The following is a 55,844-nucleotide window of genomic DNA, read 5'->3' on the forward strand; positions in this document are numbered from 1 at the left end:
CAATTGGACTCCGTATTACGCTAACATGGCGCATCGTTCGCACCTCATGGGGTGGGAATGATCGAATAAACAGGTTCAGCAGTCGCTTAAGACCACCGCACGCTCGGGTAGTCAAAAAAATACAAATCAAGGAGATGTCCACAATGCAGTTCCGTCACAAATCCCTGTTCGTCGCCGCTGCGCTCGCCTTCATTGGTACGGCTGCCAATGCCGAGACCGTCAAAATCGCCATCGCCGGTCCGTTCAGCGGCTCGGTTGCCCAATACGGCGACATGGTCAAGGCCGGCGCGCTGACCGCGATTGAAGAAATCAATGCGGCCGGTGGCGTCAACGGCAACAAGTTTGAAGCGGTCATGATGGACGATGCGTGCGAGCCGAAGCAGGCCGTCGCTGTCGCCAACAAGATCGTCAGCCAGAAGATCAAGTACGTGATCGGTCACGTGTGCTCGGGTTCGACGATTCCGGCATCGGACATCTACGAAAACGAAGGCGTGGTGATGATCACCCCGTCGGCCACGGCCCCGCAACTGACCGAAGGCAAGAAGCGCCACTTCATCTTCCGCACGATCGGTCGTGACGATCAGCAAGGCCCGGCGGCTGCCCAGTACATCATCAACAAGGTCAAGCCGAAGAAGGTTGCCGTGCTGCATGACAAGCAGTCGTACGGTCAGGGCATTGCCACCTCGGTGAAGAAGGACCTCGACGCGGCCAAGATTCCGGTCGTGCTGTTCGAAGGCATCAACGCCGGCGACTCGGATTACTCGGCCGTCATCACCAAGCTCAAGGCGCAAGGTGTCGACTTCGTGTACTTCGGCGGCTACCACCCGGAAATGGGTCTGCTGCTGCGTCAGGCACGTGAGCAAGGCGTGAAGGCCACGTTCATGGGACCGGAAGGCGTGGGCAACAAGGACGTGACGGCCATCGCCGGCCCGTCGTCGGAAGGCATGCTGGTCACGCTGCCGGCCGACTTCGCCGCAGACCCGGCCAACGCCAAGCTGGTGAAGGCATTTGCCGACGCCAAGCGCGATCCGAACGGTCCGTTCCAGATGCCGGCTTACACGGGCGTGCAACTGATCGCCAAGAGCATTGCCGGCGCGAAGAGCACCGACTCGGAGAAGGTTGCCGATTACCTGCACAAGAACACGTTCGACACGCCGATCGGCAAGGTGTCCTACGATGCAGCCGGCGATCTGAAGTCGTTCAAGTTCGTCGTCTACACGTGGCACAAAGACGCGACCAAGACGGCCGCCAACTGATTCCCTGACGCTTTAAAGGCCAGCGAATCACCCCCTGCCGCCCGCCGATTCCGGCGGGCGGCGCGCATTCGCGCTCGGCCCCCGCACGTCGCGAGGCTTCCCGCATGAACGAATTTTTCCCACAGCTCGCCCAGCAACTGGTCAATGGCCTGACGCTGGGTGCGATCTACGCGTTGATTGCCATTGGCTACACAATGGTCTACGGCATCATCGGCATGATCAACTTTGCCCACGGCGAGATCTATATGATCGGTGCCTACGTCGGGCTTGTCACACTGACTGCAATCGGTACGTCGGCGGGCTATCCCCTGCCCCTCGTACTGGGCGCAGCGCTGCTGGTAGCGGTGCTGATCACGGGCCTGTACGGCTTCGCGATCGAGCGGGTGGCTTATCGCCCGCTGCGCGGCGGCCCCCGCCTTGGACCACTGATCTCCGCGATCGGTATGTCCATCTTCCTGCAAAACTACGTGCAGATCGGTCAGGGCGCGCGTGACGTGTCCGTGCCGATGCTGATCTCGGGTGCCATCGATATTCCGATGGGCGACTTCACCGTGACCATTCCGTACGCCCGCATGCTGATCATGGGTGTCACGCTCGCGTTGATGATTGCGCTCACGCTGTTCATCGCCAACTCGCGCATGGGCCGTGCCTGCCGCGCGTGTGCCGAAGACATGCGCATGGCCAACCTGCTCGGCATCGATACGAATCGCGTGATCTCGTTCACGTTCATCCTCGGCGCCATGCTCGCGGCCGTGGGCGGCGTGCTGATCGGCCTGACCATCGGCAAGCTCAATCCGTATATCGGCTTCATTGCCGGCATCAAGGCCTTCACGGCCGCAGTGCTCGGCGGTATCGGCAGCATTCCCGGCGCCATGCTGGGCGGTGTGCTGCTGGGGCTGGCGGAAACGCTCGCGTCGGGCTACATGCCCTCCGAGTACAAGGATGTCGTGGCCTTCGGCCTGCTGGTGCTGGTGCTGCTGTTCCGCCCGACCGGCCTGCTGGGCAAGCCTGACATCGAGAAAGTCTGAGGTCGACCATGACACAACAACTCACGCTCAAGTCCGGCGCCGTCAACCGTGCGCCGGCCGGAGAGACGCTCAAGGGCGCGGTCATCGCCACGCTCGTGACGATCATCCTCACGGCCCCCATCCTGGGCCTGCAACTGAAGCTCGAAGGCTATCAGGTCGTGCTGGAGCAACACTGGCGTCCCGTGTGGATCGCCGCCGCGATCGTGTTCATCTTCCAGATGATCAAGCCGATGCTGCTGCGCTCCAAGCGCGCGGTGAAGCTGCCGACCATGCCCACGCTGGGCCGCCGTCAGCAACTGCTCGCGATGTGGGTGCTGCTCGCCATCGGACTCGTGTGGCCGTTTGTCGGCTCACGCGGTGCGGTGGACGTGGCAACGCTGGCGCTCATCTACTGCATTCTGGGTCTCGGCCTGAATATCGTGGTGGGCTTCGCCGGTCTGCTCGATCTGGGCTACGTCGGCTTCTACGCCGTCGGTGGCTACACGTACGCGCTGCTCAATCAGTACTTCGGTCTGACGTTCTGGGAATGCCTGCCGCTGGCCGCACTCATGTCGGCAACGTTCGGCTTCCTGCTCGGCTTCCCGGTGCTGCGTCTGCGCGGTGACTATCTGGCCATCGTGACGCTCGGCTTCGGCGAAATCATCCGCCTGCTGCTCAACAACCTGACGAGCATCACCGGTGGCCCGGACGGCGTGTCGGGCATTCCGAAGCCCAGCGTGTTCGGCTTCGAAATGGCGCGCTCGTCGAGCGTCGAAGGAGCGAAGACTTTCCATGAGTTGCTGGGCATGTCGTACAGCGGCTCGCACATGGTGATCTTTCTGTACCTGCTCGCGTTCGTGCTGGTCGGCTTCACGCTGTTCGTTACCAGCCGCCTGATCCGCATGCCGATCGGCCGTGCGTGGGAAGCGCTGCGCGAAGACGAAATCGCCTGCCGCTCGCTCGGCCTGAACCCCACGCGCATCAAGCTCTCGGCGTTCACGCTGGGCGCGTCGTTCGCGGGGCTGGCCGGTGCGTTCTTTGCGGCACGCCAAGGGCTCGTGACACCCGAGTCGTTCACGTTCATCGAATCGGCGCTGATTCTCGCCGTCGTGGTGCTGGGCGGCATGGGCTCGCAGGTCGGCGTGATTCTCGCGGCCATCCTGCTCACCGTGTTGCCGGAAGTGGCGCGCGGTTTTGCCGAGTACCGGATGCTGATCTTCGGTCTGGTGATGGTGCTGATGATGATGTGGCGTCCGCAGGGCCTGCTGCCCGCCACTCGCCCGCATGTGGAGTTGCCGCAATGAGTGCAGACCTGTTGAAACTTTCCGGCTTGCAGATGCGCTTCGGCGGTCTGCTGGCTGTCGACGGCGTCGAGTTCGCCGTGCGCAAGAACGAAATCTTCGCCGTGATCGGCCCGAACGGTGCCGGCAAGACCACCGTGTTCAACTGCGTGGGCGGTTTCTATCGCCCTACTGCCGGTTCGATCATGCTCGATGGCGGCGACATCACCGGGCTGCCGAGCCATATGGTGGCGCGTCGCGGGCTGGTGCGTACGTTCCAGAACATTCGCCTGTTCCGCCAATTGACCGTGGTCGAAAACCTGCTGGTCGCGCAGCACATGCGCGTGCACAGCGGTTTTCTGCAAGGGCTCTTCTCGACCGGCGCTTTCCGTCGCGCCGAGCGCACCGCCCTTGAGCGCGCCAAGCACTGGCTCGACCGTCTGGGTTTGACGGCTGTGGCCAATCGCGAGGCCGGCACGCTCTCGTACGGACATCAGCGCCGGCTGGAAATCGCGCGCTGCATGATCACCGAGCCGCGCCTGCTCATGCTCGACGAACCGGCTGCCGGTCTGAATCCGCAGGAAAAGATCGAGTTGCAACAACTCGTCGACAACCTGCGCCATGAGTTCGGGATCTCGGTGCTGCTGATCGAGCACGACATGAGTCTCGTGATGGGTGTTTCCGACCGGATTCTCGTGATGGAACACGGCAAGCCGATCATGACCGGCAAGCCCGACGAGGTGCGCAACGACCCGCGCGTCATCAAGGCCTACCTCGGGGAGGAATAATGCTGAAGCTGGAACAGATCCACACCCATTACGGGGCCGTCGAAGCGCTCTCGGGCGTATCGATCGAAGTGAACAAGGGCGAGATCGTCACGCTCATCGGCAGTAACGGCGCGGGCAAAACCACGCTGATGATGACGGTATGCGGCACGCCGCGTGCGTCGAGCGGGCGCGTGATGTTCGAAGGCAACGACATCACCGGCAGCCCGACGCACGAAATCATGCGCATGGGCATGGCGATTTCGCCGGAAGGCCGTCGCGTGTTCCCGAGTCTGACCGTCATCGAGAACCTCAAGATGGGCGGTTTTTTCGGGTCCAAGCATGAGATCGAAGCGGGCATGGAGCACGTCTTCAAGCTGTTTCCGCGGCTGGCGCAGCGCGGTAAGCAACGCGCGGGCACGATGTCCGGCGGCGAGCAGCAGATGCTTGCCATCGGGCGCGCGTTGATGAGCCGTCCGCGCCTGCTGCTGCTCGATGAGCCGACGCTGGGTCTCGCACCGCTCGTGATCGCGCAGATCTTCGACATCATCCGCACGATTCGCGAAGAAGGCGTGACGGTGTTTCTGGTCGAGCAGAACGCGAACAAGGCCTTGCACGTCGCCGATCGCGGCTACGTGCTCGAAACCGGACGCGTGGTGCTCGCCGACTCGGCCGACAACCTGCTGGCGAACGACGATATCAAGCGCGCTTATCTCGGCGCGTGATGGGTGCAGTCGCCGCGCCAAGGCGACGTCGACACGTCATGTGAGCGATAAGGCCTGAGTGCAAAAAGGGGACACGTTTTCGCGTGTCCCCTTTTTCATTTCAGCGCCCGCTCGTCGACATCAAGTCATTGATGCCTGCGCATCAGCGTCACTTCATCAGTTCGACCAACTGATCGAGCGCCTTGCCCCAACCGTCGTGGAAGCCCATCGCTTCGTGCTGCGCACGCGTGGTCTCGTCGCCATGCATCGCGATCGCCGTGTAACGTGTGCCCTTGCCATGCGCCTCCATCAACACGGCCGCCGTGAAGTGGAAGCCGCCATGTTCGGCGACCGGCGCAGGCGCGGGACGAAAACCCGGCAGCACTGCGTTGGTCCACACGAGGCGCGAATTCTCCTCCACTTCCAGATAGCAGCCGACGTTGGGGAATTGCTGCCCCTCCGGCGAGCGCATCACGGTGTGAAAAAGGCCACCCGGGCGTAGATCGATCTCGCACTCGACGGTCTGCCACGGCGCTGGAGTGAACCACTTCTTGAGATGTTCCGGCTGCGTCCATGCCGCCCACACACGCTCACACGGCACGTCGACGTAACGTTCGAGCACCAGATCGAGTTTGGGGTCGACCGAGAAAAGATTGGCATGGCTCATTAGGGTGTCTCCTTCATCTGCAACAGGTAGTTGTCGAGTTGATCGAGCCGGCGCGTCCACTTGTCGCGCTGCAATTGCAGCCAGTCCTGCGCGCTCGCCAACGTTTCGGTCTCGAGCGCATAAGTGCGCACGCGGCCCGCTTTGGTTGAGACCACCAGTCCGCAATCCTCAAGCAGCTTCAGGTGCTGCGAGAACGACGGCAACGCCATCGAAAACGGTTGCGCCAGCTCGCTCACCGACGCCGGACCGAACGTCAGACGTTCGACCACCGCCCGGCGTGTTGGATCCGAAAGCGCCTGAAAGACCCGATCGAGAGGGATGGAATGGTTAGTCATGTGCCTAACTATAGTGATCGGCATTACTTAGGTCAAGACCTTTGTTTCTGTCACGCATCGAGATAAAACCGGGATATCTGCGACCGGTCGACAGAATCGTCCGATGAACCTGGCAGACGGCAACACAAATGTCCGCGTTCGCCGGTTTTCAGGGCGATCCGACACGAGAATCGGGCGCAGCCGTGCACCGGCTTGGCGTAGAATAGAGCCTTTCCAAATTCAGCCCCCGCGTCGCCCGCTATGCCGTTGGCCACTACAGAAGAAATCATTGCCGAGCTCAAGGCCGGCCGCATGGTAGTCCTCGTCGATGAAGAAGATCGCGAGAACGAAGGCGATCTCGTCATGGCAGCTGAGTTCGCAACGCCGGAAGCCATCAATTTCATGGCGAAGTACGGGCGCGGGCTCATTTGCCTCACGCTCACGCAGGCGCGCTGCAAGCAGCTCAATCTGCCGTTGATGACCTATCGCAACGGCACGCAGTACGGCACCGCGTTCACGCTGTCGATCGAAGCCGCCGAGGGCGTGACCACCGGCATTTCGGCCGCCGACCGCGCGTATACCGTCAAGACCGCAATTGCCAAGGAAGCGCGCCCGGAGGACATCGTCCAGCCGGGTCACGTGTTCCCGATCATGGCGCAGCCGGGCGGTGTGCTGGTTCGTGCAGGTCACACCGAAGCCGGTTGCGACCTGACGGCGATGGCCGGCCTCACGCCCGCCGCCGTGATCTGCGAGATCATGAACGACGACGGCACGATGGCACGCCTGCCGGAACTGCTGGTATTCGCCGAGCAACACGACATCAAGATCGGCACCATCGTCGATCTGATCCATTACCGCAGCCGCACCGAATCGATGATCGAAACGGTTGCCACGCGCGAAATGCAAACCGCATGGGGCCCGTTCCAGGCCACGCTGTATCGCGACAAGCCGAGCGGCAACCCGCATCTCGCGCTGGTACGCGGCACGCCGTCGCCGGACGACGAAACGCTGGTGCGCGTGCACGAGCCGCTGTCCGTGCTCGATCTGCTCGAAACCGGTGTGTCCACCCACTCGTGGACGCTCGCCGGCGCGATGAAGGCGATTGCGGAAAACGGCAAGGGTGTGGTGGTGCTGCTGAACTGCGTGGAAACGCCCGACCATCTGTTCGGCCAGTTCGAAGCCCTCGACGAAACCGAGAAGGCCGCGCGCGCCAAGCGCCGCCCGGTGGACTTCCGTACGCACGGCGTCGGCGCGCAGATCCTGCGCGAGCTGGGTGTCGGTAAAATGCGTGTGCTCTCGAGCCCGCGCAAGATTCCGAACATGGCAGGTTATGGCCTTGAGGTCACCGGCTTCCAGCCGATGCCCGGCGCCGAAGTTGCCTGAGCAACATTGAATCATTGCCCCGCCGTCTGACGGCGGGGGTATGACAACGCCGAGCGGCGCTCCTCGCGGGCCCGCTGGCACTACGTAGGCCGCACCGCCTGGACGGTACTTTTTTAAGGAAGCCCATTATGGACATCGGACAATACCAGCCGGAACTCGACGGTGAAGGCCTTCGCGTGGGCATCGTGCAGGCGCGTTTCAACGATGCGGTTTGCACGGCATTGCGTGACGCCGCCATTGCCGAACTCGACCGTCTGGGTGTCGACGGCGAAGACGTGCTGCTCGTGTCGGTGCCCGGCGCATTGGAAATCCCGCTGGCATTGCAGAAGATGGCCGAAAGCGGTCAGTTCGACGCCCTCATCGCGCTGGGCGCGGTGATTCGCGGCGAAACGTACCATTTCGAGCTGGTCTCGAACGAAAGCGGTGCCGGCATTACGCGCATCGGCCTCGATTTCGGTATTCCCATCGCTAACGCGGTGCTTACTACCGAGAACGACGAACAGGCCGAAGTGCGCGCCGCCGAGAAGGGTCGCGATGCGGCCCGCGTGGCGGTGGAAATGGCCAATTTGCTCGAAGCCCTGGATGTACTGAACGGCGACGACGAAGCGGATGAAGACGAAGACGAAGAAGAGGAAGATCGGTAATGAAGAGTGCTCGCCGCCGCGCGCGCGAATTTGCGCTGCAAGGGTTGTATCAATGGCTGCTCTCGCGCGACCACGCGGGTGAGATCGATGCGCATCTGCGCACCACCCCGGGCTACGACAAGGCTGACCGCGCCCACCTGGATGCCCTGCTCCACGGCAGCATCCGTGAAGCGGATGCCTTGTCGCTGCAACTGCAACCGTACCTTGACCGTCCGGCAGCCGAGCTGTCGCCGGTCGAGCACGGGGTGCTCGTGCTCGGTGCCTACGAACTGATTCACCACCTGGACATTCCGTACCGCGTGGTGATCAACGAGGCAGTGGAGTTGGCCAAGACCTTTGGCGGCGTGGAAGGCTTCCGTTATGTGAACGGTGTGCTCGACAAGTTCTCGGCGGAAGTGCGCCCGGACGAAGTCGCCGCCAATCGCGGCGGACGCGGCAAGAGCGCCTGATAGCGTCTGAAGTCCCGGGAATTCGTCAGCCCCCATGTGCGCCGACGAATTCCCGCCAGTTCTCCCCGCTGCATCCCCCCTCCACCCTCTGCATCCGCCCCCCCCGCCAACATGGACCGTACGCCCGACCTCGCCCCCGCGCTGAAACTGGCACAACGTGTCGACGACATCGCGCCGTTCCACGTCATGGAGCTTGCCAAACAAGCCGCCCTGCGTGAAAAGGCCGGACACGACGTCATCCACATGGGCATTGGCGAGCCCGATTTCACCGCGCCCGAACAAGTGATCGAGGCCGCGGCGAAGGCGATGCGAGACGGCCGCACCCAATACACCAGCGCGATGGGCTTACCCGCGCTGCGCGAAGCCATCTCCGATTACTACCGTAGTTACTACGGGGTTGAGGTCGATCCGTCGCGCATCGTCGTGACGGCGGGGGCTTCTGCGGCACTCGTGCTCGCTTGTGCGGCACTGGTCGGTGTGGGTGACGAAGTGCTGATGCCCGACCCGTGCTACCCGTGCAACCGGCACTTCGTGTCGACGTTCGACGGCAAGCCGGTGTTGATTCCGTCCGGCCCTGCCGAGCGTTTCCAACTGACCGCCGAGCGTATCGAATCGCACTGGGGCCCGGCGACACGGGGGGTGTTGCTGGCTTCGCCGTCAAACCCGACCGGCACGTCCATCGAAACCGCCGAGCTGGGCCGCATCGTCAAATCGGTGCGGGCGCGCGGTGGCTTTACGCTGGTCGACGAGATTTATCAGGGGCTGAGTTACGACGGCAAACCCACCACGGCACTGAGCTTTGGCGATGACGTGCTGGTGGTGAGCAGCTTCTCGAAGTATTTCAATATGACGGGCTGGCGTCTGGGTTGGCTGGTTGTGCCACCCTCGCTGGTGCCGACGTTCGAAAAGCTCTCGCAGAATTTGTTCATCTGCCCGTCGGCGGTTGCACAGCATGCGGCGATCGCCTGCTTCCGCCCCGACACGATGGCGATTTACGAAGCGCGTAAGGATGCCTTTCGCAATCGCCGCGATTACGTGGTGCCGGCACTTGAGCGACTCGGCTTCAAGGTGCCCGTCATGCCGGACGGCGCGTTTTACGTCTACGCCGACTGTTCGGGCGTGCAGCATCCGGACGCTGGGGACAGCGACCGCCTCACGCAAGCACTGCTGCAACAGGCGGATGTCGTTCTGGTGCCGGGACTGGACTTCGGTTTTGCCGAACCCCGCAAGTACATCCGGCTGTCGTACGCCACGTCGCTCGAAAAGCTGCGCGAGGCCATGGGCCGTATCGAACGGGTCTTCACTGGCGGCTGATGTAAAGCTCACCCTAAGGCTCACCAAAAACAAAAAACCCATCGAATCGCTTCGATGGGTTTTTTGTTGGTCCGCGTCACCCTTCTATATAGAGAGCGCTGCGTTCCGGGCGGCGATGCACTGGCCAGCGTGCATCAGCGCGGCAATTCGCTCAGGCTGCCGTGCTGTCATCCGCTTCGAGCGGCTTGGCAGCGGCGGCCTTGCCGGTTGCCGACACGTTCGGTGCCGGTGCCGATTCCGCGGCCGACTCATCAGCCTTGCCTGCCGAGACCGGCTTGGTCACAGGCTTTGCAGCGCTGACGATCACCGGCGCTTGCGGCGCGTTCGGCGAGATCTTACGGCCCATGGCCACACCACGCAGACGATCACGCTCGGCGAGTACCTTCGCACCGTAGCCGCCGTCGCCCGCACTGGTCGAGCCGACATACAGACGCAGACCACCGGCCAGCGAACCACCACGTGCGATGCATTCCTTCAGAATCAGCGCGCCGACCTTGATGTTGGCGAGCGGATGCAGCGCCGCTTCCGGACCGCCGAAGTATTCCAGCTTGTCCTGATGCACCTTCGACATGACCTGCATGAGGCCTTGAGCGCCAACGGTGCTTTCGGCATACGGGTTGAAACCCGATTCGATCGCCATGACCGCCAGCAACAGCAGCGGGTCGAGACCCACTTCCTTGCCTGTCGTATAAGCGGCGCGCACGAGGTTACCCGTCACGTCGCCGGCCACACGATAACGGCGGGCCAGATAATCGCCCACGGCGACTTGTTCGCGCGTGTCAAGCACCTTACCGGCACGGGCATCGGCTGCCACGCGCTGGTTCGGGATATAGGCAGCGAGAACGGCTGCCGAGGGCACGTGTTGTGCGGCTTGCGCCATCATCGTGGCGTCGGAGGGCATGCCCTGCGCCACGGTGCTGCCGTTTGCACCGCCGTGATTGGCCGCATTGGCCGTTCCGGTGGCTGCTTCGATCAGCGGACCGACACGCGACGCCAGATCGGCGCGCCACGTCGGTCGGGCCCACAACGCGAGCGTACCGACCACGGCGACAAGACCGACAGCGCTGGACGTATACAGTCCAACACGACCGCCATGCCACGCGAGGCGACGCCAATCGCGGCGAGCCGCGGCTACCGTTGCCACGCCACGCGCTTGCAGCGCACGGACAGCGGCCAGTAGCCAGGGTGATAAACCAGACTTCTTCATACTGCGTACTCCGGTTACGCCGTCACCACGGGGTGGTCCCGCGGCGTAAGGAAACGAGCCGGGATGCCCGCCAGGCATTCCGTGAAGCGCTCATTTACGGCATAGGGAAAAAGGCGGTGCATCGTGTTTGTCATCAACGATGCCACTACCGCCGCAGCGCGCCGACCTGTTCGGTCCCCGGCGCTGACGAGCTATCGCTCGCGCTGCTTCCTAAAACACTGGTTTCCCGACCTCGGTGAGAAAACCAGCCACTGAAAATCCACGTCGATGTTGTAGTTGTCGCTAAGCTCGATCGGGTTGGCCTACCCGTCATCGAAGCCGCCTTTCTGGATTCAACGGGCGGATTGTAGCAGCGATATATAATCCGTCAATACTATGAATTAGAAAAATCATTACTAAAAGTAATTTGTAACAGGTGTTTTGCCGTGTCGTTTCAGGCCTCCGAACGGTAGAATGGCCCGCACTAGCCTGCGTTTACGGGGCAAAAACCCGCCCTTCCACGAATTCGAACGGTCGTTTTCAGCGCCTGTATGAATTCCGTAAAAATTTTTTGGTAACCGTTTGTTTCATGAAATATCTCGATCTTCGTGACTTCACCACGCAACTGGAGCGATCCGGGCAGCTTCGTCGTGTAGACGTGCCTGTCTCGCCGGTGCTGGAGATGACGGCGCTGGCCGATCGCGTACTGAAGGCGGGCGGCCCCGCGCTCTGGTTCGAGCGGCCGACCGGTTACGACATGCCCGTGCTCGCCAACTTGTTTGGCACCCCTGAACGAGTGGCACTCGGCATGGGCGTCGAAAAAGGGGAAAACGCACTGGGCTCGCTGCGCGAACTCGGTCAGCTTCTTTCGACACTCAAGGAACCCGAACCGCCTCGTGGCCTGAAAGACGCGGGTAAATTGCTCAGCATGGCCAAAGCCGTTTGGGATATGGCACCGAAAGAAGTCAGCAGTCCGGTGTCGCAGGAGATCGTCTGGGAAGGCAACGACGTGGATCTCTCGCGCTTGCCGATTCAGACTTGCTGGCCCGGCGACGCCGCGCCCCTTATTACTTGGGGGCTCGTCATTACCAAGGGCCCGCACCGCAAGCGCCAGAATCTGGGCATCTACCGTCAGCAGGTCATCAGCCGCAATCAGGTCATCATGCGCTGGCTCGCGCATCGTGGCGGCGCGCTCGACTTCCGTGAGTTTGCGCAGGCGAACCCCGGCAAGCCGTTCCCGATTGCCGTGGCACTGGGCGCCGACCCGGCCACCATGCTCGGCGCGGTTACGCCCGTGCCCGATACGCTCTCTGAGTATCAATTCGCCGGTCTGCTGCGCGGCAGCCGCACGGAGTTGGGCAAGTGTCTGACCCCGGGGCTCGAGTCGCTGCGCGTGCCGGCCCGCGCCGAGATCGTACTCGAAGGCTTTATCTATCCGTCGGATCAGCCGCCCGAAGTGCCGAAGGGTGCCCCGCCGCCACCCTCACGCGGCGCGACCGCCGGTTACGCGCACGCGCTCGAAGGGCCTTACGGCGATCACACCGGCTATTACAACGAGCAGGAGTGGTTTCCGGTGTTCACCATCGAGCGCATCACGATGCGCCGCAACGCCGTCTACCACTCGACCTACACCGGCAAACCGCCCGACGAACCCGCTGTGCTGGGCGTCGCGCTCAATGAAGTGTTCGTGCCGCTGCTGCAAAAACAGTTTCCGGAGATCACCGACTTCTATCTGCCGCCCGAAGGTTGCAGCTACCGCATGGCGATCGTGCAGATGAAGAAGGCCTACGCCGGTCACGCCAAGCGGGTGATGTTCGGTGTATGGAGCTTCCTGCGCCAGTTCATGTATACGAAGTTCATCGTCGTGGTCGATGAGGACGTCGATATCCGCGACTGGAAGGAAGTGATCTGGGCGATCACGACGCGCGTCGACCCGACTCGCGACACCACGCTCGTGGATCAAACCCCCATCGACTATCTCGACTTCGCCTCGCCGGTGGCCGGTCTGGGTTCCAAGATGGGCATCGACGCCACCAACAAGTGGCCGGGTGAAACTTCCCGCGAGTGGGGGCGTCCCATCGAAATGACCGCAGACGTCGACGCTCGGATGGCCACGCTATATAAAGACCTCGGCCTGTAAGCCCCACTGACTCCAGGTCACTCGCGCCGTCACAAAGCGCGAGCGACATTGGAGTCAGCTCGCACCCGATGTATTGACGTACTGACGCACCGACAAGCCGTATCCGTTTCCGTCCCCGAGCAGCGCCCCTGTCTATATATAGACAGCGCTGCCGGATATCGAGAGGAGAGCTATCGTGTCGCACCCCCCGCAGTCCCCCCATCAGAAGCACCCCGCCCTCAGCCGCCTGAAAGACCCCGGCCTGCTCAAGTCCGACGCCTACATCGACGGTGCCTGGACCCCTGCCGACTCTCACGCCACCTTCGCCGTTGCCGACCCGGCCACCGATGCCGAAATCGCCCATGTGGCCGATCTCGGCGCCAAGGAAACCGAGCGGGCCCTCGTCGCCGCCGAAACCGCCCTGCCCGACTGGCGCAGCAAGACCGGCAAAGAGCGCGCCCGCATCATGCGCCGCTGGTTCGAGTTGATCATGCAGGCGCAGGACGACCTCGGCGCCATCATGACCGCCGAGCAAGGCAAGCCGCTGGCCGAAGCCAAGGGCGAAGTCGCCTACGGGGCGTCGTTCATCGAGTGGTTTGCCGAAGAGGCCAAGCGCGTGAACGGCGACGTGCTCAGCTCGCCCGAAGGCGGCAAGCGCATGTTCGTCATCAAGCAGCCCATCGGTGTGTGCGTCTCGATCACACCGTGGAACTTCCCCATCGCGATGATCACGCGCAAGATCGCCCCAGCCATTGCCGCCGGGTGCACGATCGTGGTCAAGCCAGCCCGGCTCACCCCGCTCTCGGCATTGGCACTTGCCGAACTGGCCGAGCGCGCCGGACTGCCCAAGGGCGTATTCAACGTCGTGACGTCGAAACACTCCGGCGACGTGGGCGATGTGCTCACCGCCAGCCCGCGCGTGCGTCACCTCTCATTTACCGGCTCAACTCCGGTCGGCGCCAAGTTGATGGAACAGTGCGCGCCCACAATCAAGAAAGTGGCCCTCGAACTGGGCGGCCTCGCGCCGTTCCTCGTCTTTGACGACGCCGACGTAGATGCCGCCGTCGAAGGCTGCATTGCCTCCAAATTCCGCAATGCCGGTCAGACCTGCGTCTGTGCGAACCGCATCTACGCGCAGGACGGTATCTACGACGCCTTCGTCGAGAAGCTCACCGCCGCCGTGGGCAAACTCCGCGTAGGTAATGGCTTCGAACCGGGCGTCGCCGTCGGCCCCCTGATCGAAGACGCCGCCGTCGAGAAGGTCGAGCGCCACGTCGCGGACGCCGTCAGCAAGGGCGGGCGCGTCACCATTGGCGGCAAAGTGCTGCACGGCCGCTTCTTCGCCCCGACCGTGGTGGCCGACGCCAGCGCCGACATGCTGGTCGCACAAGAAGAAACCTTCGGCCCGCTGGCCCCGGTGTTCCGGTTCAAGGACGAAGCCGACGGCATCCGCCTCGCCAACTCGACCGATTTCGGGTTGGCGTCGTACTTCTTCGCCCGTGACGTCGCTCGGGTCTGGCGGGTCGCGGAAGCACTCGAAGCCGGCATGGTCGGCATCAACACCGGACTGATCTCGAACGAAGTCGCACCTTTCGGGGGTGTCAAACAATCCGGTCTGGGGCGCGAGGGCTCGAAATACGGCATCGACGAGTACCTTGAAATGAAGTATCTGTGCCTCGCCTCGACGTGACCGCCATCCGACCCTTTAATACTTTGTAATAGGCGTTGTCCCGCTCTGAGAACCGCGCCATCGCTGGCTTGCACGCATTTCTGCGAAATGTCGTGCATCAGCCGGCAATGTCGAAAGTGTTACAAAGTCCCACAGATGGGCACGGCCTCGGGTAGAATCGCGCTTTTTTCGCGAACAGCGACTCCGACCCTCATTTCGCTCTGTGTAACGGCTTGCCTCCAATACACCTGCGGAATCCGCAAAATCGCCGCCGGAAACACGCCGGTGTGTGGCGAAGGGACAGAGCAGACTTCGCGAAGTCCGATCAACAGAAGTCACGTCCGGTAGCGCCGCCCCCCGCGTCGTCACGCCCTGTGATGACATCCGGCCTGCCGACGGTTTGTCCGCCCTCGCGTAACTCGCCAATCCGCCCTCATCGGGGCTGGCGTGTTGCTCCCCCCGGGCGTGGAGAAGACATCGAATGGATAACAACCCATCCCTCATGCGCAACATCGGGCCGTTCGCCCTGATGTTGACGGGTCTTGGCTCGATCATCGGCTCCGGCTGGTTGTTCGGTGCATGGAAGGCGGCGAAGATCGCCGGACCCGCAGCCCTTTTGGCGTGGATCATCGGCGCCGTCGTCATTCTGGCCATCGCCCTCACCTATGCCGAACTCGGCGCCATGTTCCCCGAATCGGGCGGCATGGTGCGTTACTCGCGTTACTCGCACGGCAGCCTCGTCGGCTTCATCGCGGCGTGGGCCAACTGGATCGCCATCGTCTCGGTCATTCCGATCGAAGCCGAGGCCTCGATCCAGTACATGAGCACGTGGCCGTACGACTGGGCGCACCAGTTGTTCGTCGACGGCACCCTCACCACCAGCGGCCTGTTGCTATCCGCCCTGCTCGTGATCGTGTATTTCATGCTGAATTACTGGGGCGTGAAACTGTTCGCCCGCGCCAACACGGCGATCACGCTGTTCAAGTTCGCGATTCCGGCGCTCACCATTGCCGGTCTGATCATCGCTGGCTTCCATCCGGGCAACTTCAACATTGCCGAGCATGGCGGCTTTGCCCCGAACGGCATGTCGGCCGTGCTCACCGCCGTGGCCACCTCGGGCATCGTGTTCGCGTTCAACGGTTTCCAGAGCCCGGTGAATCTGGCCGGTGAAGCGCGCGACCCCGGTCGCAGCATTCCCTTCGCCGTGGTCGGCTCGATCCTGCTCGCGACCGTCATCTATCTGTTGCTGCAAGTCGCCTACATCGGCGCGCTCTCGCCCGAGCAGCTCAAAGGCGGCTGGCACATGGTGAGCTTCAGCTCGCCGTTCGCCGAACTGGCGATTGCGCTGGGTCTGAACTGGCTGGCGATCGTGCTCTATTTCGACGCCTTCCTGAGCCCGAGCGGCACCGGCACCACGTACATGGCCACCACCAGCCGCATGATCTATGCGATGGAGCGCAACCGCACGATGCCCGCGATCTTCGGGCGCGTGCATCCGCTCTATGGCGTGCCGCGTCCGGCGATGTGGTTCAACCTCGCCATCTCGTTCGTGTTCATGTTCTTCTTCCGCGGCTGGGATACGCTGGCCGCCGTGATTTCAGTCGCTACCGTGATCTCGTACCTGACGGGCCCGATCAGCGTGATGGCCCTGCGCCAAGCAGCGCCGGAGCTGCATCGTCCGCTGCGCCTGCCGGGCCTGTCGCTCATCGCGCCGTTCGCGTTCGTGTGCGCGTCGCTGATTCTGTACTGGGCCCGCTGGCCGCTGACCGGCGAAATCATCGTGTTGGTGGTGGTCGCCCTGCCGGTGTACTTCTACTATCAGGCGAAAGACAAGTGGAAGGGCTTCGGTCACGACCTCAAGGCGTCGTGGTGGCTGATTGGATATCTGCCGATGATGGCGCTGCTCTCGTATATCGGCAGCAAGGAATTCGGTGGCCTGGGCGTGCTGCCTTACGGCTGGGACATGGTCATTGTCGGCGCACTCTCGCTGGCGTTCTACCACTGGGGTGTGCGCTCGGGCTGGCGCACGCCGTATCTGGACGAAGAACGTGAGCAGGACGCCGCGAGCATGGACGGCATGCCGGCGCTGTCACATTGAGACACTGAGGCACTGAGGCACTGAGGCATTGATGCCCCAAAGAAAAAGCCCGCCACACCGGCGGGCTTTTTTTCGTCTTGCGATCTACTGCACTCTCACCGATGCGCACGCCGCCGTTCGATAAACAGGCTGTTGCCGAGCGCACGCTTGGCCATTTTCTTCGCATCGGCCGCGGCGGCCGAGACCTCCACGTGCGACGGAAAACTCTCCGGCGTGACCGCCACCACACCGATCGACAGACTCGTGATCGGATGAAAGATCACCATGCCGCGCCGGTCTTCCGCCTCAAAGCCACCTGCTGCGATCTGGTCCGGATGGAAGTATTCCGTCACCGCCTCCCCAAATCGCGTGAGGGCTTCGCGGCAACGCGCCTCCCAGTCGGGGCTGCGGAACAGGATCAGAAAATCGTCGCCGCCAATGTGCCCGAGAAAATCGCGCTCGGGGTTACGCACCGCCATCAACACGCGCGCCACCAGTTGAATCAGATCGTCGCCGCGCCGGTAACCGAACACGTCATTGAACGGCTTGAAGTTATCCAGATCGACATAGCAGGCGTGAAACGACTGACGCTCGCCGATCATGCGATCCATATAGTCGTCGATCGGCACATTGCCCGGCAGCAGCGTCAGCGGATTCGCGTAACGCGCCGCGTCGAGCTGCATGTCGGTGATATGCCGCATGAGCGCATGCCCCTGTGCGACACCAAAGTAACGCCCCTGATCGGTCACGATGAACCCGGCCGTAATTTGCCGGCTGGCTCCCTCGGCGATCATGCGGCTCAGGTCTTCCACGCGCGCGGCTTTGTCGAATGTGAGCGGGCGCGGCTCCATCACCGCCGAACACGGCTTGCGCCCGTACAACTCGCGCGTGAACGGCCGCGCAAACCGGCCGATCAACGACGCCCGGCCGATCAAGCCCACCGCGCGGTCGCGCTCCACCACCGGCAGCACTTCCAGCGCAGGATCGCTCTCGAAACGCGCCACCACGTCTTCGCTGCGCGTGTCCGGCGACACCGGCGCGACGTACGACGCAATGCGCTCCAGCGTCACGTTGCCCGCACCGAGCTGGCTCGGTTGCTGATGCACATACGCGCGCCGCTCGTTCACGACCTCCTGCACACTCGTCGTGATCGCGCGCTGCGGCTGCGCTTCCGGGCGTGCGATGAAATAGCCTTGACCGAGAAAAATACCGAGATCGCGCACCACCTGAAGCTCTTCGGCGTGCTCGATCCCTTCGGCAATCACGCGCGTACCGCTCGTCTCCGCGATCTGCCGCATGGAGCGCACGAACTGAAGCTTGACCGTGTCGCTGTCGATGCCGTCGACGAAATGCCGGTCGATCTTGACGTAATCGGGGCGCAGTTCCGACCACAGCCGCAAGCTCGCGTAGCCCTCGCCCATATCGTCCAGCGCCACTTCGAACCCGAGCGCCCGATACGCCGTGAGCGACGCCCGCGTGCTGGCGATATCGAGAGTCGGAGCATGTTCGGTGAGTTCGAGCACCACGCGCTCTGGCGGCAGACGGAACGATTGCAGCATGGCAAACGTTTCATCCAGCCCCAGCGACTCGGTCACACCACCGCCCGGCTGGGCCCGCGTCACCGGCCCGATGTTCAGAAACAGCCGCTCGGGCAGATCCTGATCGACGAACCCGCGCAGCACCGTGCGGCGGCACGCCAGTTCGAGCGGACCGCTCAACCCGTGGCGACGGGCCGCAGCAAACAGCGCGAGCGGCGAGTGAATCGCCGTACCGGCCGGGCCGCGCACCAACCCTTCGTAACCGGCAATGCCGGACGTGCGAAAGTCAATAATCGGTTGGAACACGCACGTGAGGCCGATGCCCTCGCACAACTGCGCGAGCAACACGCTCTCGTCGGGTTCGTCGAATTGGGAGAGGGAAGCGAGGGCCGCAGCGGAAGCCGATGTGGCAGAGGCCGTGGGAAGTGCTTCGTGCGATGCCGCAGGGGCGCCGAAGCGCTCCGACGGACGAATCGCTACAGGCGGGGGACGGTTCAACTGGTACTCCGTAAGTCGGTGCGGTGCGCGAGCGTCATGCCAACAGCATTGCGTCGTGCGGGCATGCCGCCTCGTGCGCGCGTGCGCCCCGAGGGCGAGATGGTGCGCCATGCAGCGCCCTCGCCCGGTCCCCGTGCTTCGCTTGCGGTAGCTGCTCTCAGGCCCATGTCCGCGTCTTGTGACGGCGCCCTCGGGCACCCTCTTTTACTTGCTGCACAGGCTATCGCCGTTATTTGACAAAACCATGACAGTGTCAGAATCGCCACACACGCGCCGCCGGCATTTTGACTGTCAGATGACCGCTCGACTCGCCTTCGTCCAGACGAAAAAAAACGGCAGCGCCGTGAAGCGCTGCCGTTCCGGGAGATCGCGTTAGCGTCTGCCGACTGTATGCCGACTTGCCAAACTTACCAAGCCGTTACCACCGAGCCGCCAAACTTCTGCTCGATGAACGCCTTCACTTCCGGCGAGTGGTACGACTTGATCAACTGGGCCACCCACGGCTTGTCCTTGTCGGCCGCGCGCACGACGAGCACGTTGGCGTACGGGCCATTCGCATCTTCGATGGCGATGGCGTCACGCTTCGGGTTCAGACCGGCTTCCATGGCGAAGTTGGTGTTGATGACGGCCACGTCCACGTCGTCGAGCGAGCGCGGCAGTTGAGCGGCATCCAGTTCCACGAACTTCAGCTTCTTCGGGTTCTCGATCACGTCGATCGGCGTCGCCTTCAGGCCGGCGTCGGCGCGCAGCTTGATCAGACCGTTCTTTTGCAGCAGCAGCAAGGCGCGGCCACCGTTGGTCGGGTCGTTCGGCAGCGACACCTTGGCGCCGGCCTTCAGGTCGGCCAGCGACTTGATCTTCTTCGAGTACACGCCCATCGGGAAGATCACGGTCTTGGCGATCGACACGAGCTTGTAGCCACGGTCCTTCACCTGTGCGTCGAGATACGGCTGGTGCTGGTAGCTGTTCACGTCGAGATCGCCCGACGACAGCGCGGCATTCGGCTGCACGTAGTCGCTGAATTCGATGACCTTGAGATTGAGGCCGTTCTTGGCGGCGACCTTCTTCACTTCATCGAAAATCTGCGCGTGCGGGCCACCCGTCACACCGACCTTCAGGTTGACGGCATCGGCGGCAGCGGCCGGTGCGGCGAATTGCGTGGCGAACACCGTGGCGGCACCTACACCGGCCAGCAGTTTGAAAATCGTACGACGTTGCATGAGAAAAACCCCCGCGTGTAAGTGCCGGCTCGCCGGCGACGATGTTATTCCGAAAACAGAATGGATTACTTGTGGCTCAGGCGGCGCACCAGCCAGTCCCCGAACGTCTGCACCAGTTGCACGAAGACGATCAGGATCAGCACCACCGTTATCATCACTTCGGGCAGGAAGCGTTGATAACCGTAACGAATCCCCAGATCGCCCAGCCCGCCGCCGCCGATGGCACCGGCCATGGCCGAGTAGCCGACGAGGCTCACGAACGTGATGGTCAGACCAGCGACGATACCGGGCAGCGCCTCGGGCAACAGCACCTTCATGACGATCTGGCCCGTGGTCGCGCCCATCGATTGGGCAGCTTCGATCAGGCCGCGGTCGACTTCACGCAGGGCCGTCTCGACCAGACGCGCCACAAACGGCGCGGCGGCGATGGTCAGTGGCACCACGGCGGCCATCGTCCCGATCGACGAGCCGACGATCAGGCGCGTGAACGGGATGACGGCGACCAGCAAGATGATGAACGGCGTGGAACGCACGGCATTCACGAGAATGCCGACGATGCGATTGGTCGGCAGGTTCTGCAACACGCCATTGCGATCGGTCAGATACAGCAGCACGCCCAGCGGCACACCGACCACCGCACCGATCAGGCCGGAGATCCCGACCATGATGATCGTCTCCCAGAACGACGAGACGAACAGATCGAACATTTCACTCCACATGGCTCATCTCCTCGACAACGACGCCTTGACTGGCGAGGAACGCCATGGCTTCGGCCACACGGGCCGGGGTACCGCCGGCCATCACGGCGAGCGATCCGAAAGCCTGCCCCTGGATCTCGTCGATCTGGCCATGCAGGATATTGAAATCGAGTTCGTAGCGGCGAATCGCTTCCGAGAGCAGCGGCTGATCCACCCCGGCACCCGAGAAGGCCAACCGGTACAGGTGATCGTGCCCGTTGCCGATGCGCGAAGCGATGCGCTCGCGCACGCCTGCCGGCAATTCCTGAGCGATCACGTCGCCGATCATGGCGCGCGTGACTTCGTGACGCGGACGCAGGAACACGTCGATCACGCGGCCCTGTTCCACCACACGGCCGGCGTCGAGCACGGCCAGGCGATCGCACACCTGCTTGATCACTTCCATCTGGTGGGTAATCAGCACGATGGTCAGACCGAGCTCACGGTTGATGCGCTTGAGCAGGTCGAGAATCGAGCGCGTGGTCTCCGGGTCGAGCGCCGACGTGGCTTCGTCGGAGAGCAGCACCTGCGGTTCGCTCGCGAGCGCCCGGGCAATGCCCACGCGCTGCTTCTGACCGCCGGAAATCTGCGCCGGGTAACGATCCTTCTGCGCCGTCAGTCCCACCAGTTCGAGCAGCGGCAGCACCTTCGCGCGAATTTCGTCAGCGGACAGGCCGGCCAGCTCCAGCGGCAGCGCGACGTTGTCGTACACCGTGCGCGAGCTGAGCAGGTTGAAATGCTGGAAGATCATGCCGATACGGCGGCGCGCTTTGCGCAACTCGTCCGACGAGAGGGCAGTGAGATCCTGCCCGTCCACGCGAACGCTGCCGTCGCTCGGACGGTTGAGCAGGTTGATCACACGCACGAGCGTGCTCTTGCCGGCGCCGCTTCGGCCGATGATGCCGAAAACTTCGCCGCGCTCGATCGACAGGCTGATATTGGAGAGCGCGTCGATCGGCCCCTTGGGCCCAGCGAAGCGCTGGGTAATGTTCTGGAGTTCGATCATGCAAAAAAATAGCAGCTCACTGCCGAAACTACCCGCAGTGCGCCGCCGTTGACCCGGTATTTAGCGCAAAGGCGATATTTTAGCCCATGCACCTAAATAGTTGAAAATAATAAAATTCGATCCCTTTATATTGGAATTCGAGGGTAGTCCGGGAAAGGTCCGCCGCTCAGGCCTGCCGGCCGGTCGCGAAATCGTCGAGTACCTCGATCACGCGGTCGAATTCGAGCGATTTGTCGAAAAAATACTGTACGCCAAGCTGCTGGCAACGCTTGCGATACGTCGCCAGCGCGTAATTCGTGAGCACGATGGCCATCAGGTGAGGCAACAGGCCGGCGTCATGCAGGTAGGACAGCACGTCCATGCCTGAGCCGCGCCGCAGTTGGATATCGACGATCACCGCGTCGAACGAATCCTCCTTAAGCGTGCGAACCGCGTCATCTGCGGTTTCCGCAACCCCTGCCACCTCAAGCATCCCGGTCGAACCGAGTGCTTCGGACAGGCTCTCGCGAATGACCGCCGAGTCTTCGATCAACAGCACCTTAAGGGGAGAGCGGGACCCCGTCAGCGTTGTCGCTTTCCCGGTTGACATAACTGCCTCTCATCAACTGATCAGGCCGTTCTTGAGCGCGTAAAGCGTCAGATCGGCATTGGTTTTCAAATGCATCTTTTCGAGCACGCGCGCGCGATACGTGCTCACGGTCTTCACTGACAAATGCAGTTCCTCCGCGATCTCGGTGGGCGTACGGCCCTGCGCGAGCTTGCAGAACACCTGAAACTCGCGCTCGGAGAGCTGCTCGTGCATTGGCTCGTCAATCGGTTGATCGAGCTTCTGTGCGAGCAGATCGGCGGTAATTTCACTGACATAGCGGTGGCCGCGCGCCACCGTGCGGATCGCCCGAATGATCTCCTCGGGCGCCGCATCCTTCATCAGATAGCCGTTAGCACCGGCGCGCAGCAGATTGACCGCGTACTGCGCTTCCGGATACGTCGACAGGAACAGCACCCCCTGCTGCGGACGCAACTGCTTGATCACACGCAGGGTGTCGATGCCGTTCTTGTCAGGCATGGCGATATCCAACAGCACGACATCGAACGCCGTATCGCGTACGGCACGAATCACTTCGTCGCCGCTCGCAGCCTCGCCCAACACTTCCATGTCCGACTCGTCCGCGATGAACTGCTTGAAGCCGGTGCGAACGATGGCGTGATCGTCGGCAATCAGGATTTTTATTGTCAGTGACATCTAAGCTCCAGAGACTGTCCCCATCGGTCCGGTCGCTACCCTTCGGCGCGTTGGCCATGACCTTCACTCCCGGTCGAGCAGGTCGCGCATATCGTCGGCGTGCTCTTCCTCGACAGCCAGAATTTCCTCGAGCATACGCCGCGTCGTGGTATCCCGGTCGCCCAAATAATGAATCATCTCGCGGTAACTCTCAATCGCGATGCGTTCCGCGACGAGATTTTCGCGAATCATTTCGCGCAGGTTCTTCCCGGCGACATATTCGGCATGGCTGCGCGCCGACAGGCTGTCCGGCGCGAAATCGGGCTCGCCGCCCAGTTGCACGATACGCGTCGCAATGCGGTCCGCGTGGTCTTGCTCCTGAGCAGCGTGCTCGGCAAATTCGGCGGCAACCGGCTCGGCGTGGATGCCGGTGGCCATGAAATGGTGGCGCTTGTAGCGCAGCACGCACACCAGTTCGGTGGCGAGCGCGTCGTTGAGCATATGCACGACAGCGTCGCGATCCGCGCGATAGTCTTCCGTCACCGCACCATCGTCCAGATGCTCGCGGGCACGCTCACGCAGGGCACGGACATCGATTTCGAAGTCCTCGCCGGCGTGAGCGCTATGACCGTTGCCCTTGATAGTGGGCTTGCCTTGCGTCTTGGCGTGTTGCTTGGCGTGCTTGGCGGTATGCATGAGCGAATTCTCCTGCGAGTGTTTTGTGGGGAAAGGCAGGCCGCGCCCGGGAGCCGGTCGTCAAATCACGATCAGACGATCAGTCTCCCGGCGCCGGCCGTGCCCGGCTATCGTCGGACCACGCCGAACAGCAGCGTGACCAAAAAGATCACGAGGAAGATGAAGAACAGAATCTTGGCGATTTCGGCGGCGCCGGCGGCAATACCGGTGAAGCCGAACACTGCGGCGATCAGCGCGATCACGAAAAACACGACGGCGTAGTGAAGCATCGCTAGCTCCTTGCAAAAATGACGGCCCAGACCAGCATTGACAGCGTTGGTAACTTATTCGGGCCGCCTGGGCCCCCTCGACGGGTGGCCCGGGCGGCACCGGCTAGTCGACGATCTTCTTGGCGACGGTCAGACCGAGCAGCAGGAAGATCACGAACAACACCAGGAACAGTACGAAGAGGATCTTGGCGACCCCAGCCGCACCGGCGGCGATCCCTGTAAAGCCCAGCAGGCCCGCCACGATCGAGATCAGTGCGAACAACAAAGCCCACTTCAACATAGCGTTCTCCTTGTTTTACCCTTCACTTCCCTGAGGCTTGCGTGTGCTCCGCGGCGCTTCGCCTGGCCATGCGTGGTGTCTTCTCGACTGGCGTACATGGCATGCAAAACGTTCGGCGCTGAATGTATGGTAGAAAAACAGCGCCGCCGAGAATGCCCGGGTGGCGCTGGTTTTTGCGTAGGAATTGGCTGACATTTCGCGCTATCGGGTGATTTTCGACTTATGATCGAAGCGCCCCCTACCCTCCATTGGCCCTTCAATGCCCCGTTTGTTCACGTCCTGGTTGCGTCGCCGAAGCTGGATCATTGCCATGATCGCCGCGATCGTGATCACGGTCGGGAGCCTGATCGGGCTGGAGTCGGCGCACCGGCGGCTGGCCTCGACGTACGAGGCTGCCCTGCAAGCGATGACCGCCGCCAACGAGCTCAACGAGATCATGGCGCGCACCTCGACGGTGGTGTCGAGCCAGCGCGGTTATCTGCTCACGAACAACCCGATCTATCTCGATCCGTACCTCTCGGCGGTGCGTCGCATTCGCGATCTGGCCGCGCTCGTCATCCAGCATTACGAAGATGTGCACGATGCGCAGGCGGCGCGCGAATTCGCCGACGTGATGACGCTGTTCTCGCAGCGCATTACCGCCATGGAAACCGCACGCGCTGCCGTGCGGCAGGGCGAAATGAATCTCGAAGAAGCGCTCGCCCCGAACAATCTCGGCATCGGCACGATGGAGCCCGTACAGAACGCCATCACCGATCTGTACAACCGCGAACTCGCTCGTGCACGCACTGCGCAGGACGACGGCCGTTTCGATCAGGCCATCTCCGCCGTCAGTGCAGGCGCACTCTCGGTGCTGACGATTCTGCTGTTCATCCTGCTGTTCCGCACGCTTGGGCGGCAGATGCGTCAGGAGCAACTCGCCCGCGACCAATTGCATGAACAACAGGCGCACCTCGACCGCCTCGTGCGCGAGCGCACCGAGCAACTCGACGAGTTGGCCACACACTTGCAGAACGTGAGCGAAGACGAGAAGACGCGGCTCTCGCGCGAGTTGCACGACGAGCTGGGCGCGATCCTTACTGCGTGCAAGATGGACGTCACGTGGGCGCACCACAAGCTGCGCAACACCGACACCGTCATCGCCGAAAAGCTCGCGCGTGCGCAACGCAATCTCGACTCGGGCATTCAAATCAAGCGCCGTATCATCGAGAATCTGCGCCCCACGGTGTTGATCAATTTCGGTCTCGTGACCGCCCTGCGCTCGCTCGCGGAAGAAGCGGCCGATCAGCAGCACTGGCAGCTCGATCTCGATCTGCCCGAAGAAGATTTCGCCCTGCCGGAAGCCACGGCCATTGCGCTATTCCGCGTGGCACAGGAAGCGCTGACGAATGCGGGCAAATATGCTCGCGCGACGACGATTCGTGTGGCGCTCGCCTGCGACGACCAGCGGGTGCGCCTCGAAGTCATCGACAACGGCATCGGTCTTACGCCGGACCAGTTCAACAAGCCCAAGACGCATGGCCTGTTCGGCATGCGTCAGCGCGTCTCGGCGCGCGGCGGGCGCATCGATATCCACTCGCTGCCGGAGCGAATCGGCACCGAGATTCAGGTCGTCATGCCGCTGTGCAACCCGGCCGAGGCGCTCGACATGACCGACCCGGGCAATGTGATTTATGGCGCGGATGGCGCCAATCGCACCGACGCCACCGACGCCACCGAATCCACCGATTCCACCCATTCCACCGCACCGGCATCTCCTGCCGTCCCGTCCGATCAAACCGCGCAGGCCACCCGGCCCGACGCCACGCCGCCCTCCCCCGTGGGAATGCGCTGACAGCGCTACCCGACTCCGCCTACAGCGCGACGCTGGTCTCGCTGACAGCGCGAACGATTGGCACTCCCTACCATGGAATCAACCGCCGCCACACCGGGCGGCAACTGCGGCGACGGCGCACCAGCGCCATCGCATGACGCAGTCAGTACCACGGAGTACCCAATCCCAACCGGAAAGGAGTTGTTATGAACTCGGATCAGATCAAGGGCAAGTGGAATCAACTGAAGGGCGAAGCCAAGAAGCAGTGGGGCAAGGTGACCGATGACGATCTGCTCAAGATCGAAGGCAACCGCGACAAGTTCGTGGGCGTAATCCAGGAACGCTACGGCAAGGAAAAGGCCGAGGCGGAACGTGAAGTCGACACCTGGAACAAGGACCACAAGCTCTGGTAAGCACCACGGTAGCGTCCGTCGGGAGGCGGACGCGCCGGCAGGGGTCGAGCGCCACAGAGCGCTTCCCCGGCACCCTTGTTAGCCCCCTTGGCCACTATCGCCGCCGCTATCGCTATCTCTCAAGGAGAACTCAAATGAAACGACTGATCGCCATCGCTCTGCTCTCCGGCTTCGCGCTGGGTCTTGCTGGCTGCAACACCGTCCATGGTGCGGGTACGGACATCGAAAAGGGTGGTGAAGCCATCCAGGGTGCCGCCGACCGCAACAAGTAACGGCTAGCGAAGACAACGAAGCCCACGAAGACATCAACTATCTGCTCGTTCACTGGAGGACTTTGACATGCAACACCGACTCGCTCTGAACTGGCTGACCTGTGCCGTGCTGGCCGCAAGCGCCTTTGGCGCTGCCTCGGCCAGCGCCGCCGACGCCGCCACCAAAGACCGCTACGACGCCGCGCAGAAATCTGCCGAGGCCGACTACAAGGCATCGGTCGCGCGTTGCGAAGACCTGAAGGACAACGCCAAGAAGGTCTGTGTCGAGAACGCCAAGGGCAACGAGAAGGTTGCCAAGGCCAATGCCGAAGCCGACTACAAGAACACGCCGAAGGCGCGCTATGACGCGGCAGTCGCGAAGGCCGATGCCGACTACAGCGTCGCCAAGCTGCGCTGCGACGACAAGAAGGGCAACGAGAAGGATGTCTGCGCGAAGGATGCCGACGCCGCCAAGACCAAGGCCTATGGCGACGCCAAAGTGATGCGCACGAGCCGCGAGTCGTCTAAGGACACCGCGACGGCGCGTCAGGATGCCAACGCCGACGCGAACAAGGCGCAGTACAAGGCCGCCGTGGAGCGTTGCGACAGCATGACGGGCAACAGCAAGGATGCCTGCGTGGCCGACGCCAAGGTGCGCTTCAATCAATAAACAAGACGTAGCAAAGACGTTGACGACAGCAGTACCCGAACCCGCGGCGGTGCCGCGCCCGGTTTAGCAGGGGAGGAGAGGTGTCTCGGCAGGCGCGCGGTGCCACCCGCGGTACCACCGTGATCCACAGGGACAGCACGCCCGGCAATGAGAGACACCGACGGCAGGCGGATGTCGCGCAAGCGGCATCCGCCGCTGTTTTTGCACCACAGCGCGCAGACGGCCATGTAAATGAATGTAACAAGTGCCGCGCCGCTGTCACCCGTTTCGCGCATCCACGACCACCGCTGTCGTCAACCGAAACGAGCGCAAACCGTTGATTCTGAATAGAATGGGTGCGTGATTCACACGTTTGGCGGCCGCTTTTCCACGCCCGAACGTTCCCCACCCCGTGCGAATGCGCATACTTTGCAACAATTGCGCAGCACCCGCGTTTCGGAACTTCAGTAAAGTTAAGCCAAGGAATCTGACAAACCCAAGGTGCCGGCGGGCACCCGGCGAGTCGGCCGGCATGGTGCCGTCCGGGCGCTGTTCTCAGTACGCTGCCAAGTCCGCAGGAGAAATATCATGAAAGCCAAGTTTGCCGCCCTTGCCATCGCCGGCGTCGCGCTCGCCGCGGGTGCGATCGGAACTGCGCAGGCACACGTCTCGGTGGGCATCGGCATCGGTGTGCCGCTCGTCGTCCCGGGCCCGGTCTACGCACCGCCGCCCGTCTACGTGGCACCGCCCCCGCCCGTCTATGTGGCCCCTGCGCCCGCCTACTATGGCCCGCCGCCGGTTTATGTCGCCCCGGCACCGGTGTACTACGGCCGCCCCTACTACGGACGCCCCTACGGCTACGGTCGCGGTTACTGGCGTCATGGCCAGTGGTACGGCTATTGATCCGGCCTCAATCGAATGATGAATGAGGGCAACGGGCGCATGATCTGATGCCCTCGTTTAATAAAAAACGCGCCACCGATGCTTTCGTCGGTGGCGCGTTTTTTTATGGGCACAGGGCAATAAGCCCACTGCGTCTGCGTGACTACGCCCTTACGCGATCATGCGATCACGCCATCACACGATAAGCAATCCGGAAGCCACCCCAGTGACGCCCATTCACATAGATGGGGGCAGACGCATCCTTCATCACCACGAACTCGCCTCCGCCCATATCGCGCCGATACGTTTGCAACAGCAGCGGTTTCGTGTTGCTCCCTGCCGCCGCCCCCGTGCGGTCATTGAACAGTCGACGGTTGCGGCAATGCGCCGCATTCCAAACCGGATCGTTGGTCGGCGCCTGCGAGAACTTGCGGTTATGCGTCGGCAGGTAGCCGTTCTCGTCGACGGCGGCGCAAAAGGCGATGCGCTCGCTCAGTGAGAGCAACGGCTCCTGAATCGTCGGCAGCGTTTCGTCGGTAAAGCGCGTGAAGCGCGCCATCAACTGCTGTGGATTCGACCCCGGAATCGGTTCGTAGCGACGATCGAACAACTCCTGCTCGCTGATCTTGCCCTTCGCGAGCGCCGCCTCGAAGGTCTCGCCCACTTGCTTCGCGGCACGTCGCACGGCGCGGATGAATGGCGTGTCTTCCGTTTCCACATCCGCCTCGGCGATCAGGCCGATCAGGTGCTCCGATACCGAGAGCAGCCCGTTAATCCGTTCGCGTGCGTTTTCGACATGCTCGGCGGAATGCGCGACACCATCGGCCATTTCATCGACGTGCGCAACGAGCGTGCTGCATTCGTTCTCGATGGCCTCGCTTGCCTGCACGATCTGCCCGGCCTGACGGTCGAACGTGTCGAGCGCGGTACCCGCCGTCTCGATCACGCTCGCGATGGCTCGTGTACCTTCGCGCGCTTCGTTCGCACGGGCCACATTGGTGTTGCTCTCGCGCATCAGCCGCTGAGTGCGCTCGGCCAGTGCGGCGAGGGTTTGTTCGATTTGCTGAGTGGCTTCTGAGGTCTTGCTGGCCAGTTGTTTGACTTCGGTGGCCACCACCGCAAAGCTGCGCCCCGCGACACCGGCGCGGGCGGCTTCGATCGCGGCATTGAGGGCGAGAAGATTGGTCTGGCGCGCAATGACCGAGATGCCTTCGGCCACCTTGCCCACGTGTTCGAGCGCGTCGCGCAGACCGGCAATTTCACCGGCCATGCCCGACACGCCCTCGACCAGCCCGTGAATGGAAGCCAGAGACGCGTCGGCGGTGCCACGCGACGCCGCAATCTCGGCGCTCGCCCGATCGGCGATGTCGCGGGCTTCGCGCGCGGCGGCCGCAATCTGCTGATTCCCTTCGCTGGTGTCGGCGGCAGCGCGCTGAAGTTCCTGAAACACTTCGGCCTGCCGTTTGATGCGCACGGCGATTTCGTCGACGTTACCGGCGATATCGCACAGCTCGATGCCAAGGGTGCCGGCACTGTCGGCCACCTCGCTCATGATTGTGACGGTCTGCGCGGCTGCCCCGCGGCGCGTGAATAGCCCCATCGTCGTCTCCTCGCATCTCTGATCTGATTTTTATGGCGAAGGTGCGCGCCTGCCGGTCCGGCGTGCGCGCCCTGCGCTGATGTGTCGAAAAGTATAACGGGAGAAAAAATGGCCGACTTGAGGGTTTCCTCGCTTCGCACAAGCCCGCCCGCGACGCTGTCGCAGCCGGCTTGCGGGCCCTGCCCCGCGTGTTTTCCGCACCTTATGGGGGCACCCTCTCATGCACGCCTTACGCGGGACTTACTGCGGGGGTTCAAAGTCCGTCAGGGATTGCGATAGCGCAAGCTTCAGCGCGTCCCCCAATGCGACGGCGAGCGCGCCGGCATCGCGGCGGCGCAGCAACGCGACTTCGCACACGGCGTGCGGGTCGTCGAGCGTCACCCGGCAGACGCCGGCACCGGCCATGGCGGCCAGACTTTCCGGCACGATGGCTACGCCAAAGCCCGCCTCGACCAGATTCATTTGGGCGATCTTGCGCGAGGTCGCCGCCGCCGCGCGGGGAAAGAACCCGTGCTGCTGGCACAACTGCGCCACCCGGTAGCTCAGGCCGCCGCGCTCGCGATGGGGAATTGAGACAAAGGGCTCGTCGCCAAGCGCCGCCACCGTTATCGACGTCTCACCGGCCAGCGGGTGTCCGCCCGGCACCAGCAATACCAGACGCTCGATGGCGATGCGCTCGCAGATCAGCGACGGCGCGGGGCGCAGCACCGGCAGGCGCACGAGCCCAAGATCGATGCGGCCAGCTTCAATTTCGTCTTGCTGTTGCTCGGACGACAACGTCGATATCTCGACACTGACTCCCGCATTGGCGGATAAATGCGCGTGCAATGCGGCAGGCAGTTCTCCCGCAAACGGCACCGAGGTGGAATGGGCGAGGCGCACTGAGCCCTGCTCGCCGCGCGCCACGCTGCGTGTAAGCGCTACCGACCCTTCAAGTTCGGTGAGCACGCGGCGCGCTTCGTCCACGAACGTGCGTCCGGCGGGCGTGAGCGTCACGCCCTTGGATGAGCGCTCCAGCAGCACCGCCTGCAATTCGCGTTCGAGTTCCGAGATCTGACGGCTCAGCGCCGACTGCGCGACAAACAGCCGTTCAGCGGCAGCGCTGAAGCCGCCCGCATCCACCACTTCGAGGAAATACCGCAACTGCCGCAGCGACACCATGGTCATGCCGTTTCGAGATCGAATATCGCCACATTCTATATTGGCGCGGTGCAGCACCCCGGCCCTATGCTGACGGAAAGCGCAGGCCTTCGCGGCCCCCTCCCCGATTACCCGCCACCCACCCTTTATGCCGTTCCCTCAGTTCGACACCTTCGCCGCTGCACTCCCCTCACTTCATGCGTGGCTGTTGATGAGCGCGGCGCTCGTCGTCGCCTACCTCATCTTCGGCATTGCAGGCTTTGGCACTGCGCTGGTCGCGAGCCCGGTGCTCGCTTACACCTTGCCGGTGGCGCAGATCGTGCCGATGCTCGCCCTGCTCGACTTCAGCGCCGCCTCGGGCAATGTGGTGCGCAACGCTCGCGCGGCCGACACGAGCGAATTGCGGCGCTTGCTACCGGCGATGCTCGTCGGCAGCCTCGCGGGCGCAGCGTTGCTGCTGCACCTTCGCCCGGAAACGCTGCTGCGCGCGCTCGCGTGGTTCGTGTGCGGCTATGCCGTCTTTGCGCTGATCGGCCCGCGCGCCAAATCGCGGCTCTCACAGCAGTGGGCGATCCCGTTCGGCACCGTGGGCGGCGTGTTCAGCGCGATGTTCGGCAGCGGCGGCTTCATTTATGCGATCTATCTGACCAGCCGGCTCGAACGCGTGGAGTCGATGCGCGTGACGCAGGCCACGCTCATCGGATTCAGCACGCTGGTGCGTGCCGTGTTGTTCCTGCTGGCGGGCGTCTATGCCGATCTGTCGATGCTGGTGACGACCGTCACGCTGGTGCCCGCGATGATGCTGGGCATGTGGCTGGGCAAACGGGTCACGCTGCATCTGTCGCGTGCGCAGTTCGTGAAAGTGGTGAATCTCGTGGTGCTCGCCGCTGGCGTGGCGCTATTGCTGCATAGCAAATAGTCTCTGCACCGCCGAGCAGAATCTCACGCAAGACAGCGCGCGCACGCGCTCATCGAAGGTATGCTGACGGCCTCTGCCCTCTTGCGTCCGATGTTGTCACCATGACCCTGCCCGCTCTGCTCGTCTTCGGCGAAGCCCTCACTGATCTGATTCGCCAGCCGCAGGGCGATGGCCGCCAGTGGGTGAGCCGTGCCGGTGGCGCTTGCTGGAACGTGGCACGCGTCACCGCCGCCATGGGCGTGGCAACCGGCTACGGCGGGGCCATCAGCACCCATTCGCCGTTTGGCACCGAATTGCTCGCCTTGTCTGAGGCGGCAGGTCTCGATGCCCGATTCGTGCAGGCCGTGGACCGTCCACCGCTACTCGCCGTCGTCCATCGACACGATCCCCCCGCCTACTTCTTCCTTGGCGAAGGGGCGGCCGATCTGGCCTTCGATCCGAATGCGCTGCCCGATGGCTGGCAAACGGCCGCCCGCGTGGCGCACTTCGGCTGCATCAGTCTCGTGCGGGAGCCACTCGCCAGCACCCTGCTCGATCTGGCCGAACAACTGCATGCGCGCGGCGTAGCCATCAGCTTCGATCCGAATCTGCGCAACCTGATGGGGCCGGAATACGTTGTGACGTTCACTCGCATGGCGCGCGTGGCCACTTGGCTCAAGTTGTCCATCGAGGATTTGCGCGCGTTGTATCCCTCGCAAGCCGACGACGCGGCATTGGCCGAGGTCCGCCGCGTCGCGCCACAAGCGACGTTATTGCTGACCGACGGCGAACACGGCATGCGCTTGCTCACCCCTGACGGCGTTGAACTCAGGCAACCGGCCTACCACGTGGCCGTGGCCGATACCGTAGGCGCGGGCGACGCCAGCATCGGCGGGTGGCTTGCCAGCCTGTCACGTCAGCCGGACGCGCCCCTTGCCACACACCTGCGCAACGCGGCGGCGGCCGCCGCACTGGCCTGCACCCGAACCGGTGCGCATGCGCCGACTTGGGACGACGTTCAAGCCCTAGTCGCGGCGCAACCCAGCCTCACCTGAGACGCCTCGCGCCGATTATCGAAAAAATGGCTATGATGACCACCAATCATCACCATTTCCGATGAATTCGATATGACGCCGGACCAATTGCTGACCTTCGCGACGGTGGCCGAACTGGGCAACATCAGCCATGCCGCCGAGGCATTGCACCTGTCGCAGCCGGCGGTCTCCGGGCAGTTGCGCTTATTGCAGGAATCGTTCGGCGAGCCGCTGTACCGCCGCGATGGACGCGGCATACGGCTGACCGCCGTGGGCGAGCAAGTCGCGGCGTACGCGAACAAGTTGCGACAGGACTACCGGCAAGCGCTGGCGTTGCGCGACAGCCTGCGCGGGCTGGAAACAGGGGCCTTGCGCATCGGCGCGAGTACCACGCCTGCCAGTTACCTGCTGCCGTATGTCATCGCGGAATTCCACCAGCGCTACCCCGCCGTCGCGCTGCATATCGTCGACGGCAACACGAGCGAAATCGTCGCGCAGCTCGACAGTCTGGATGTTGCCTTTATCGAAGGCGCGGTGCCGCCCGGCCTGTCACCGGAAATTGCCGTGCGTCCGTGGCGCGACGACGAAGTCGTGGCCATCGCGCGGTCCGACCACCCGCTCGCGCAGTTGCCCGGCGGTGCCTCGTTGCAAAGCATCGCGGAGTATCCGCTGATTCTGCGCGAACCGGGCTCCGGCGTGCGGGCGCTGGTGGCGCGCGCCTTCTCTGTTTCTGGGCTGGAACCCCGTGTCGCACTGGAACTGGCTGGGGTCGAAAGTATCAAGGAAGCGGTGCGTGCGGGCATGGGGATCGGCTTCGTCTCCGCGATGTCGATGCGTCATGAAGATGGCGCGTTGACCTCGGTTCGCATCGATCCGCCGCATGGCCTCAAGCGGCTGCTTACGGCACTGGTGCCGCACGCGGACGCGCTCAGCCGTCCGACCGAGCGCTTTCTCGCACAATGCTTTGCGGCAGACGCCGCCAGTCCGGCAGCCTCACGGTGAGAGGCGGCAGCGACCCCATCGTACGCTGCACGCCCCGCAGCCAGCTGACCGGACCGGCGCGTCGCCTGTCCCGTCCTCCAACGAGACTTACTTGAAATCCCACGCCATCTGCTCGGCCACGGAGGTGGCCGCCGACGAGCGCACGCAAACATCGAGGTAATCGGTCACGGGCGGCGGCGGCGAGGTGCCTTCGCCGAGCAAGCGATGGTTGTCGAACACGTAATCGAGCGAGGCAAACGCGCCATAACGACGCAATGCCTTCGCCATCAACCGGCCGTTGCCATTGCCGAGCTGGCGCGAGAGCGCGGGTGTCAACCGTTCGATCTCTGCGTCGCCGATATGCCGGAAACGCTCGCCCAGCGGCGCCACACCGCGCGCTCGGGCAAGGGCCGCTTCGATCTCGCGAATCGTGCGCGTCGACGACTGCCCTGCCGACACGTGATACAGGTCGTGGCGCAGGCGAGGCAGAAACGCCAGATCGATCAGCGCATCGGCGCAAAAATCGACCGGCACCACGTCGAGCCGGTCATCGAGACCGCACGTGAACGCGCCCAGCAACTGCACCATACGGAACATCCAGAAGATGCTGCCCGACGGCTCGCAGCCGAGTTTGGTATGCCCCACGACAATCGACGGGCGCGCAACCACCAGCGGCAGCCCGGGCCATTCGCGCCGCAGCCGCGCCTCCGCCTCGGCCTTCGACGCCGTGTACGGCACCAGTTGATGATCGGCACGCGCCAGATCGTGCGACTCCTTGACCACGCCTGACATCGCATCGCCGCAGGCCATCGCGGTGCCCACATACACAAAGCGCTCGAGCACCGGCGAAGCGGCCACGGCGCGCGCGAGCGCCAGCGTGCCCGCGACGTTCACGGTATCGAGTTGCGGGTGTGCCGAGAACGAGGCAATGGCCCCCGCGTGGATCACGTGGGTCACGCGGCGCATGCGATGGTCGTCGTCGAACGAGATCGGTTGCGCGAGATCGCCGCACACGATGTTCGCTTCGGTGAGCGAGAGCCGGTGCACCGGGGCGACGCGAAACCGGTCCATCGCGGCGCGCACTCGTGCAAGACCGTCAGAGCTTGTGCGCGCACGCACCAGCAGCAACAGCGACGGACCGAAGCCGTCTTTAAGAAGTTGGGCGACGACGGCGCCGCCCACAAAACCGGTACTGCCGGTGACGAGAATTCGCATGGCTATTGCCTCTCAATGCTAGGGCTTGTTCACCCTAAAAGGCAGGAACGCCGTACCAACGATCAGAACGTGTAATCGAGCGTGGTGGCGACCTGATAGTTGGTCTTGTTGAACACGATGGGACTCTTCGATGCGTTACCTGTGTAGCGAATCAGGCCGCCGGCAACCGTAGTGCTCCAGTGCTTGTTGAATTTGTGCGTCCAGTTCGCCGTCAGGCTCACGCCGTACAGGCCACCGCCGACGGCATACTGCCGATACCCGGAATTCAGGCTCTGATTGGCCGTCACGCCGAAATACGTCTGCGCATACTTGCCGCTGGCAAAGTGCGCCGTGGCACTCACGCCGACCGAGTCTTCGGCCGTCTTGAACAGCACGCTGTCCACCGCAAAGCGATAGACATTGCCGCGATCGCGGTTCGAGAGCGGAATATCGGTGGCCACGCTCACGACGGCCAGATCGCCGATGGCATAACCGGCTTGCAGCGTGGTGAACACCGAGCCCTTGATGTCGCCCATGCCGCGCAGCTTGTCCGAACCCGAATCGAGCCCCTTCTTCTGGTCCTTCCGGCCGCCGTCGTACGACAGCGCCGCCGACACGAAGAAGCCTGCCGGCAGCGACAGCCGGTAACCGATGCCGCTCAGTCCGACGAACACGCCATACGGGGTTTGCAGCGCCAGATTCAGCGCGGGCGTCACGCGGTACTCATTACTCCCCATGTAGCGCGGCGAATAACCGACACCGCCACCCACCGTGAACTCGTAACCGCTTTCCGGGGCCTGCGTGGGCAGGCTCGCGTCGGGCTGGATGCCGCTGTAGCGGCCCGGGTCGACGGCGAACGCCTGCGGGGCGACACCGGCGAACACGACGCCAGCGGCGCTCAGTGCAGCAACGCGGGGAAACAGGCGGAGGTGGCGGAGGGGGCGGTTTTTCATGGGACTCCTACAAATTATTGGAAGATTGCAGCCGGTGAACGTGGTGAAGCGAGACGAATCAAGACGAACGGACTGCAAGGTGAACGCATGGTAGGCGCGAACCGGCCGCGTGACTGTTATTCGATTTAGGAGAGTTGTGAACAAATGTTTTCAATTGTTCGCAGGTTTGAAACGCCCGCCGGGCGGGGCTTCCGGGCAGTAGAATGCGCTTCACGGGAGTGCCGCCCAACATTGCGGCACAGCACAACAGGAAAGGAATACGGCCATGTACCGTGTCTTGCTCGTCGAGGACGATGCGCGGCTTGCCGCACTCGTCACCGAATATCTGCACGCTTATCGATTTGAAGTCACGGTGGTGGCCAACGGCGCGCGGGCGCTGGAGCGCTTTCGCGCCTTCTCGCCCGACGTCGTCATCCTTGATCTGATGCTGCCCGGCATGGACGGCATGGAGGTCTGCCGGCAGCTTCGCGCCGTCAGCGCCACACCCATCCTCATCCTGACGGCCCGCGAAGACACCTACGATCAGGTCGCCGGGCTGGAAGTCGGCGCCGACGATTACGTCGTCAAGCCGGTCGAGCCACGGCTGCTGCTGGCACGCCTGCGGGCGCTATTGCGCCGCGCAACGCCGCTTGCCGAGATCGAGGAACCCACCGAAGACGGTCTCGCGTTCGGCCAGTTGCGCATCGTGCCGCGCGACCGCATGGTGTTCTGGCGCGGTTTGCCGGTGGAATTGAAATCGAACGAATTCAGCCTGCTGCTGATTCTGGCGAAGGGTGCCGGGCGCGTGGTGACCCGCGACGAAATCCTGCAACAGCTGCGCGGCATCGAATTCGACGGCATCGACCGCACGGTGGACGTGGGCATTTACCGGCTGCGCAAACGCTTCGAAGATACCGATGGCGAGCCGCAGCGCATCAAGACCGTCTGGGGCCGGGGCTACCTTTTCAGCCCTTCGGCTTGGGAGAGTTGATTCATGTTTCGCATTCTTTTGAAGCTGTACGCGCTGGTCGCACTCGCCGTGGTCGCGGCCATTCTGCTGATCAACAACACGTTCGGCTTTTTCTTCTACGACATCCTGAACCGTTCCGCGCAGAAACAATTGGGCGCCTATGTCTGGCTCATCAACCAGTCGCTCGAAAAGCTGCCGGAATCCGAGTGGCCGGCGTTCATTGCGACGTTCGAATCTCACGGCAACGACAAGATCGACATCAAGCCGCTCAAGGGCCTGCCGCTTCCGTTCGAATATGCCCGTAAAGATCTCGAAGCCGGGCTCGTCGTCGCCAATGGCATCGACGGCGATCACTACGCCGTGCGCCTGCGCAACTCCGACTGGGTGCTCACCTCGGCGACCGGCACTGACCTGAATCTGCGCCAGATCAACTACCTCGCCTACACGCTGGTCGCACTGCTGATCCTGCTCGCCGTCCTCACATGGTCGCGCTGGTACTGGACCGACGTGCAGTCGCTCAACCGCGCGGCGCTGCGTTTCGGCGAAGGCGATTTCAGTTCGCGCGCCCGTGTCTCCCGCTTCTCGAATCTGGCCGCCCTCGTGCGCGTGTTCAACACGATGGCCGATCGCATCGAACGCTCGATCACCACGCAGAAAGACATGATCAATGCCGTGTCGCACGAACTGCGCACGCCGATTGCGCGACTCGACTTCGGGCTGGAAATTCTGCAACAGCGCCGCCACGACGCCGATGCGGACGATCGTATCGTCGCGCTCAAGGGCGACATTCGCGAGCTCGACGAGTTGGTGACCGAGCTGCTCTCACTCGCCCGGCTCGATCAGATCACCGCACCGCCCACCCGTCACAGCGTGTCGCTGCGATTGATGTTCGACAGCCTCGCCGCCAATTGCACCGAGGTGCTGGCGTCGCGCTCGATTGCGCTTGATATCGCGGCAGAACCCGGTGCCGACTGCGTCGAAGTCGAACCCAAGCTGCTCGCCCGCGCCGTGCAGAATCTGCTCAACAACGCCATGCGGCATACCTCCCGGCGTATCGTGTGCGGTGCGAAAACCTGCGACGACGGCGGTGTGATGATCTATGTCGACGACGACGGTGAAGGCGTACCCGCCGAAGACCGCGCGCGCATTTTCGAACCGTTTCACCGTCTCGACAGCAGCCGCAATCGCGCCACTGGCGGCTTTGGACTGGGGCTCGCCATCGTGCGGCGTATCGCACTGCTGCACGGCGGCAAGGTCGGCGTGGAGACCTCGCCACTCGGTGGCGCACGCTTCACCATCACCCTGCCCGGCCCGAACACCATCTGAGCCACAAGCATTGCGGGACCTCTTTCGGATGACGATCGATTGTCATGTTGGCGACATGTTGGCCGCTTAACCTGACGGCTCAATTGAATCCCAAAGAGGACTCCTGTAATGAAACCCAACCTCCGCATCGCGGCGGCCGGGTGCTGCCTGGCTTTCGCCAGCAGCCTGCCCATGCCCGCCTTGGCCCAGTCAAACGTTCAGCTCTACGGGCTGATCGACTCGGGTGTCGAATTCCTCACCAACGCCGACAAGAACGCCGCTGGCAACACCGTCAGCCTCTCCCGCGTCACCTCGGGCAACCTCGCCGGTTCGCGCTGGGGCCTGAAGGGCTCTGAAGACCTCGGTGGCGGCAATAAGGCATTTTTCCTGCTCGAAAACGGCTTCAACCTCGGCAACGGCACGTCCCTTCAGGGCGGTCGCGAGTTTGGCCGGCTGGCTTATGTCGGTTTGTCGAACAGCGCCTTTGGCGCGGTCTCGATCGGCCGTCAGGGCGGCGTGTTCCTTGACTGGGTGAGCAAGTTCAACCCGCTCAACAACGCCGTGTACGCCATCAAGATGCAGGACACCGCGTTCTCCGATCGTCTGGACAACAGCCTGCGCTACACGGGCAAGTTCGGCGCCTTCGAAGCGATGGTGCAGTACTCGAAGGGCTATGACGACGTGAGCTTCGGTGCGTCCAGCACCACGCCGGGCGACAACCGCCGCGCGCAAGTGATCGACGCCGGCCTGCGCTACGCCAACGGCCCGCTGTCGTTCGTGATCGCGTACGACCAGAAGAACGGCGGCTCGGTGCTCCCGAACGCTGCGCTGACCTCGAAGGTCGGTGGTTACGAAGGCAACATCGATCGCCGCATTGCCGCCGCCGTGCAGTACTCGCTGCAAAGCGTCGACCTGTACGTGGGCTACCGCTACCTGAACGCCAAGGCAATCCACCTCTCGGCCCTGAACAAGAGCCCGGTGGAAGCCTCGAGCTACTACTGGCTGGGCACCACGTGGCACGCCACGCCGGCGCTCGACCTGTCGGCCACGGCCATGTACCAGAACTTCTACGGCACGAATCGTGACCCGTTGTCGTTCCAGGTCAGCGCCGACTACAGCCTCTCGAAGCGTACCGACGTGTACGTCAACACGGGCTACGTCGTGAACCGCAACGGCTCCGACCTCGGTCTGAACGGTTTCGGCACCAACGTGGTGGCCGGCAAGAACCAGTTCGGTACGATGGCCGGCGTCAAGCACGTGTTCTGATGAAGCGCGACACACGCCCGTCGCACGGCGAGGTGTCGCCGGCAAGCACGGCAAGCAGCGGGGTTCATCTCTCGCTGCGCGCGCTGCACCAGACGTTTGGTGCAGCGCGCGTGCTTGACGGCATCGATCTCGATGTTCCGGCCGGCACCACGACCGCCTTGCTCGGCCCGTCCGGCTGCGGCAAGAGCACGCTGCTCAAACTGCTCGCGGGGCTGCTCGCGCCCACCGGCGGCGAAATCCGCTTTGACGACACTGTCGTCGCCAGCGACACCGTTTGCCATTCGCCCGAATTGCGCTCGCTCGGCATGGTCTTTCAGGACTATGCGCTGTGGCCGCACATGACCGTGGCGGCCAACGTGGCGTTTCCGCTCGAAATGCGCGGCGTAAAACGCGCCGAGCGCGCTGAGCGTGTGGAAGAAGCGCTGACGCTGGTCGGCCTCGCCGGTTACGGCACGCGCCGGCCACAAGCGCTTTCCGGTGGTCAACAACAGCGTGTCGCACTGGCGCGCGCCATCGTCTCGGCCCCTCGCCTGCTGCTCTTCGACGAACCGCTATCCAACCTCGATCGCGATCTCCGCACGCGCCTGTGCACCGACATCGGTGCCCTGCTCTCGCGTCTGGGCACCACGGCTGTGTACGTGACCCACGACCGCGAAGAAGCCGAAGCGCTGGCCGATCAGATTGTGATCCTCGCCCACGGGCGCGTTGACAAACGTATTACGAGGTAGCCCATAATGCTCCACCGCAAAATTATCGCGACACTCACCATGGCCTTTGCTGCAAGTGTCGGCGCACAACACGCCCATGCGCTGACCGTCTACACCGCCGGCCCCGGCAACCTGAGCAAGAAGCTTGCGACGGGTTTCGAGAAAAAGACCGGCATCAAAGTCGATGTATTTCAGGCCACTACCGGCAAGGTGATGGCACGTATCGAAGCCGAACAGGCCAACCCGCGTGCCGACGTCCTCATCTCCGCCTCGTGGGACACCGCGCAAGACCTCGAAAAGCGCGGCTGGCTTGCCCCGTTCCAGAGCGCCAACGCCGCCCGTGTGCCGGCCCCGTTCAAGACCACGCATTACGTCGCGCAGGGCCTCTCGGCGCTCGGTATCGTGTGGAATGCGAAGTCGGGCACGCCCGAGCCGCACGACTGGCGCGATCTGACCAAGCCGGCGTATCGCAACCTCGTGACCATGCCTGACCCGGCCCTCTCGGGCGCCTCGGCCGACTTGTTGCTCGGTCTGCAAGCGCGTCTGGGCGGCGAAGCGTGGAAGCTCTTCGACGATCTGAAGCAAAACGGTATGGTGGTGTCGGGCCCGAACGCGCAGGCGCTGAACCCGGTGCTGCAAGGCGCGAAGGCGGCCGTGTTCGGTGCGGTCGATTACGTGGCTTATGCGGCAGCGGCAGGCGGTGAGGCCGTGAAGGTGATCTTCCCGACGAGCGGCACGGTGATCGCACCGCGTCCGATGATGATTCTGAACACGTCGAAGCTGCAAAGCGAAGCGCGTCAGTTCATCGACTACGTGCTCTCCGACGAAGGTCAGCAACTGGTGGCTGAAGCGTGGCTGATTCCGGCACGTGAAGACATTGCCATCAAGCGCGCCTCGTTCAAGGATCTGCGTTTGCTGCCGCAAGGCGACGCACAGTCGTCGAGCGCCTCGCGCGCGGAAGTGCTGGCCCGTTTCGCAAAACTCAACGGCCAACACTGACCCCACGTGAAATCGTTCCGACTTCTCCCGACGGCGACGGTCGCAGCCCTCGCCGTCGTGGTGGCATTGCCGGTCGCGTTCGTGCTGTTGCAGGCCATCTTCCCGCATCTCGCACAGGGCTCGTTCGCCGCGCCCTTCTCCGCCGTCTGGCCGACCCTCGCGCATGACAGCACGTTGCCGCTCATCGGCAACACGTTGCAGCTCGGGGTGTCGGTCGCCCTCGGCACAGCGCTCGTGGGCGGCGCCCTCGGCGCAGTGCGCGGGTTGTTCCATGTGCCGTATGCGCGGGTGTGGGATCTGTGTTTCCTGCTGCCGTTTCTGGTGCCGCCGTATCTCGCGGCGCTGGGCTGGATGCTGCTGTTGCAAACCGGCGGTTACGCGCAGCAACTCACCGGGCTCGATGCCGGACGCTTCCTCTTTTCGCTGCCGGGCCTCGTCTTCGTGATGACGCTCAACATCTTCCCGGTCGTGTACTTCGCCGTGTCTCGCTCGCTGGCCACCACGGGCTCGCGACTGGCCGACGTGGCACGCGTGCATGGCGCGTCGGCATGGCGGGCGTTTGCGCGTGTGACGCTGCCGCTGGCGCTGCCCGCGTTTGCCGCCAGTCTGTTGCTCGCGTTCACGATGGCGATCGAAGAATTCGGCGCCCCCGCCGCCTTGGGGGCACGCGCCGGGTTCTCGGTGCTGGTCACGTCCATCGAAGGCCGCTTTGCCGACTGGCCCATCGACCTGCCGGGTGCATCGATTCTGTCGGTGGTGCTCGCGACGCTGGCCTTGCTGGCGTTCGTGTTCCAGCACCGGTTGTCGGCAGGCAAGGACTTCGAGACGCAAACCGGCAAGCCAATCGCTTCACCGCCGCGTGCGTTGGGGCGCTGGCAACTGCCGGTCATCGCGGGGTTCGGTTTTGTGGCGCTGCTGGCCACCGTCGCGCCGCTGTTCTCGATTCTCGCGACCGCCTTCTCGGGCACGCTCTCGGGCGGGCTGTCGATGGCGAACCTGACGACGGCGCACTTCGCCGCACTGCTGGGTCAAGGGGCTGAAGGTGTCGAAGCGCTGCTGACCAGCTTGTCGCTGGCACTGGGCACGTCGCTCGTCACCGGCGTGCTGGGCTTCCTGTGTGCGTGGTGTGTGGTGAAGTCAAACATGCGCGGTCGTGTGCTGATCGATGGCTTGTCGCTGTTGCCGCATGCGCTGCCGGGCATTGTCGTCGGCGTGGGCCTGATCCTCGCGTGGAACCTGCCGTTCTGGCCGGTCACGCCGTACAACACGTGGGGAATTCTGCTGCTCTCGTACAGTTGCCTGTTGCTGCCGTATCCGGTGCGTTACACGAGCGCCGCGTTGCGTCAGACGGCGGCCTCGCTGGAAGCGGCGGCACGCGTGCACGGAGCGCCTGCCGGTGTGGCCCTGCGCCGCATTACGTTGCCGTTGGTGATGCCCGCACTCGCGGCGTCGCTGATGATCGTGTTTGCGATTGCGTCGCGCGAATTGGTCACGTCGTTGCTGCTTGCGCCGAGCGGCGTGCAGACGGTGTCGATCTTCGTGTGGCGACAGTTCGAGCAGGGCTCGATCGGTCAGGGCATGGCGATGGGTGTGGTGTCGATGGCCGTCAGTGGCACGTTACTCATGCTCGCATCGCGCCTGACCGGCAAACCGGCCAACGCCTGACGTTGATCACCTTGATGTCTTGATGCACGAGGGCGCAGCCATCTGACTGCGCCCTCGCTTTTTCCCTTCCTGAAACGTCAGGCCGCGACAGCTTCACGCTGCACGTCGACCTCGTCATCCACCGAGCTGAGCATCAGGTGCTCGAACGCGCCCAGCGATGCCTTCGCGCCCTCGCCTACCGCAATGACAATCTGCTTGAACGGCACCGTCGTCACATCGCCCGCCGCGAACACGCCCGGAATCGACGTGGCACCCTTCGCATCGACTTCGATCTCGCCGTGACGCGACAGGGCCAGCGTGCCCTTGAGCCATTCGGTATTCGGCACCAGACCGATCTGCACGAACACGCCTTCCAGTGCCACGGTCGTCGTTTCGCCCGAGGCACGGTCGCGATACACCAGACCGTTCACCTTCTGGCCGTCGCCGACGATTTCCGTCGTTTGCGCATTCATCAACACGCGCACATTCGGCAGACTGCGCAGCTTGCGCTGAAGCACTTCGTCAGCGCGCAGTTGCGTGCCGTATTCGATCAGCGTGACTTCCTTGACCACACCGGCCAGATCGATCGCCGCTTCCACACCGGAGTTGCCGCCACCCACCACGGCCACACGCTTGCCCTTGAACAACGGGCCGTCGCAGTGCGGGCAGTACGCCACGCCGCGATTGCGGTAGTCGCGCTCGCCCGGCACGCCGATTTCGCGCCAGCGCGCACCGGTGGCCAGCACGATCGAACGGGCCTTGAGCACCGCACCGCTCGCGAGACGCACTTCGTGAATCTTGCCCGGCACCAGCGCGTCGGCGCGTTGCGTATCGATCACGTCGACGTCATACGCCTTCACATGTTGTTCGAGCGCGGCGGCAAACTTCGGGCCTTCCGTGTGCGTGACCGAAATGAAGTTCTCGATCGCCATCGTGTCGAGCACCTGACCGCCGAAGCGCTCGGCCACGACGCCCGTCGTGATGCCTTTACGCGCCGCGTAGATCGCGGCCGCCGCACCCGCCGGGCCGCCGCCGACGATCAGCATGTCGTAGACCGGCTTGTTTTCAAGCGCTTTTGCTGCCCGTGCACTCGCACCGGTATCGAGCTTGGCGAGCAGTTCCTTCACGCTGGTACGGCCTTGCGTGAACGACTCGCCGTTGAGATACACCGTCGGCACGGCCATCACCTGACGCGCTTCGACTTCGCCCTGAAACAGCGCGCCGTCGATGGTCACCTGCTGAATCCGCGGGTTGATGAGCGCCATGACGTTCAGTGCCTGCACGACTTCCGGGCAGTTCTGGCACGACAGCGAGATATAGGTTTCGAAACGGAAATCGCCGTCGAGGGCGCGAATCTGTTCGACGGTGTCGTCGTCGAGCTTGACCGGGTGGCCGCCCACTTGCAGCAGCGCCAGTACCAGCGACGTGAATTCGTGCCCCATCGGCAAACCCGCAAAACGGATACGCGGTGCCTCGCCCGGCGCCCCGATGGCGAACGAAGGACGACGCTCGCCTGCGTCATCGCGTGCCACGACGGTGATGCGCGTCGAGAGCGGCGCGATCTCTTCGACCAGCGCCTTCATCTCGGCCGCCTTGGGGCTGTCGTCGAGCCACAGCGCGATCTCGATCGGGCGCGTGACTTTCTGGAGGTACGTTTGCAACTGGGCTTTGAGGTTCGCGTCCAACATGGCGTGTCATCCGTCTCGATAGGGTGAACAGGGGCAACCGCATCAGCCGGAGGCTGGCGATGGCGTCGTCGTTATTCGGGGGAGGTGCCGGCACACCCGGTTCAGGGGGGACAGGTGCGCCGGCGGGGCGCCGCGCCGTGACAGACGCGGCGTTTGCTGCGGTAAAACTTAGATCTTGCCGATCAGGTCGAGCGACGGGCTCAGCGTTTCAGCGCCCGGCGTCCACTTGGCGGGGCAAACTTCGCCCGGGTGAGCGGCCACGTACTGGGCAGCCTGCACCTTGCGCAGCAGTTCGCTGGCGTCGCGGCCAATGCCGTTGTCGTGGATTTCGCACAGCTTGATCTCGCCTTCCGGGTTGATCACGAACGTGCCGCGCAGGGCCAGACCTTCTTCTTCGATCAGCACGTCGAAGTTGCGCGAGATCGCGAGCGTCGGGTCGCCGATCATCGGGTACTGGATCTTCTGGATCGTGTCCGACGTGTCGTGCCAGGCCTTGTGCGTGAAGTGGGTATCGGTCGACACGCTGTAGATCTCGACGCCCAGCTTCTTGAATTCTTCGTAATGGTCAGCCAGATCACCCAGCTCGGTCGGGCACACGAAGGTGAAGTCGGCCGGGTAAAACACCACAACCGACCACTTGCCCTTCAGGGTGTCTTCGGTCACGGTGGTGAAATCGCCATTGTGGTAAGCGGTGGCTTTGAACGGCTTGATCTGGGTGTTGATGATCGGCATGTCGTTGTCTCTCTGACTGGGTGGAAAGCGTTGCCAGTATGCCGAATGCTATCGATCAATAGAAATTGATTATTGAAATCTATGAAATAGGCGGAGGCTATCGCGCTCGATAGCCTCCGCCCGTGTGCTTCGAAATAGCAGCCTTTCGGCGATCAATCCTTCGGATAGCGGACAGCGCGCACCTTGCCGCTCATGCCGCCGCCGCAGAAGAAGCGATCGGTCCCGTTGTATTCCAGACCGCTGACGCCGATGCCATCCGGCATCACCACGCGCGCCAGCACTTCGCCGCTGACCGGGTCCACGTGGCGCAGTTCGCTCTCGTCGTTTTCCCATGTACCGTGCCAGAGCTCGTCATTCGCCCATGTAATGCCGGTGACGAAGCGGTCCGACTCGATGGTGCGCAGTACGCGTCCGGTAGCCGGGTCGAGTTGCAGGATCTTGCGGTCGCGGTACTGGCCGACCCACAGATGGCCCTCCGCCCATGTCAGGCCCGAGCTGCTTCCGCTGTCTGGCGCCGGAATCGTGTGCACGACTTTGCCCGTCGCGGGGTCGATCTTGTCGATGCGCGATTCGGCGATCTGATAAAGGTGTTTGCCGTCGAACGCGGTGCCGGCGTCGCCCGGCATATCGAGTGTGCGGCGCACTTCCCCGTTCGCCGGGTCGAATGCGACCAGATGCGGGCCGGTCGATGCCCAGACGGACTGTCCGTCGTAGGTCACGCCGTTGATGCGGTCGGCGCCATTGAAGGGGCCGTATTCACAGAGGATATCGGCCGCGCTCACGGTAGTGGCAGCGGTCCGGGCGCGTTGTTGGGGTTGGCTCGTCATGGTGGACTCCAGTTGTCGGTTCGTCGATTCGTCAGTGCATCGGTTCATCGGATCACTTGCCCGGGCCCGGGGGTGCGACTTCACTTTAGCTAAACGACCACGCAGCAGGGAGTAACAATATCGTCGTGAATTCAGTGAGCGGCGGCGATATCCAGCGTCGCGCTCTGGCTTGCCCGACGGCGCGCACCCGCCCCTCGTCGTGCAATGCCGAGAGTGCGCGCTGGACGGTACGCTGATTGACGCCGAGCGCGAGGGCAATCGCCGACGTGGACCACGCCGCGCCATCGGTGAGCAACGCGATCACCGACGCGTATTCGCCGTCGATGGGAGGCACGAGCACGGCAACCGGTCGGTCGTCGACGCTTCGCAGCACGAAGCCGCGCGGGGTCGCGTCAATCGTCGCCACGCCTTTGAGCAGCGCGCGCAGACGGCCGATTTCCACGCGTAGACGGGCACGGTGGGTTTCGTCGATATCCTCAGGCCGACGCAGCCCAAAGGCTTCCGCAATGAGGGTTTCGCGGGTCACGTCAGTTGGCCACGCCTGCGCCAGACGCCGGATCAGCGCGAAGAGCACCGGACGCCGCGCCAGTGGCCGCCACGTGTTTCCCGCACTCACGCCGCGTCTGCATGCATCGACCACCAGCGCACCAGACTTGAGCAAGCGGGCGACGTCGTCCAGACCCAGTACCTGCTCAGCGTCCGGATGCCAGAGACGCGCGACAGGCCGTGCCAGCACCGTGCGCACTTGCTCGACTTCGGCGCTCAGCGCGGGCACGTTCGCGATGTCAGCAGCTGCCTGTGCGCGTGCCAGTGCGGCGTGCGCCTCGTCGATGCGCAGCGAGCGCAGGGCGAATTCGGTGGCAATGAGTTCGAAGACCGCGACAAGGCGCGCGGGCGCGTCATGCGCCTTGATCTCGTACAGCGCTTGGGCGGCGGCGTCGAGCCGGCCGAGCAGCAGCAGACGACGCGCCATGACCAGTCGGGCGAGCATCGCGTTGGCGGCATCGGTATGCGTGTCGAGCGTGACAGCGGCGGCTTGCACGGCGCGAAGCGAACCGCTGAAATCTCGTGTGGCGAGGGCGATCTCGGCGTCGGCGACGATGCAGCGTGCGCGTGCCATGGCCTCATGCACGCCGAAGCGACGCGCGGCGCGTTTGAGCAACTCGCGGGCGCGCGGGTACTCGCCAAGCTGTGCCATGGCGATACCGCGCAGCGCGAGCGCAGGCGGGTCGTCTCGCAGCGCAATGCGCTGCAAGGCACCCAACGGGTCACCGGCGGCCAATGCCCGGGCGGAGGCAGCGATCAGGGAGTCCATCGCGCGATATTACCTTGCGACCGAGCGCGCCCGGCGAGTTGTTATCGGCGAATTAGAATATGACTTTCCACGGAGACGGCCATGACTTCAGCATTGCTTGTGATCGATTATCAACGCGGTCTGATCGACGACGAACCGCGCCCGGGCGACGCTGAACGAACCACGGAAAACATCAACGCGCTGATGACGAACGCCCGTCATGCGGGTGTGCCCGTGGTACTGGTTCAGCATGAGGACAACAAGACGTTGGTCAGGGATTCGTCGCCGTGGGAACTGGCGCGTGCATTGGACGCCGGCGCAGGCGATTTCCGCATCGGGAAACGTACGCCGGATTCTTTTCTGGGAACGGAACTTCAGCCGCTGCTCGCATCACTTGGCGTGACGCATGTCGTCGTGTGCGGCTATGCGAGTGAGTTCTGCGTGGACACCACTGTGCGGCGCGCTGCCGCGCTGGGCTACCCCGTGACCATTGCGGCCGACGCGCACACCACGCACGACAAACCGCATGCCACTGCCGCGCAGATTCGCGAACATCACAATGCCACGCTGTCGGATATCAGGAGCTTCGGCCCAAGAATTTCCGCCACCCCCGTGGCACTGCTGGATTTCAACGCGTTGAACTGATCGCCCTCAATACCCGCTGAGCACCGCAAAAGCGAGCGCCCCACCCGACAGGATCAGCAACACGAAGAACAGCGGCAGGATGAACTTCAGCCACTGGCCGAAGCCGACGCGCGCCGTCGCCAAGTAGGCCAGCAACATCCCCGACGTCGGCGTAATCATGTTGGTCAGCCCGCCGCCCAGCAGGAATGCCAGCACCGACGTCTGCGGACTCACGCCGGAGAGTTGTGCAATCGGTCCGATGATCGGCATGCTCACCGCCGCCTTACCCGAGACTGACGGAATGAACACGTCCAGCGCCATCTGCACGCCCATCAGACCATTGGCCACAGCGACCGCCGACTGCCCGCGCACCCGCTGCGTGAAGTCGTTGATCAGCGTATCGAGCACATAGCTGCCATGCAGAATGATCTCGACAGAAGCAGCGAGTCCGATCAGCAGCCCCGCGAGCATCATGCCCTTGAGCCCTTCGACGAACGCATCCGCCGCCGTGCGCGAATCGAGCCGCCCCACGACCGCCGTCACGAGACTCGTCAGCACATAAAACGCCGACAGTTCCAGATTGCCCCACTTCAATTCACGCGTGCCATACACCAGCATCGCCGCCGCCACGGCCAGCACGAGCAGCGTGGCCTTGTGACGCGTCGAGAGCCGCGCATGCAAATGGGCCACTTCCTGCATATGCGCCCGCGCCTCGGCGAGCCGATAGTCGCTGCGATACACATGCCAGAGGAAGTACGCGATGCCCAGCGTGAGAAAGACGACGAAGATGCCAACTCGCAAGCCAAGCCCGGAGAACAGCGGCAAGCCGACCAGCGGTTGCGCGACAGCCAACGCAAGCGGGTTAGTCACCGACGCGATGTAGCCGATCTTGGCGGCAATGGCCACCAGCGCTACGGCAAACAGATTCGAGAGCCCCAGACGGCGCGTGAGCACCATCACCATCGGAATGACCACGAGGTATTCCGAGATGAACCCGAGCAACGTGCTGCCCAACGCAATCAACACCATCAGCAACGGTGCCAGCACGTACATGTTGCCCGAGGTCAGTTGCAACAGACGATCGATACCGGCATCGATGGCCCCCGTCTTGCGCATCACGCCGAACATGCCGCCGACAAACATCACCATGAAGATGAGCGGCGCGTTCTTCACCAGCCCCTGCGGCACCGAGAGGAACGCTGACACCACGTTGGCGGGCTGCGCCTGCTCCGGCGTGCTGTGCGTCGCTTTCGGCGCGACGAGCAAACCGACCTCATGCGTCTTGGGCACCACCTGATAGGTGCCCGGCACGACCAGCTTGCCCGCGCGCTCAAAGCGGCCCGCGTCGACCCACCAGGTCAGCGCCACGGCCATGATCAGCACCCACAGCATCATCACCACAGGGTGCAGCATCTTGCCGTGCGGTTTCTCTTCTCGGCCGGCGGCACCGTCGCCGTGATCGCCGCCACGAGCGGTGTCACCCGGGCGCTCCGGCGCGGAAAGTGATGCGGAATGGGAATGCCCGTCGACGGGCGTCGGCGCTAGCGCTGTCATGGAAGTTCTGCCTGTTGTCTCGTTTTGATTTTGAAATGACGTCGCGCCTTGCCGAACGCCTGACTAGCCGAGCTAATCAGGCCTACCGGTCGTCGACTGCGCTACGCCACCCGATTCGCGGGTTGCGCGACGTTCGAGGCGTCGGTATTCGTTGTGCCTGCCGTCGTGCCGACGTACCCCAGTTCTGCCGAAATTTGACGGCTGCACGCTTGCAGACGCTCCAGATAATCGGGAATCTCGATGCGGCTGATACGCGCCTCGGGCCCCGAGATCGACAGCGCCGCCACCACGTCGCCCGACACGTCACGCAGCGGCACGGCAATCGCCACGGCACCGCTCGTCACCTCGCCCGCGCTCATCGCATAGCCCTTGCGCGCCACACCTGCCAACTCCTCGGCAAACGCCACCGGCTCGACGGCGGTCGGCAAATGCTTCATGCGGGCAAAAAACTCGTTGCGGATCGCGTCTTGCGCAAACGCCAGCAACAACTTGCCGGACGCGCCCGAAATAATCGAACGGCGATTGCCCACTGCGCCGACCGAGCGCACTTGATGCGTGGTTTCGCAACGCGCGACGCACACCGTCTCGAGCCCTTCACGCACGCGCAGCACGATCGTCTCGTTGATCGACTGATTGAGCGCGAGCATGTACTTCTGCGCGGCCCGCACGAGAATGTTCTGTTGCGACGCGGCCACCCCGATCACGAACGCTTGCGGGCCGAGCGCATACGTCGTCGTGCGCTCGTCCTGCAACACGAAGCGGTTGTGCTCCAGCGTGCACAGCATGCGATACGTGCGCGACTTGTTGATGCCCAGTCGATTGGACAACTCGGTCACCCCGAGCCCCGGGTGCTCGGCCACCAGCGAGAGCAGCTTGAGGGCGCTGTCGACGGAATCGACGATGTAGTTCATGAGATTTCCTTCGGGCTTAGCTGCGCTCGTACCCAATGGGCCAGCGCAGCAGTGAACGTTTCCAGATTGCGCCCGAGCGTATCAAATCCAGCGTGCTTCACAAAGCGCGCCTCGTCCATGTAAAGCGCCCGGTTGATTTCGATCTGCACGCTGGAGCGGCGCTTCGCCGGGTCGCTCACCGCCGTGAGCAGGTCACCGCCCTGATACGGCGTGTTGACCAGCACGCGATAGCCGAGCCCGCGCAATGCCTCCGCCACCCACGCCGTGAATGCCGGGTCGGCGGTGCTGCCAAGCCGGTCGCTCACGACCATGTCCGGGCGCTGCGCGCCCTCATCCACATTCATCGCATTGCCGCGCGACTTCATCGAGTGACAGTCGACGTGCCACAACGCCCCGTGCTGCGCGACAGCCGCATCCGCCGCGTCGGTGAGGGCACGACGGTACGGCAAGTAGTACGCGTCAAGGCGGTGCTGCACTTCGGCCACCGTCAGCTTGCGGTCGTACATCGGCATGCCCGGCAGCGCATAGCGGCGCAGCAAGCCCATGCCACGCGCCGAGTATTTCTCCGGCGCAATCGCGCCCGGCCACGGCGCGTCGAGCATGTCGGCGTCGATATCGGTCGCCGCACGATTCGCGTCGATGTACGTGCGTGGAAACGTCGCGCCGATCAGCGTGCCGCCATGACGCGGGACACAGGCCCACAGTTCATCGACGAAGGCGTCCCAGCCAGAGAGCAACGCTTCGTGCGGCGCAATCGTGCCGAAGTCAGCCGGCATCTCGATGCCGCTGTGCGGCGAGTCGAACACGATCGGCAACGACTCGCCCTGAGCGCGCGTCACGAAGCATGCCGTGTTGTTTTCTTGCGTCACCATCGAAATTTTTTCCAACGTTCTGATCACCACTTTGCAGCCGGGAATCGTCTGCCTCGACTGCTTCAAAATGCTTTTGTTTTATTTATTAAAACAATGTATTAAAAATTAAGCCTCAAAAAATTTGGCGGGTCAAGCACCCTCGACATCCTTTTTGCCCGGCCGCCGATGCCACCACACACTAAAACCCCGCCAAACATGCCCGCCAGTTGGATGTTTCATTGATTGAAATGGTGCGATCAGTGCACTGACGTGATCCTCAGGTCGTCAATTTTTTCTCCCCCGTTGACGACTTCACGTCCTCGAATTGATAATTTTCAAAACGTCGTTTTAATCATTAAAACATTCGAGCAAATCACTCAAAAATACCCGGAGGGGGGATATGAATCACAAGGCATGGTCAGTCGCACGCATGGCGTTTCTGGGGCTGGGGACGGCCGCACTCAGCGCTTCGGCAGTCGCGCAATCGAACGTCACGCTCTACGGCTTGATCGACAGCGGGGTGACTTACGTCAGCAAGGTGGCAGGCCCGAGCGGCACGACGACCGGCAACCGGTTCAGCGTGGATAGCGGCGATCTCCAGCAATCGCGCTGGGGCATGAAGGGGACGGAGGATCTGGGCGGTGGCCTGAAGGCCTTGTTCATCCTCGAAGGGGGCTTTTCGGTGGCCAACGGCACGGCCGGTCAAGGCGGGCTGCCGCTCGGCCGCACGACGGTCGTCGGCCTGTCGAGCCCCTACGGTACGGTGCAGTTGGGCCGCCGCAAGGATTACATCGATGAAATCGCCACGTGGTATTCGAGCGTCTACAACTTCGGCGTCTTCATCAACGGCGTGCACGACAACAACCTCGACCGGGTCGGCGGCAACCGTTCGAACAACTCGATTCGCTACGATTCACCCGATTTCAATGGCCTGACGGCCAACGCGACCTACGGCTTCGGCGGCACGCCCGGCTCGATGTCGACGGGCCAGTCGCTCGGCTTCGGCGCCAACTACAAGTACGGCGGTTTCGGCATCGGCTTCGGTTACTGGCAGTCGCGTCTGGGCACGGGGACGGCCGCCACCAACACGTCGAGCGACGTGGGCGCCAGCTCAGGCGCCGGCTGCGATCCGGCTTACGGCAATTCGGGTGATGTGTGCATCCGCACGTGGATGGTGGGCACGAGCTACAAGTGGGACAAGGCGCGCGTCTACGCCTCGTGGTCGCGCACGCTGCAACCGCTCGCACGCTTTGGCGGCACGTCGGCACCGTTTGCCACCACGTTCACCAGCGCAGCGAGCACCGGTGCATTTGCCGCCGCAGGCTCGAACAACAGCGCCACCAACGTGTTCGACGTGGGCGTGAACTACTGGGTGCTGCCAAACCTTGAGCTGGTCGGCGCGGTGCTGCACTCGCGTTACTCGTTCGTTGGCGCGCCCGATACGGGCCGTCTGCTCCAGTTCAACATCGGGGTGGACTACTTCCTGTCCAAGCGCACGGACATTTACTCGTACTTCGCCAACCTGCGTGCGTGGAACATGTACAACCCGGGCATCACCGGCGGTGCACCGGGACGCGACGCCACCCAAAGCGCCATGACCATCGGCGTGCGTCACACGTTCTGATCGCAGCAAAGCCATAAGAAACGAAAAAAGCCGCGCCCTGCAACGGGGTGCGGCCCGGATGCCTGCACGAGCGCGAGCGCGTGCGGGCATCGCTTCATTGTCTGCCGTAGTTCGCGCCCTGCCATGCTGAAGGCTCAATGCGACGTCGTCTTCACACCGGGACGGCAACCGCTGCCTTCGCAGGCAGCCGGCGGCGCGCGTGTCTGTGCGACTGGCGCAGGTGCCGCGTCAGCGCGTCCGAAACCGATCTGCTGGAAAACACCGCCACCCAGCTCGAAGCCCGTGGCGTAGTGATAAGCGGCGATCGTCGAGCCCAACGCCACCGAAAGCAACAACAACGTACCCGTACGCCAGTGGCGTCGGACCGTGGAAGCCATGTCTCCTCCCTGTCAGAGGTCGGCCCGCTCGGACGGCGCTCGTCACCAGCGCATGGCGACGTCTCGGCGGGGATCGAGTTCCAGTCACTACTGAGTCTCGTTTTTTCGCGATTCTGCACGCGCCGCCCCCCTTTTGTCATCCCCGGCTATCCCTAAGCCCGAAATTTATATCGTATCGTGATATATTTTTCGGCTTTCGGGCTCACGCCTTATCACGCATTCCTTTGGACCTTTCCGGAACATGTCCCGCGACACTTCTCCCGATGCGACCGACCCTGCCGCGCCGATCACGGCCGATGCCCTGAACAAGAGCGACTTCGAAGCCCTCTCCGAATTTCGCTATCGCCTGCGCCGGTTCCTGAACTTCAGCGAGACCGCTGCGCGCGAGGGCGGCATCACGCCGCAGCAGTATCTGTTGCTGCTGCACGTGAAAGGTATACCGGGACGTGAGTGGGCGTCGATTAGTGAATTAGCGGAGCGACTGCAAGCCGTCCATCACAGCGTGGTGGCGCTGGTGGCGCGCTGCGAGAAGGCCGGGCTCGTGACGCGCCGGCAAAACGAGAGCGACCGGCGCGTGGTGGAAGTTCACCTCTCGCCTGCGGGTGACGCGTGTCTCGCCAAGCTCGCGGCCCAACACCGCAACGAGCTGACCACCTTCGCCGACATCTTCCACATTCGTGGCGTTCACCTGTAATTCACAGTCACCACAGCACCGGCCTCACCATGTCATCCGCATCCGATACGACTTCACCGATGGCCCCGCCGGCCCATGCGCGCGACTTTGCGCGCACGCCCGGGCTGTCACGACTCATTCTGCTGGCCGCGTTCATCGGCTTTTGCGGTGTCCCCGCCGCGTGGTTGTTGCTGCACCTGATTCAGGGCTTCACCAACCTGTTCTTCTATCAGACGCTGTCGTTCGCGCCGACCTCGCCCGCGCACAACACGCTGGGCCTCGCCGTCATCGCATTGCCGGTCATCGGCGGGCTGATCGTCGGTGCGATGGCGCGCTTCGGCAGCGATAAGATTCGGGGTCACGGGATTCCGGAAGCCATCGAGGCGATCCTCTTCGGCAAGAGCAAGATGTCGCCGCGCGTCGCCGTACTCAAGCCGCTGTCCTCAGGCATCGTGATCGGCAGCGGCGGACCGTTCGGGGCCGAGGGGCCGATCATCATGACCGGTGGTGCCATCGGCTCGCTGATCGCGCAGGTCTTTCACCTGAGCGCCGCCGAGCGCAAGACACTGCTCGTCGCCGGGGCGGCCGCCGGCATGACCGCGGTCTTCGGCACCCCAGTTGCCGCCGTGCTGCTCGCGGTGGAGTTGCTGTTGTTCGAATGGCGCCCCCGCAGCCTGCTGCCCGTCATCGTGGCGTGTGCGGTCGCCGGATTTGCGCGGCCGCTGATGCTTGAGGCCGGGCCGCTGTTCCCGATGACGACACCGCCCGTCGTGCCGATCGCGTTGGTGTCATGCGTCATCGCGGGCGGGTGCGCCGGGGTGTTGTCGGCTGGCATGTCGCGCGCGCTCTACGCGATCGAAGATGCGTTTCACAAACTGCCGGTGCACTGGATGTGGTGGCCAGCGATTGGCGGCCTCGCGGTGGGCATCGGCGGCTATTTGCAGCCGCGCGCGCTCGGCGTGGGTTACGACGTCATCGCCGACTTGCTCGCCGGTCACTTCACGATGCACGCGGCGCTCGCGCTGTTGCTGGTCAAGGCGATCATCTGGGCGATTGCGCTGGGTTCGTGCACGTCGGGCGGCGTCCTCGCCCCGCTGCTGATGATCGGTGCAGGGCTCGGCACGTTGCTCGCGCCGGTACTGCCGGGGGGCGACGTGTCGCTTTGGGCGCTCATCTGCATGGCGGCCACGCTGGCCGGTGTGCTCGGTGCGCCGCTCACCGCCATCGTCTTTGCCCTCGGTCTGACACACGACGTCAACGCGTTGTTGCCGCTACTCCTCACCTGCGGCGTGGCGTACGGCGTGACGATCTGGATCATGCCGCGCTCGATCATGACGGAGAAGATCGCGCGGCGCGGGCGGCATATTCATCGCGAGTACGGTGTCGACCCACTTGAGCGGCTGCACGTCGGTGAGCTGATGACGCGCGAGCCGGTTGCCCTGACGGCGGACATGACGATCGACGCCGCTGCCACACAAGCGTTCGGCGCGGGGCAACGTCATCGGGCCTATCCCGTGATCGATGCGGCGCACGCCGTGCTGGGCATGGTGGATCGTCAGGCACTCACACGGGCACAGGCTGCCGGCCTGCAAACGCTGGCGCAGTTGTATGGCGTGAATCCGCCGCTGGTCGCGCTGCCGGGCGAGACCGGACGCATCCTCTCGGCACGCTTTGCCGCTCACGGCCTTGAGCGTCTGCCGGTTGTCGCCGAT

Annotated in this window: 54 protein-coding genes (1 of these 54 only partly in view); 30 read left to right on the plus strand and 24 right to left on the minus strand. The window is 63.3% G+C overall.

Annotated elements, in window-relative coordinates; genetic code table 11:
* Positions 1–143: 143 nt before the first annotated feature.
* The 5 genes from AT302_RS20285 (at position 144) to AT302_RS20305 (ending at position 5,032) form a co-directional block, all read left to right on the plus strand.
* A complete protein-coding gene (locus AT302_RS20285) occupies positions 144–1,256 on the plus strand; it encodes a branched-chain amino acid ABC transporter substrate-binding protein (RefSeq protein WP_087687373.1) in 1,113 nt (370 codons plus the stop codon).
* A gap of 104 nt (positions 1,257–1,360) precedes the next feature.
* Positions 1,361–2,284, plus strand: coding sequence for a high-affinity branched-chain amino acid ABC transporter permease LivH (livH, locus tag AT302_RS20290; RefSeq protein WP_058375563.1), 924 nt, complete (start codon positions 1,361–1,363; stop codon positions 2,282–2,284).
* Positions 2,285–2,292: 8 nt separating this feature from the next.
* Positions 2,293–3,567: a high-affinity branched-chain amino acid ABC transporter permease LivM gene (locus tag AT302_RS20295; RefSeq protein WP_058375564.1), complete on the plus strand. Its 1,275-nt coding sequence runs from the start codon at positions 2,293–2,295 to the stop codon at positions 3,565–3,567.
* Positions 3,564–4,331: a high-affinity branched-chain amino acid ABC transporter ATP-binding protein LivG gene (gene livG, locus AT302_RS20300; RefSeq protein WP_058375565.1), complete on the plus strand. Its 768-nt coding sequence runs from the start codon at positions 3,564–3,566 to the stop codon at positions 4,329–4,331. Before AT302_RS20295 ends, livG begins: the two co-directional genes overlap by 4 nt.
* The gene (locus AT302_RS20305; RefSeq protein ID WP_058375566.1) at positions 4,331–5,032 is read left to right on the plus strand and encodes an ABC transporter ATP-binding protein; all 702 of its coding nucleotides are present in this window, start codon (positions 4,331–4,333) and stop codon (positions 5,030–5,032) included. Before livG ends, AT302_RS20305 begins: the two co-directional genes overlap by 1 nt.
* Positions 5,033–5,180: 148 nt before the next feature.
* Here the strand turns inward: AT302_RS20305 and AT302_RS20310 are convergent, their stop codons facing one another.
* Together AT302_RS20310 and AT302_RS20315 are read right to left on the minus strand one after the other, a co-directional pair.
* Positions 5,181–5,678, minus strand: coding sequence for an SRPBCC family protein (locus AT302_RS20310; protein ID WP_058375567.1), 498 nt, complete (start codon positions 5,676–5,678; stop codon positions 5,181–5,183).
* Positions 5,678–6,013: an ArsR/SmtB family transcription factor gene (locus AT302_RS20315; RefSeq protein ID WP_058375568.1), complete on the minus strand. Its 336-nt coding sequence runs from the start codon at positions 6,011–6,013 to the stop codon at positions 5,678–5,680. Before AT302_RS20315 ends, AT302_RS20310 begins: the two co-directional genes overlap by 1 nt.
* Before the next feature lie 240 nt (positions 6,014–6,253).
* Between AT302_RS20315 and ribBA the strand changes: the two genes are divergently transcribed.
* From ribBA to AT302_RS20335, 4 genes are all read left to right on the plus strand, one after another.
* Complete coding sequence (gene ribBA, locus AT302_RS20320; RefSeq protein WP_058375569.1) at positions 6,254–7,375, plus strand: bifunctional 3,4-dihydroxy-2-butanone-4-phosphate synthase/GTP cyclohydrolase II; 1,122 nt, start codon at positions 6,254–6,256, stop codon at positions 7,373–7,375.
* 128 nt (positions 7,376–7,503) lie between these two features.
* Positions 7,504–8,019 carry a 6,7-dimethyl-8-ribityllumazine synthase gene (gene ribH, locus AT302_RS20325; RefSeq protein WP_058375570.1) on the plus strand — a complete coding sequence of 172 codons (516 nt, stop codon included), beginning with the start codon at positions 7,504–7,506 and terminating at the stop codon, positions 8,017–8,019.
* Entirely contained in the window at positions 8,019–8,468 is a 450-nt protein-coding gene (gene nusB, locus AT302_RS20330; protein ID WP_058375571.1) for a transcription antitermination factor NusB, read from the plus strand. Before ribH ends, nusB begins: the two co-directional genes overlap by 1 nt.
* A gap of 111 nt (positions 8,469–8,579) precedes the next feature.
* The gene (locus AT302_RS20335) at positions 8,580–9,782 is read left to right on the plus strand and encodes a pyridoxal phosphate-dependent aminotransferase (protein WP_058375572.1); all 1,203 of its coding nucleotides are present in this window, start codon (positions 8,580–8,582) and stop codon (positions 9,780–9,782) included.
* 151 nt (positions 9,783–9,933) lie between these two features.
* On the opposite strand, the gene AT302_RS20340 is transcribed toward AT302_RS20335, so the two are convergent.
* Positions 9,934–10,989: a lytic transglycosylase domain-containing protein gene (locus AT302_RS20340; protein WP_058375573.1), complete on the minus strand. Its 1,056-nt coding sequence runs from the start codon at positions 10,987–10,989 to the stop codon at positions 9,934–9,936.
* A 568-nt stretch (positions 10,990–11,557) separates the two neighbouring features.
* On the opposite strand from AT302_RS20340, the gene AT302_RS20345 reads away from it, so the two are divergent.
* The 3 genes from AT302_RS20345 to AT302_RS20355 all read left to right on the plus strand — a co-directional run bounded on the left by AT302_RS20345 (position 11,558) and on the right by AT302_RS20355 (position 16,854).
* Positions 11,558–13,108: a UbiD family decarboxylase gene (locus AT302_RS20345; protein WP_058375574.1), complete on the plus strand. Its 1,551-nt coding sequence runs from the start codon at positions 11,558–11,560 to the stop codon at positions 13,106–13,108.
* Between the two features lie 175 nt (positions 13,109–13,283).
* Positions 13,284–14,777: an NAD-dependent succinate-semialdehyde dehydrogenase gene (locus AT302_RS20350; RefSeq protein ID WP_058375575.1), complete on the plus strand. Its 1,494-nt coding sequence runs from the start codon at positions 13,284–13,286 to the stop codon at positions 14,775–14,777.
* A 460-nt stretch (positions 14,778–15,237) separates the two neighbouring features.
* A complete protein-coding gene (locus AT302_RS20355; protein ID WP_058375576.1) occupies positions 15,238–16,854 on the plus strand; it encodes an APC family permease in 1,617 nt (538 codons plus the stop codon).
* Between the two features lie 95 nt (positions 16,855–16,949).
* Here AT302_RS20355 and AT302_RS20360 read toward each other — a convergent pair whose 3' ends face one another.
* From AT302_RS20360 to AT302_RS20400, 9 genes are all read right to left on the minus strand, one after another.
* Positions 16,950–18,869, minus strand: coding sequence for a GGDEF domain-containing protein (locus tag AT302_RS20360; protein WP_058375577.1), 1,920 nt, complete (start codon positions 18,867–18,869; stop codon positions 16,950–16,952).
* Positions 18,870–19,276: 407 nt separating this feature from the next.
* The gene (locus AT302_RS20365) at positions 19,277–20,089 is read right to left on the minus strand and encodes a MetQ/NlpA family ABC transporter substrate-binding protein (protein WP_058375578.1); all 813 of its coding nucleotides are present in this window, start codon (positions 20,087–20,089) and stop codon (positions 19,277–19,279) included.
* 65 nt (positions 20,090–20,154) lie between these two features.
* Entirely contained in the window at positions 20,155–20,808 is a 654-nt protein-coding gene (locus AT302_RS20370; RefSeq protein WP_058375579.1) for a methionine ABC transporter permease, read from the minus strand.
* Entirely contained in the window at positions 20,798–21,832 is a 1,035-nt protein-coding gene (locus AT302_RS20375) for a methionine ABC transporter ATP-binding protein (RefSeq protein WP_058375580.1), read from the minus strand. Before AT302_RS20375 ends, AT302_RS20370 begins: the two co-directional genes overlap by 11 nt.
* A 166-nt stretch (positions 21,833–21,998) precedes the next feature.
* Entirely contained in the window at positions 21,999–22,421 is a 423-nt protein-coding gene (locus AT302_RS20380) for a response regulator (protein WP_058375581.1), read from the minus strand.
* Positions 22,422–22,433: 12 nt separating this feature from the next.
* Complete coding sequence (locus AT302_RS20385; protein WP_058375582.1) at positions 22,434–23,075, minus strand: response regulator; 642 nt, start codon at positions 23,073–23,075, stop codon at positions 22,434–22,436.
* A 63-nt stretch (positions 23,076–23,138) separates the two neighbouring features.
* On the minus strand, positions 23,139–23,750 hold the full coding sequence (locus tag AT302_RS20390; RefSeq protein WP_084656359.1) for a ferritin-like domain-containing protein: 612 nt from the start codon (positions 23,748–23,750) through the stop codon (positions 23,139–23,141).
* A 107-nt stretch (positions 23,751–23,857) separates the two neighbouring features.
* Complete coding sequence (locus tag AT302_RS20395; RefSeq protein ID WP_039374862.1) at positions 23,858–24,019, minus strand: DUF1328 domain-containing protein; 162 nt, start codon at positions 24,017–24,019, stop codon at positions 23,858–23,860.
* 103 nt (positions 24,020–24,122) lie between these two features.
* Entirely contained in the window at positions 24,123–24,299 is a 177-nt protein-coding gene (locus AT302_RS20400; RefSeq protein WP_064674981.1) for a DUF1328 family protein, read from the minus strand.
* Between the two features lie 310 nt (positions 24,300–24,609).
* Between AT302_RS20400 and AT302_RS20405 the strand changes: the two genes are divergently transcribed.
* From AT302_RS20405 to AT302_RS20420, 5 genes are all read left to right on the plus strand, one after another.
* Positions 24,610–26,133: a sensor histidine kinase gene (locus AT302_RS20405; RefSeq protein ID WP_058375583.1), complete on the plus strand. Its 1,524-nt coding sequence runs from the start codon at positions 24,610–24,612 to the stop codon at positions 26,131–26,133.
* 185 nt (positions 26,134–26,318) lie between these two features.
* Complete coding sequence (locus AT302_RS20410; protein ID WP_058375584.1) at positions 26,319–26,525, plus strand: CsbD family protein; 207 nt, start codon at positions 26,319–26,321, stop codon at positions 26,523–26,525.
* Between the two features lie 134 nt (positions 26,526–26,659).
* Positions 26,660–26,797 (plus strand): entericidin A/B family lipoprotein, encoded by a 138-nt coding sequence (locus AT302_RS27385; RefSeq protein ID WP_084656361.1) that lies wholly within the window; start codon positions 26,660–26,662, stop codon positions 26,795–26,797.
* 67 nt (positions 26,798–26,864) lie between these two features.
* Positions 26,865–27,446: a hypothetical protein gene (locus AT302_RS20415; protein ID WP_058375585.1), complete on the plus strand. Its 582-nt coding sequence runs from the start codon at positions 26,865–26,867 to the stop codon at positions 27,444–27,446.
* Between the two features lie 567 nt (positions 27,447–28,013).
* A complete protein-coding gene (locus AT302_RS20420) occupies positions 28,014–28,328 on the plus strand; it encodes a hypothetical protein (protein ID WP_058375586.1) in 315 nt (104 codons plus the stop codon).
* Between the two features lie 166 nt (positions 28,329–28,494).
* On the opposite strand, the gene AT302_RS20425 is transcribed toward AT302_RS20420, so the two are convergent.
* Both AT302_RS20425 and AT302_RS20430 read right to left on the minus strand, forming a co-directional pair.
* Complete coding sequence (locus tag AT302_RS20425) at positions 28,495–29,907, minus strand: methyl-accepting chemotaxis protein (protein ID WP_058375587.1); 1,413 nt, start codon at positions 29,905–29,907, stop codon at positions 28,495–28,497.
* Between the two features lie 240 nt (positions 29,908–30,147).
* A complete protein-coding gene (locus tag AT302_RS20430) occupies positions 30,148–31,074 on the minus strand; it encodes a LysR family transcriptional regulator (RefSeq protein WP_237171977.1) in 927 nt (308 codons plus the stop codon).
* A 121-nt stretch (positions 31,075–31,195) separates the two neighbouring features.
* Between AT302_RS20430 and AT302_RS20435 the strand changes: the two genes are divergently transcribed.
* The 3 genes from AT302_RS20435 to AT302_RS20445 all read left to right on the plus strand — a co-directional run bounded on the left by AT302_RS20435 (position 31,196) and on the right by AT302_RS20445 (position 33,981).
* Positions 31,196–31,966 (plus strand): sulfite exporter TauE/SafE family protein, encoded by a 771-nt coding sequence (locus tag AT302_RS20435; protein WP_058375588.1) that lies wholly within the window; start codon positions 31,196–31,198, stop codon positions 31,964–31,966.
* A 101-nt stretch (positions 31,967–32,067) separates the two neighbouring features.
* Positions 32,068–33,000, plus strand: coding sequence for a carbohydrate kinase family protein (locus AT302_RS20440; RefSeq protein WP_058375589.1), 933 nt, complete (start codon positions 32,068–32,070; stop codon positions 32,998–33,000).
* 72 nt (positions 33,001–33,072) lie between these two features.
* Positions 33,073–33,981: a LysR family transcriptional regulator gene (locus AT302_RS20445; RefSeq protein WP_058375590.1), complete on the plus strand. Its 909-nt coding sequence runs from the start codon at positions 33,073–33,075 to the stop codon at positions 33,979–33,981.
* An 87-nt stretch (positions 33,982–34,068) separates the two neighbouring features.
* Here AT302_RS20445 and AT302_RS20450 read toward each other — a convergent pair whose 3' ends face one another.
* Both AT302_RS20450 and AT302_RS20455 read right to left on the minus strand, forming a co-directional pair.
* On the minus strand, positions 34,069–35,175 hold the full coding sequence (locus AT302_RS20450) for an SDR family oxidoreductase (RefSeq protein WP_058375591.1): 1,107 nt from the start codon (positions 35,173–35,175) through the stop codon (positions 34,069–34,071).
* Between the two features lie 62 nt (positions 35,176–35,237).
* Positions 35,238–36,107, minus strand: coding sequence for a MipA/OmpV family protein (locus AT302_RS20455; RefSeq protein ID WP_058375592.1), 870 nt, complete (start codon positions 36,105–36,107; stop codon positions 35,238–35,240).
* A gap of 265 nt (positions 36,108–36,372) precedes the next feature.
* On the opposite strand from AT302_RS20455, the gene AT302_RS20460 reads away from it, so the two are divergent.
* From AT302_RS20460 to AT302_RS20485, 6 genes are all read left to right on the plus strand, one after another.
* Positions 36,373–37,077, plus strand: coding sequence for a response regulator transcription factor (locus AT302_RS20460; protein ID WP_058375593.1), 705 nt, complete (start codon positions 36,373–36,375; stop codon positions 37,075–37,077).
* A 3-nt stretch (positions 37,078–37,080) separates the two neighbouring features.
* Complete coding sequence (locus AT302_RS20465; RefSeq protein ID WP_064674982.1) at positions 37,081–38,382, plus strand: ATP-binding protein; 1,302 nt, start codon at positions 37,081–37,083, stop codon at positions 38,380–38,382.
* A gap of 108 nt (positions 38,383–38,490) precedes the next feature.
* Positions 38,491–39,627, plus strand: a complete 1,137-nt coding sequence (locus tag AT302_RS20470; RefSeq protein WP_058375594.1) for a porin — start codon at positions 38,491–38,493, stop codon at positions 39,625–39,627.
* A complete protein-coding gene (locus AT302_RS20475) occupies positions 39,627–40,355 on the plus strand; it encodes an ABC transporter ATP-binding protein (protein WP_058375595.1) in 729 nt (242 codons plus the stop codon). The genes AT302_RS20470 and AT302_RS20475 overlap by 1 nt, the downstream gene beginning before the upstream one ends.
* 39 nt (positions 40,356–40,394) lie before the next feature.
* Positions 40,395–41,333 carry an ABC transporter substrate-binding protein gene (locus AT302_RS20480; RefSeq protein ID WP_237171978.1) on the plus strand — a complete coding sequence of 313 codons (939 nt, stop codon included), beginning with the start codon at positions 40,395–40,397 and terminating at the stop codon, positions 41,331–41,333.
* Positions 41,334–41,339: 6 nt separating this feature from the next.
* A complete protein-coding gene (locus tag AT302_RS20485) occupies positions 41,340–42,998 on the plus strand; it encodes an ABC transporter permease (protein ID WP_058375597.1) in 1,659 nt (552 codons plus the stop codon).
* Positions 42,999–43,075: 77 nt separating this feature from the next.
* Here the strand turns inward: AT302_RS20485 and ahpF are convergent, their stop codons facing one another.
* The 4 genes from ahpF to AT302_RS20505 all read right to left on the minus strand — a co-directional run bounded on the left by ahpF (position 43,076) and on the right by AT302_RS20505 (position 47,539).
* Positions 43,076–44,665: an alkyl hydroperoxide reductase subunit F gene (ahpF, locus tag AT302_RS20490; RefSeq protein ID WP_058375598.1), complete on the minus strand. Its 1,590-nt coding sequence runs from the start codon at positions 44,663–44,665 to the stop codon at positions 43,076–43,078.
* A gap of 168 nt (positions 44,666–44,833) precedes the next feature.
* Positions 44,834–45,397, minus strand: coding sequence for an alkyl hydroperoxide reductase subunit C (ahpC, locus tag AT302_RS20495; protein ID WP_058375599.1), 564 nt, complete (start codon positions 45,395–45,397; stop codon positions 44,834–44,836).
* A 152-nt stretch (positions 45,398–45,549) separates the two neighbouring features.
* The gene (locus AT302_RS20500) at positions 45,550–46,224 is read right to left on the minus strand and encodes a Vgb family protein (RefSeq protein WP_058375600.1); all 675 of its coding nucleotides are present in this window, start codon (positions 46,222–46,224) and stop codon (positions 45,550–45,552) included.
* Positions 46,225–46,309: 85 nt separating this feature from the next.
* Entirely contained in the window at positions 46,310–47,539 is a 1,230-nt protein-coding gene (locus tag AT302_RS20505; RefSeq protein WP_058375601.1) for a hypothetical protein, read from the minus strand.
* Between the two features lie 81 nt (positions 47,540–47,620).
* On the opposite strand from AT302_RS20505, the gene AT302_RS20510 reads away from it, so the two are divergent.
* Complete coding sequence (locus AT302_RS20510; protein WP_058375602.1) at positions 47,621–48,163, plus strand: cysteine hydrolase family protein; 543 nt, start codon at positions 47,621–47,623, stop codon at positions 48,161–48,163.
* A 6-nt stretch (positions 48,164–48,169) separates the two neighbouring features.
* Here AT302_RS20510 and AT302_RS20515 read toward each other — a convergent pair whose 3' ends face one another.
* The 3 genes from AT302_RS20515 to AT302_RS20525 all read right to left on the minus strand — a co-directional run bounded on the left by AT302_RS20515 (position 48,170) and on the right by AT302_RS20525 (position 51,479).
* A complete protein-coding gene (locus AT302_RS20515) occupies positions 48,170–49,696 on the minus strand; it encodes a YfcC family protein (protein ID WP_058375603.1) in 1,527 nt (508 codons plus the stop codon).
* Between the two features lie 101 nt (positions 49,697–49,797).
* Positions 49,798–50,607 carry an IclR family transcriptional regulator gene (locus tag AT302_RS20520; RefSeq protein WP_084656362.1) on the minus strand — a complete coding sequence of 270 codons (810 nt, stop codon included), beginning with the start codon at positions 50,605–50,607 and terminating at the stop codon, positions 49,798–49,800.
* On the minus strand, positions 50,604–51,479 hold the full coding sequence (locus AT302_RS20525) for an N-formylglutamate amidohydrolase (RefSeq protein WP_058375604.1): 876 nt from the start codon (positions 51,477–51,479) through the stop codon (positions 50,604–50,606). The genes AT302_RS20520 and AT302_RS20525 overlap by 4 nt, the downstream gene beginning before the upstream one ends.
* A gap of 379 nt (positions 51,480–51,858) precedes the next feature.
* Here AT302_RS20525 and AT302_RS20530 point away from each other — a divergent pair, with 379 nt between their 5' ends.
* Positions 51,859–53,082: a porin gene (locus AT302_RS20530; protein ID WP_058375605.1), complete on the plus strand. Its 1,224-nt coding sequence runs from the start codon at positions 51,859–51,861 to the stop codon at positions 53,080–53,082.
* A 134-nt stretch (positions 53,083–53,216) separates the two neighbouring features.
* On the opposite strand, the gene AT302_RS20535 is transcribed toward AT302_RS20530, so the two are convergent.
* Positions 53,217–53,459, minus strand: a complete 243-nt coding sequence (locus AT302_RS20535; RefSeq protein WP_058375606.1) for a hypothetical protein — start codon at positions 53,457–53,459, stop codon at positions 53,217–53,219.
* Between the two features lie 241 nt (positions 53,460–53,700).
* Here AT302_RS20535 and AT302_RS20540 point away from each other — a divergent pair, with 241 nt between their 5' ends.
* Positions 53,701–54,153, plus strand: coding sequence for a MarR family winged helix-turn-helix transcriptional regulator (locus AT302_RS20540; protein WP_058375607.1), 453 nt, complete (start codon positions 53,701–53,703; stop codon positions 54,151–54,153).
* Positions 54,154–54,212: 59 nt separating this feature from the next.
* Positions 54,213–55,844, plus strand: the 5' portion of a protein-coding gene (locus AT302_RS20545) for a chloride channel protein (protein WP_058375608.1). It continues 123 nt past the right edge of the window; the window shows 1,632 of its 1,755 coding nt (coding positions 1–1,632); the start codon lies at positions 54,213–54,215; its stop codon lies off the right edge, out of view.

The organism is Pandoraea norimbergensis, from assembly GCF_001465545.3.
GTDB classification, from domain to species: Bacteria; Pseudomonadota; Gammaproteobacteria; order Burkholderiales; family Burkholderiaceae; genus Pandoraea; species Pandoraea norimbergensis.

What these genes read in the sequence shown, in the direction of transcription:
- AT302_RS20435 (WP_058375588.1), top strand. Translation starts at nt 31,196, where the DNA reads ATGCCGTTCCCTCAGTTCGACACCTTCGCCGCTGCACTCCCCTCACTT.
- livH (WP_058375563.1), top strand. Translation starts at nt 1,361, where the DNA reads ATGAACGAATTTTTCCCACAGCTCGCCCAGCAACTGGTCAATGGCCTG.
- AT302_RS20430 (WP_237171977.1), bottom strand. Translation starts at nt 31,074, where the DNA reads ATGACCATGGTGTCGCTGCGGCAGTTGCGGTATTTCCTCGAAGTGGTG.
- ahpC (WP_058375599.1), bottom strand. Translation starts at nt 45,397, where the DNA reads ATGCCGATCATCAACACCCAGATCAAGCCGTTCAAAGCCACCGCTTAC.
- AT302_RS20395 (WP_039374862.1), bottom strand. Translation starts at nt 24,019, where the DNA reads ATGCTTCACTACGCCGTCGTGTTTTTCGTGATCGCGCTGATCGCCGCA.
- AT302_RS20525 (WP_058375604.1), bottom strand. Translation starts at nt 51,479, where the DNA reads ATGGTGACGCAAGAAAACAACACGGCATGCTTCGTGACGCGCGCTCAG.
- nusB (WP_058375571.1), top strand. Translation starts at nt 8,019, where the DNA reads ATGAAGAGTGCTCGCCGCCGCGCGCGCGAATTTGCGCTGCAAGGGTTG.
- AT302_RS20335 (WP_058375572.1), top strand. Translation starts at nt 8,580, where the DNA reads ATGGACCGTACGCCCGACCTCGCCCCCGCGCTGAAACTGGCACAACGT.
- AT302_RS20340 (WP_058375573.1), bottom strand. Translation starts at nt 10,989, where the DNA reads ATGAAGAAGTCTGGTTTATCACCCTGGCTACTGGCCGCTGTCCGTGCG.
- AT302_RS20450 (WP_058375591.1), bottom strand. Translation starts at nt 35,175, where the DNA reads ATGCGAATTCTCGTCACCGGCAGTACCGGTTTTGTGGGCGGCGCCGTC.
- AT302_RS20500 (WP_058375600.1), bottom strand. Translation starts at nt 46,224, where the DNA reads ATGACGAGCCAACCCCAACAACGCGCCCGGACCGCTGCCACTACCGTG.
- AT302_RS20345 (WP_058375574.1), top strand. Translation starts at nt 11,558, where the DNA reads ATGAAATATCTCGATCTTCGTGACTTCACCACGCAACTGGAGCGATCC.
- ribBA (WP_058375569.1), top strand. Translation starts at nt 6,254, where the DNA reads ATGCCGTTGGCCACTACAGAAGAAATCATTGCCGAGCTCAAGGCCGGC.
- AT302_RS20510 (WP_058375602.1), top strand. Translation starts at nt 47,621, where the DNA reads ATGACTTCAGCATTGCTTGTGATCGATTATCAACGCGGTCTGATCGAC.
- AT302_RS20445 (WP_058375590.1), top strand. Translation starts at nt 33,073, where the DNA reads ATGACGCCGGACCAATTGCTGACCTTCGCGACGGTGGCCGAACTGGGC.
- AT302_RS20410 (WP_058375584.1), top strand. Translation starts at nt 26,319, where the DNA reads ATGAACTCGGATCAGATCAAGGGCAAGTGGAATCAACTGAAGGGCGAA.
- AT302_RS27385 (WP_084656361.1), top strand. Translation starts at nt 26,660, where the DNA reads ATGAAACGACTGATCGCCATCGCTCTGCTCTCCGGCTTCGCGCTGGGT.
- ribH (WP_058375570.1), top strand. Translation starts at nt 7,504, where the DNA reads ATGGACATCGGACAATACCAGCCGGAACTCGACGGTGAAGGCCTTCGC.
- AT302_RS20420 (WP_058375586.1), top strand. Translation starts at nt 28,014, where the DNA reads ATGAAAGCCAAGTTTGCCGCCCTTGCCATCGCCGGCGTCGCGCTCGCC.
- AT302_RS20475 (WP_058375595.1), top strand. Translation starts at nt 39,627, where the DNA reads ATGAAGCGCGACACACGCCCGTCGCACGGCGAGGTGTCGCCGGCAAGC.
- AT302_RS20415 (WP_058375585.1), top strand. Translation starts at nt 26,865, where the DNA reads ATGCAACACCGACTCGCTCTGAACTGGCTGACCTGTGCCGTGCTGGCC.
- AT302_RS20455 (WP_058375592.1), bottom strand. Translation starts at nt 36,107, where the DNA reads ATGAAAAACCGCCCCCTCCGCCACCTCCGCCTGTTTCCCCGCGTTGCT.
- AT302_RS20425 (WP_058375587.1), bottom strand. Translation starts at nt 29,907, where the DNA reads ATGGGGCTATTCACGCGCCGCGGGGCAGCCGCGCAGACCGTCACAATC.
- AT302_RS20520 (WP_084656362.1), bottom strand. Translation starts at nt 50,607, where the DNA reads ATGAACTACATCGTCGATTCCGTCGACAGCGCCCTCAAGCTGCTCTCG.
- AT302_RS20515 (WP_058375603.1), bottom strand. Translation starts at nt 49,696, where the DNA reads ATGACAGCGCTAGCGCCGACGCCCGTCGACGGGCATTCCCATTCCGCA.
- AT302_RS20375 (WP_058375580.1), bottom strand. Translation starts at nt 21,832, where the DNA reads ATGATCGAACTCCAGAACATTACCCAGCGCTTCGCTGGGCCCAAGGGG.
- AT302_RS20285 (WP_087687373.1), top strand. Translation starts at nt 144, where the DNA reads ATGCAGTTCCGTCACAAATCCCTGTTCGTCGCCGCTGCGCTCGCCTTC.
- AT302_RS20355 (WP_058375576.1), top strand. Translation starts at nt 15,238, where the DNA reads ATGGATAACAACCCATCCCTCATGCGCAACATCGGGCCGTTCGCCCTG.
- AT302_RS20390 (WP_084656359.1), bottom strand. Translation starts at nt 23,750, where the DNA reads ATGCATACCGCCAAGCACGCCAAGCAACACGCCAAGACGCAAGGCAAG.
- ahpF (WP_058375598.1), bottom strand. Translation starts at nt 44,665, where the DNA reads ATGTTGGACGCGAACCTCAAAGCCCAGTTGCAAACGTACCTCCAGAAA.
- AT302_RS20405 (WP_058375583.1), top strand. Translation starts at nt 24,610, where the DNA reads ATGATCGCCGCGATCGTGATCACGGTCGGGAGCCTGATCGGGCTGGAG.
- AT302_RS20380 (WP_058375581.1), bottom strand. Translation starts at nt 22,421, where the DNA reads ATGTCAACCGGGAAAGCGACAACGCTGACGGGGTCCCGCTCTCCCCTT.
- AT302_RS20540 (WP_058375607.1), top strand. Translation starts at nt 53,701, where the DNA reads ATGTCCCGCGACACTTCTCCCGATGCGACCGACCCTGCCGCGCCGATC.
- AT302_RS20305 (WP_058375566.1), top strand. Translation starts at nt 4,331, where the DNA reads ATGCTGAAGCTGGAACAGATCCACACCCATTACGGGGCCGTCGAAGCG.
- AT302_RS20400 (WP_064674981.1), bottom strand. Translation starts at nt 24,299, where the DNA reads ATGTTGAAGTGGGCTTTGTTGTTCGCACTGATCTCGATCGTGGCGGGC.
- AT302_RS20370 (WP_058375579.1), bottom strand. Translation starts at nt 20,808, where the DNA reads ATGTGGAGTGAAATGTTCGATCTGTTCGTCTCGTCGTTCTGGGAGACG.
- AT302_RS20440 (WP_058375589.1), top strand. Translation starts at nt 32,068, where the DNA reads ATGACCCTGCCCGCTCTGCTCGTCTTCGGCGAAGCCCTCACTGATCTG.
- AT302_RS20465 (WP_064674982.1), top strand. Translation starts at nt 37,081, where the DNA reads ATGTTTCGCATTCTTTTGAAGCTGTACGCGCTGGTCGCACTCGCCGTG.
- AT302_RS20295 (WP_058375564.1), top strand. Translation starts at nt 2,293, where the DNA reads ATGACACAACAACTCACGCTCAAGTCCGGCGCCGTCAACCGTGCGCCG.
- AT302_RS20385 (WP_058375582.1), bottom strand. Translation starts at nt 23,075, where the DNA reads ATGTCACTGACAATAAAAATCCTGATTGCCGACGATCACGCCATCGTT.
- AT302_RS20460 (WP_058375593.1), top strand. Translation starts at nt 36,373, where the DNA reads ATGTACCGTGTCTTGCTCGTCGAGGACGATGCGCGGCTTGCCGCACTC.
- AT302_RS20535 (WP_058375606.1), bottom strand. Translation starts at nt 53,459, where the DNA reads ATGGCTTCCACGGTCCGACGCCACTGGCGTACGGGTACGTTGTTGTTG.
- AT302_RS20310 (WP_058375567.1), bottom strand. Translation starts at nt 5,678, where the DNA reads ATGAGCCATGCCAATCTTTTCTCGGTCGACCCCAAACTCGATCTGGTG.
- AT302_RS20315 (WP_058375568.1), bottom strand. Translation starts at nt 6,013, where the DNA reads ATGACTAACCATTCCATCCCTCTCGATCGGGTCTTTCAGGCGCTTTCG.
- AT302_RS20530 (WP_058375605.1), top strand. Translation starts at nt 51,859, where the DNA reads ATGAATCACAAGGCATGGTCAGTCGCACGCATGGCGTTTCTGGGGCTG.
- AT302_RS20505 (WP_058375601.1), bottom strand. Translation starts at nt 47,539, where the DNA reads ATGGACTCCCTGATCGCTGCCTCCGCCCGGGCATTGGCCGCCGGTGAC.
- livG (WP_058375565.1), top strand. Translation starts at nt 3,564, where the DNA reads ATGAGTGCAGACCTGTTGAAACTTTCCGGCTTGCAGATGCGCTTCGGC.
- AT302_RS20480 (WP_237171978.1), top strand. Translation starts at nt 40,395, where the DNA reads ATGGCCTTTGCTGCAAGTGTCGGCGCACAACACGCCCATGCGCTGACC.
- AT302_RS20470 (WP_058375594.1), top strand. Translation starts at nt 38,491, where the DNA reads ATGAAACCCAACCTCCGCATCGCGGCGGCCGGGTGCTGCCTGGCTTTC.
- AT302_RS20365 (WP_058375578.1), bottom strand. Translation starts at nt 20,089, where the DNA reads ATGCAACGTCGTACGATTTTCAAACTGCTGGCCGGTGTAGGTGCCGCC.